Here is a 57,671-nt window from a genome sequence, read left to right on the forward strand (position 1 = left end):
TTTTTCATGCCTGAAAGTTTGACTAAACGTGAACGTACAAGAAATCTTTCTCTTCAGCAAATCAATCCCTTCAAGCAACTCCAATTGGTTTTCACTTTTCGATCAGTCAAATGGTTATTGATCACAGGTTTTTTGATTTGGCTACCCAACGGTTCATTCCAAGCGATTTTTGCTCAATTTTCAATTGATACTTTCCATCTATCGCCAATTATCATCGGTTTTACTTTCTCGTTAATTGGCATTATGGACATTTTTGCTCAACTGTTGATTATGCCGATTTTATTAAAATTTTGGCGAGAAAACCAGATCATTACTATGGGTATTACCAGTGAAATGATTGGTTATTCTGTCATCATACTTTCCGCTTTTTATGGCTCGATCCCCTGCTTTATCATCGGCATGGTCTTTTTCGGGCTAGGTGATGCGATTTTTAGTCCTTCCTATAATGGTTTGATTTCAACGTATGCTAGCAAAGAGGACCAAGGGAAAATCCAAGGGGCTTCACAAAGCATCCAAGCATTAGCTAGAGTGATCGGTCCGATGATCGGTGGTCAACTATATGCTAATTTCCATCATACGATGCCATTCATTATTGGATTCATTTTATTAGGTTTAGCTACTTTTATCGTTAAACCAAAGGTAAAAAGATCATTCTAAAGCATCCCTATATAAAAAAACTAATCGAGTGACTGTAGTATTCTAAATAATTTAGGTTTCCTAGTCCAAATGTAAGTAGTGACTACAGTCATTGATTAGTTTTATTCATTCGTCTATTGATAGTTTTGATTCAAGTATTGGAGCAACTCAGGTGCACGTTTCGTTGCAGAATCACCTTCTGCTTTATCTTCTAACATGCTGATCATGAGATAACCATTTGTATCAGGATTCACAGCAAATAGGAAGCTATTTTCTTGTCCTTTTTCATCTTGTTTTTCTTTGATTTCCGCTGTACCAGTTTTTGCTGCTATTGGTATGCCTAAAGCAGCTAAAGAATGAGCGGTACCATTCGTATCTTGAACAACATCTTTCAAATCTGGCAGAATCGTCTGTACAGCTGTTGAAGCAATGACATTTTGTTTAACTTTCGTTTCTTTATCCATCTCTAATTTTGGATAAACGAGATTTCCATTATTAGCAAAAACAGAATACATCGTTGCTTGTTGGATCGGATTGATCAATAGTTCTCCCTGCCCATAACCAGTATCTGCTAATAAGATTTCTGACTTGAAACTATCCTTATTTGAGATTTGTGCGGGATTCATGCTGATCGGCAAATCTAAGTCTTCCCCAAAAATGAATTTATTTAATCCTTCGCGGAATTTCTTCTCACCCATTTTCAAGGTTTCTTGAGCCATATAGATATTATCTGAATAAATCATTGCATTTCTCAGATTGACTTGAGGCACATCGCTGACACGAGTAACTTGATACGATCCCCATGATTGGTCTTTTTGCCATTTCAATCCATTGATCGTCAATACTTCGTCTGGATTCAGCGTTTGATTATCTAATCCGATTGCGGCAGTAATCATTTTAAATGTAGATCCGGGAGCGTAACCGGTAGCAAAACGACTAATAAATGGTTGGTCTTTATTTTCAGTATAGGCTTGATAATCTTCTTGGGAGATTCCATTTGTCATTTTGTTTGGATCATAACTTGGAGAGCTCGCTAATACTAACAACTCACCCGTTTTTGGCGAAGTCGCTACTGTTGAACCCGCTTTTCCACCTAAACTATCAAATGCGATTTTTTGAGCATCTGCATCAAGAGTCAATTTGATATCCTGACCATTTTTCACTTCTTGATCAATCAATACTTCTTTTTCTGTCCCATCAGCATCCGTAATACTCAATTTCCCCCCATTGGTGCCACGTAGTTCTTTGTCATAAGTCATTTCCAGACCAGAACGACCAATTTCACCATTACTACTTAATTCAGCATTCTTTTTGATATCTTCTGCTGAGATATCGCCAACATAACCAATCAATTGCGCTGCTGCTTCGCCTAACGGATAGGTGCGACCATCAACTTCTTGGATCGCTGCTCCGCTTGGCAATTCGGGGGTTTGTCCATCAATGATTTTTAGAGGAACAAAGTAGTCCGGTTGTACCCAACTTTGAGAGATAGCTTGATTGATTTCATCTTCTGAAAGATCGAAAGCTGCAGCAATTGCTTTGATGTTTGCTGTTTTCTCTTCTTTTTCTCCCAGCTTTCTAGGAACGATCCCTAACTGTTTCAATTTGCCCGTCGTTGCTAATTTCTTTCCATTTCGATCAAGGATATCGCCTCTTTTAGCTTCCTCACTAGTCAGACTTACTTTGTCTGTATCTTCCATTTGAGGAAAAATCAAGTTCGGCTGCCAGTTGATTTTGATCTGATCATTTTTATTTGTCAAAGTTCCTTTATATGATAGGTCTTTTAATTCGCCTAAGCTTGTATTCATTTTAGCTTTATAAGAAAAAGAATAGGTTTCACTATCTTTTTTCGTCACTTTTAAATTAGAGATTTCCAAGCCTTTTATGGCCACAGCTCCGTAAATGTTTTGGTATTTTTCAAGAGCTTCTTTTTCAGAAATTGTCTTCTTAGTCTGTGAATCAATTTGCGTGTATGACATCGCCTTTTTGTAATCGCCAGTACTTAAACGTTCCGCAAACTGTTGGATCGTTTTTTCTCCTGCTGAAACCACTTGCTCTTCTTGCGTTTTTTGATAGTAAAAATACCCGCCACCAGCCGCAAGAACCAAAACAAGGGCGCTTGTTAGATAAACACCAGTCTTGTTCCTACGATGATTGTCACTTCGTTTCATTTTGTCCCTCCGCTCACATTTTCTTATCTTAACTTCTATCCATTTTACCATAAGAAAAGAAGCTAGAACACAACGACAATCGCTTGTTTCTAACTTCTTACACTTTAAATAAAATGTAAATCTATTGGTCTAAAAACTGATTGATTGCTAATTGATTTTTTTCTAAATCAAGTTCTAGTACACTACCAGAAGGTGTGTAATCATTAAAATTCCAACTACCTTCAACTGGTACAGATAACGTATCAATTGGTTTGTCATCTTTTAAGAAATCAATACCACAATCAATTAATACACTTTCAGGTAAATTCGTTTTAATACTTCCCAAGAGTTGACCGATTGCTTTTGGTAATTTAAGGATGGAAGTCACATCTTTTAATTGCTTAGAAATTGCTTTGATCACTTGTTGTTGTCTTCTGATCCGTCCAAAATCTCCTTCAGCATCTTCTCTAAAACGCGCATATTGTAATAAGGTATTCCCATCCATCGTTTGTTCACCTTTTTTGATGTATACACCATCCAAGTCTAAATCTTTCTCAGCATTGATATCTACACCGTTAGGGAATAGCTCATTGACACAATCAATGAAATCTTGGAAGGTGATACTTGCATAATAAGGTGTTTCAAATTTGAAATTTTCTTTCAATGTTTGGTTCAAAAGATCAATCCCGCCATATGAATAAGCTGCGTTGATCTTATCTTGACCATGCCCAGGTATATCTACATAAGAATCACGCATAATCGAAACCAATTTTGCTTTTTTAGTTTTTTGATTATACTGAGCAATCATCAAAGAATCTGAACGTCCATTTTCTTCTTTCGACCGGGCATCAGAGCCAATCAATGTCACATTGATAATCTTAGGAACACTTTTGGCTTCTACTTTTGGTACATCGTCTGCTCGACTCGTTGAAGAATAACCATGAACAAACTCAAAAGAAAAATAGCCGATGACAATGACGACTGCCGTCAATAGACCTAAAATCACTTTTTGAAATGTTTTCATTTTCGATTCCTCTTTCTAACCGAACCTCTTACTTGAAATATAGCCATTTTTTTATTATGATAGTCCAATTGAGAGATTCTTAATTGTTCTTGTTTAACAGTTCAGGTTTCTTGAGTTGTAACCTCTCAACCTGCTTATTTTTCTCTTTCACTTGTCGAGACGAGATATTCAAAGCTAATCCAATAGCAAAAGACAAGATTAAATAGCTTGTTCCTCCGTAGCTGACAAATGGCAATGGTACACCTGTCATTGGAATTAAACCAAGGATGCTTCCAATATTGATACTTGTCTGAACGAGTATCCATGTCCCTACACCAATTAAGATCAAAGTTGCCTGTTGGTTCTTTTGTTTCGTACTCTTTTGGAAGATTCGCATACATAATAAGAAAAGCAAAAACAAAACAAGTAATGCGCCTATCAACCCAAACTCCTCAGCAATGACTGAGAAAATAAAATCTGTTTCGGATTCAGGGAGATAACCTTTTTTAGTAATACTATTCCCCATTCCTCGACCAAATAGGCCACCGTTGTATAGTGCATAGTAAGAGTTACTCATCTGGTATCCTGCGCCATGTTCATCTAAAAATGGATTATGAACCATTGCGATTCGGTCATAAGCGTGTTCAAAAAATGAAGGTAACAAATGATGCTTTTCAAGTAGTAAAACTAAGCCAGCTACTAAGATCAAGCTAGCAATCGCTGCTCCGATAATTATCAGCCCTTTTTTAATGGGAATAGCTGCAGCCCAAAAGATAGCTCCAGCAATAGCTAAAATCATCAGTGCTCCCGCAATTTTAGGTTGAAACAAAACAAGCACGGCGATTCCGCCCACGATCAACACTGGTATATGAAGTTTCTCAGGAACACTGCGGTCATTTCTAAAAAAACGACTTAAATATAAAATCAAAAAAATGGTTGCGATTTCTGACGGTTGAAACTGGATTCCAGCGATTGAAACCCACCGCTGGGCACCATTAACTGTTACAGCAAAAATCCCGAGTTTCATCATCGCTAATAATAAGCCCGATACAATCAATCCAGCTTTTATTATTCTTGGTTTCAGTAGAACTTGTAATCTGATGGAATAAGTCAATACAATTACGCCCCAACTAAGAATAATAAACAAAAATTGCCGAATAAATAAGCTTTTAGGATCACTTCCTGCTACTAATAAACGATAGGAACTAGCACTATATATCTCTAAAAGACCGACAATTGACAAAGCCAAATAAGGGCCTAAAATCAACCAGTCGATCTTTCTGTTTTTCCACATCGCATATCCCCCTCCTCTTACACAAGTTAGGCGAACACGAGCAGTTAAATATAGAATCAGTTATAGAATATAAGAAAAGGTCAGAAACCTTTTCGAACAAGAATTCTGACCTAGCATCATCTCATCGTCCGAGTTTTAGCACTATACAACGTAAAGAAACACTCTTAGCTATTTGAAAAAGCCTTAATCCGACAATTCCTGTTTGACTCATTGGCGTCTTTCGACGTTTCTGAGCAATAGCATATGTTTGTATAGGAGCCTCACCTAACAAGGTTATTACTATTTTTATTTTTTACAGAGTTAATAGTAAGCTTCTTTAACTATTTTAGCAATCATTTATTTGATAAAAAAACAAAATTAATCAATCTTTAATATATTTCCCCTTTTTAGGAAGTCGTTTAGTATGAAAATACCTTGCTGACTTGATTGATTTTTCTGTTTTATTTTTCTCGTTTTCACTTTTCGGAATAAATTTTCAAGTTATCTTAACATTTACATACCAGTTTATTCATGCATTAAAAAGTCTCATATTTGCCTTTTTACTTGCCTATTTTAAATAAAACTTTAAATCATTCGGTTTACCTAAAAAAACTTTATTGTTTTTTATAACTAAAAAATGTTTTAGCTAAATTTTATTTCTTACTCCATTCATGAAAGAAATGAACTTACGCTAATATTATAATACTATTTTTAGGATTATACATCCTCTAAAAATAACGTATTTATCGTCATGTGGTTCACTTTGGCCTAGGGATGGTAAAGATTTTCCCTAAGGTTGCATAATCATTCCCTGCTAATCGACTAACTGGTTGTAGTTTCTTGGGATCGATCTTCCCGGATACTGGATCATATACCTCTTCATTTAATTGATACGTATGGATTTTTAATAAGAAAAGATCGGCAGTAACTTCTTGCTCATTCTTAATTTCGAGATGGTCATATAAATCTGTTTCAAAAACAATTTTTGACTCATTGATTGGTGGAATTGAACCATTCCTATTTGTTTTCTTAGTCAAGTTAGTCAAGGTTAGTTCACTTTCTTCTTGCGGAAGAGTTGCTGCTGTTTTATTGACCTCCACTACATTTTGCTCATCTAAAACTTGGATAATTGCTTCTTTCCTTATTAAGATATTTTTAGCAGTATCTTTCATTTGCTCATTCTTTCTTTGGACAGCTAACGAAACGATGGGTGGATTTGAACTAACGATATTAAAATAGCTGAATGGCGCAATGTTTAAGTTCCCTTTCTCAGTTAATGTTGAAACAACAGCTACTGGTCTGGGAATAATTGAACCAATCAGTAATTTATAATTTTCTCTTTCTGTTAATTGAGATGACAAACGTGTAAACATCTACTCCCCTGCTTTCATTTGACAGAATCAAAAACTGTTCTCCTGTCTAGATTTAGTCAGACACTATTTTTTACTATCTATCATTGTTCTTTTTTTGTCAAGAATCCCTATTGGAAATGTCGCTAATTACGTTTTTGCCTCTATTAAAGAGCTGTGCATTGTTTAGCAAGTATTTATTTTGCTGTTTATGGATATTTCAACTAAAATAATATGGAGGAGGCGTTTTCATGAAACCTTATTCAATCCTATGGTTATTCCCTACGTTATTGGTATTTGCAGGATGCGCCAATCAGTCCCCTCAGTCAAATGGTGCTACTACTAGCACGAATTCGATTGTTTTGGATTCTACAACTTCTGCGCCTTTACCAACTAATTCCAACCATCCATCAAAGGAGGAAACACCAATGTCAATTGCTCCAGGTCGCTTGTTACAAGCTGTTAGTGCCGAGGATTTAAATCTAGTTCAAACGTTGTTAGACCAATCAACTGCGATGATTGATGAACAAAATGAAAAAGGAGAATCCCCATTATTGATTGCTGTCCACCATAATATGATCGATATTGCAAAAATCCTCATTGATCACGGTGCGAACATCAACTTACAAGATCATATTCAAGATAGCCCTTACTTATATGCTGGCGCACAAGGAAAAACTGAGATTCTTGCTTATATGCTTGAAAATAGTGAACCTGATCAGTCGATCGTTAACCGTTTTGGTGGTAATGCCTTGATACCAGCTGCCGAAAAAGGACATTTAGCCAACGTCAAACTTTTGCTAACTGATGGTCGTGTTGATATTGACCATCAAAATCATTATGGCTATACTGCGTTAATTGAAGCTGTGGCTTTGCGAGATGGCTCAAAGATCTACCAAGACATCGTCCGAGAATTATTGGCTCATGGTGCAAATAAAGAATTGCGTGATAATCAAGGGAAAACTGCCGAAGATTATGCCAGAGAATTAGGATATGATCAACTATTATCTCAATTAACTTGATTACAGAGTAAACAATAATTTCCAAATAAAAAAGCTGATGATCGATGTTTTATAATAAAATGACACTTTTGTTTATAGCTTAGACATTTGCTTTTTTGTTTTACTTTCACGATCGTCTCATCGTTTTTGTCTGAACCATGTTCGATTTACTTTCTGATCAGCTAAGCTTTTTGGTATGGAACGTCACATCTGCGCCTTTACTCATACGCAGTTTTTCTATCACGAAACCTTCGTTAAACAAAAGATTTCACTTAAGATGAACCTGTTTCATTATGGTTACAGGTCACTCGACTGTTGGTAATACATACGTTTTTATTTCTAATACTTGAATGATCTTATCTAAATCTGCCACTTTGACTACCATGGTTTGATCAGGTCTACCAGGTGCAAATACTAATTTTTCCTGAGCGAATATTTCTTCATCAATAATGACAGGAACAGATGATTCATAACCAAAAGGTGAAACAGCACCTGGCTTTTGTCCCGTTTCCGCTTCCATTTCTTCAGCCGAAACAACTGACACTCTTTTACCAATCAGTTTGCTTAATTTTTTAAAGTCACTCCTTTTAGTCGTGAAGGTTAAAAAAATATAGCGATTGTTTTGTTTATCTTTTAAATATAAGCTCTTCGTCTCAGTACCGCTAAATCCTTGTTCCTCTTTTACAACTAACGCATCCTCATTGGTATAAATCGGACGATGGCGATAAAGTTCAAACGCAATCTGGTTTTGTGTAAATATTTCTTGCAAATCAATCAAAAAAATACCTCCTTAAAAATAGATTATTTCTTTACTTTTCTATTTTATGGGATTTTTATCGATAAAAGCAATGTTTATTTCATTACTCGTTCGGTTTATCCCTAACTTTGTTTACATAATATAAATATAGTTTATTTAAGTCGGATTTCTTAAAAAAACAGAGTAAATTCGTTGGATATCACGAATTTACTCTGTTTTTTTCTATTGATTTAAACTGCTAAGACTATCTGCTACGATTTGTTTTGGTGTCAAATGATAACGTTCATACAATGTTTGAACAGGTACACTATCAGTAAACTCTTTTTGAGAACCAAAGTTTAGAACTTGGATTGCTGAATCTCCATAATAACGACTGATTTTTTCACCAAATCCGCCCGAAAGACTACCATCTTCTAAAGTGATAATCAATTGGTGATTTTCTTTTAATTCTTCTAAAGTTTCATGATCAAGTTCGGTGATCGTTCCAGGGTTAATCAAAGTGCCTGAAATCCCCTGATTCGCAAATTCTTCTAAAGCTTGTTTACCTAATTCAAGGAAGCCACCTAGTGCTAAGATTGCAACTTTATCTCCAGCAACTAAGCGTTGGTAACTTGGAATAGCGTAGTCTTTTGCGATTGCTTCACCAGATGTCACACCATGAGCAGGGATTCTAATAGCAACCGGTGAATCGGTTTGCGATAAACTCCAATCCAACATCGAAAGTAAGTCTTCCTTCGTAGCTGGCGCTAAATATTTAATATTAGGAATACTTGAAAGATAAGGAATATCAAAAGTCCCTTGGTGAGTACGATCACTTCCTGAGATGCTTGCTCCTCCAATTAGAATGACTACTGGATTTTCGTTGATCGCTAAATCATGAGATAATTGATCATATGCTCGTTGTAAAAACACACTTGAATGGAATACCACAGGTCGAATCCCTTGAGATGCTAAAGCAGAAGCAAATGTGATCGAATGTTGTTCTGCAATCCCTACATCAAAGTAGTGTTCTGGATGTTTTTTTTGAAATTCCTTTAAGCCAAACATTCCTGGAATCGCAGCATTCACAGCCACGATAGGCGTTGCACTTGTTTTCGTTTTTTCATCAAGATAGTTCATAATTATTTGATTAAAACTTTCACTAGTAGGAGCATTTTTCGCTTCGCCTGTTTCTAAATCAAACGGTACATGCCAATGATATTTCATTTTGTTTTCGACGGCTGGCTCATAGCCATGACCTTTTTCAGTGTGAACATGTAAAACGATTGGATGGTCAATGTCTTTAATTTCTCTGAAAACCTCAATTACTGTTTCTAAATCATTACCATCCGCAATGTAGCGATAATCATACCCCATCGCTTTAAATAAATTATCGTTACTTGTCCCATTGCTTTCACGAAGCTCTGCTAAATGACGATATAAACTTCCCTGATTCTCATCAATGGACATTTCATTGTCATTCACTAAAACGATCAAATTAGAATTGATTGTTCCACCATTATTCAAACCTTCAAAAGCTAAGCCTCCACTTAAGGAACCATCCCCGATAAAAGCAATGATATTTCCTTTCTCCTGTTTCAAATCACGGGCTTTTGCAAGACCGACCGCTAAACTGATCGAAGTTGAAGTATGCCCCACAGTAAAATAATCATGTTCACTTTCATGTTGATTGGAATAGCCACTAATTTCGTGGTAGCTTCCCTCCTCAAATCCATTTTTACGACCAGTTAATAACTTATGTCCATAAGATTGATGGGAAACGTCCCAAACAATTTTATCCTTGGGCGAGTCAAACACATGGTGGAAAGCAATTGTTAATTCCACGACACCCAAATTTGGGCCGACATGTCCTCCGATCGCACTATTTTTTTGTAAAATCTTTTCTCTCATTTCTGTAGCTAATTCAGACATTTCGTCTATCGTTAGTTTTTTTACCTCTGTTGGACCATTGATTTGGTCTAAGATGTTTGTCTTTATACTCACTATTCTCTCTCCTTTTGCAATAACATGTCCGAAAAGAATAACTCATTTCGGTCTTACTAATTGTTACCACAAAAGATATTGTACTACTTGGAGTCAACTCTAAGTCAAGAGGATTTTGAGTAAAACTTCACAATAACAATGATATTTTTATTCTAAACAGCTTACCACGAATAAACTTTACTAACTGGACCGAATTTTTTTAATGTAGATAAAAAAAGCTGAGACAATAATTGTCTCAGCTTCTGATTTTATTTATGATCGATCAAATGATCCGATCAATTTCTTATAGTTTACGAGCAAAGAATGATACGACCAATACAAGAATGATTGCACCAATCAATGATGGAACGATTGCCATGCCCCCGATACTTGGTCCCCAAGTGCCAAGTAAAGCTTGTCCGATCGCTGATCCAACTAGACCTGCGACTACGTTAGCAATGATTCCCATTGAAGAACCTTTATTTGTAATAGCCCCTGCAATTGCTCCGATAATACCACCGACGATTAATGACCAAATAAATCCCATTTTAATTTCCTCCTAATTTCTTTTACTAACAATCAATTACTGAACACGTGGTTCAGTGTTTTCTTTCACTTTTTGTGTTCCTTTATTCATAGCTGCTTTTGCTTTATCTGTTTGTTTTGAAGCAAATTGACCAGTTGATTTAGCAGCATCTGTCACTTTGTCTTGGACAGTTTCTTGATCTTTTGCATATTCTTCTTGTGTTTTGATATCAACTACATTCACATTCACTTCGATTACATCTAAATGTGTCATATCATTCACTTCACGGCTGATCAACTCTTTAATTTGATCATAGATATTTTCAATATCTTTTCCGTATTCTACAACTACATCTAAGTCAACAGCAACTTGTTTTTTACCAACTTCTGCATTGATTCCTGCTGTGACATTATCCGTGTTCACTAATTTTTCAGCAATGTTTGAGAAGAAACCGCCATCTAATGTTAATAAACCATCAACATCTTTCAAAGCATAACCGATAATTTTTTGAATTACTTTATCTTCGTAAGTTAATTCTCCACGTGAAATATGGTTATTCTCAGATGTCATTGTATTTGTGTTTTTGATTTCTTTGTTTTCCATGTCCAGTTCCTCCTAAGATTTAAAAAATTGATCAAATATTTTTGTTTCTTTCAAATAAAAACCAATGCCTGCACCTATAGCAGTCATGATTAATATTAGAAGTGTTTTAAAAAATCCAACTGTTATCCATAAAACAGCTAACAGTAAGCCAAGTCCCCCGAAGATAATAGGGAGCTTGTACGCTGAAAATATCTCTTTCATGATGGGCCCCTCCTATTCTACTCGAGCGTGCTTGTGTGCATTACTGTCGTAATCTTCAAATCCACTATAAGTAACAGCTACAGCGATGTTTTGTTCAGTACCAAGTACTCGTGCCACTTGTTGTTCAATGTCACGCATCAATTCTCCTGTTTTACCAATTAAAGAGGATGTTCGTTTTAAATCCCCTTTTACATGGACATTGATTTTATTTTTTGTTGAGCGTACTCGAACTTTTGGTGAACCAACAAATTCTTCTTCATGTAATTGTGATCGCACAAGCCCTTCGATTGCTTTCTTGTCTAAAGTCAGTTTTCCATCTTTTTGTTTTAAAACAAACGTTCCTTTGGATTTTGGATAGAAAAGAACAACTAATAACAAAATAAGCACAAGTATAGCAAAAACGACAGCTGTCCAAAATAGATATTGTTGCACGTAGTAGTTCGTTATGACAAAAAATCGAAAACGTTCCAACTGTTCTGGCATCATATACGGTGCGTTGATCAACGCAATCCCTAAAAGCACCGTCAGCAAGAATAAACTTGCAAGAATACCGACGATCTTCCACCCTTTATTCATTCTCCACCTCCTACTTCTAATTGACCGTGATCACACATGTTATTTACAAGATTCAATAGAAAGCGCTACCATGCCATGCTAATACTAATAGCCTTTTTTCACTTTCTATGACAATCATTCATAAATAACGTTTCCCTCCAATAGACTGTATTGCCTTTTTTCTATTGGGTATATTTAAAGGATAGTAGTCTACATTAAAAAATGCAAAGATAATGCTCAGTTATTATTACAAAAAACTATCAGTTGCTATGAAAATTTTCTAATATTTATCGTTTCCTACTCTCTTTCTTCTTTCTTATCTGTAAAAAACAGATAAAATTTCTTTCCAAATATCTTTTAAATGAATTATACTTAAGTAAAGATCATTTGAAGAAATGGAACGCTTTAGCCATGTTTTTGAAAAAAGGGGTGTTGTGAGATTATGGTAAAGAAAATAATTTATGCTCTAATAACTACCTTAATTTATTTAATCGTTTCTAATGCAGGGAATTTATTTTTTGGAATTTCAAAAGAATTTAGTTGGACAACGACATTATGGGAATCTTTTTTCTTTTTTATATTTGTTTTGCTCTTACAAAATTATCGAAAAAAATAAGTCTTAGGGTCAAAATAGCAACTACTATTTTTGATCCTAAGACTTATTCGTATAATGAATTCTTTTTATTCCACTAGTATTTCTATTTCCAAGTTTATTTCTCGATTTGTTTCAATGCATCAGGTACTTTTGGTTCATAAATAATTCCTGTACACATTGTTCCTTTACCTATAGCTTCTGTAGCAACAGCAATAGCAACAGTTGCTAAAATTCGCATATATTTTAATTTTCTTGAGCTAATTTTTTTTAACATTTTCTTCATCCTTTCTTTTTTGAACAAACATTAAAAGGGTTGAGATCATCATGCCTAACAACAGTAAGGTACGAATACGGTTACTTGATTGAATCCCACCAAAAATAGTAAGGAACAAACTGACCACTATCATCTGGCTCTTTCCATTTAGCAAAGAACTTTTCGCCGGTTTTTGTGCGATCACTATCCCTTTGAACCACAAGATCAAGCAAATCATGAGACTGCAGATCACAAAGCTGGCTCTTGTGACATCTACAGCAAAAGTAGTAACTAGATATGGTAATAAGACAAAGAAAAATAGACTTAAGGCCGTACATACATTACTATCTCTTGCATGAAAACTTTTTGTTGTTCTTCTCATTAGTGTAAATGCCAAATGGGTAGTCAAAACCGGCAGAATAATATGAAGACACCCAGCTAAACAGTAGATAAAAAATATCTTTGAACTAATTACCAAAAGAACAGCTAATCCATATTCCATTTTTGCCAAGTCAATTTCTGACAATTGTAATTGTCTTCCTATCCGCTTACTAATTGTTTTTGAAACTTTTTCTTCTAAAGATATAGATTCTTCCGACATTTGATCCGCTCCTTTTCATCTATATTATATTTGTTTTTTTATAAGATAGTTGGTTTTATCAAAAGTGAACGTTATTTGATCAAAAGTGCGGAATACCTGGAGATGTAATCAACAACTGGTTAATTTCTTGAACTGATTTACTACTTTTTTTAAATGACGAGTAGAAACTAAACATTTTGCTCCATTGGCCATAGTGATCACTCGTTCTTTTTTATTGATCTCTTTCACATTCATCAGATTAACTACATAAGATTGATGGCAACGACAAAATACCTCATACATACTTTCTACTTCTTTGATCTTCCCTATATACTCAATTCTGCGGTTATCTAAATAGACGATCAATTTATGGGGTGTTGGACTAGATTCAAAATAAAATATCTCATCGACATATAACTTTACATCAATTGGACCATTCTTAATCCAAATTTGGGGTCTAGTTTCCAGATTTGTATTCAAATAGCGTTCAATTGCGACGTCAATACATTCCGTCACTCTCTTTTGAAAAGTATCCATATTATCTTTGACAATGTAATCTAATGCTTCTACTTTGTATAAAAAAGTTAAATAGACTAGATCTGTATAAGTTGTCACAAAAATGATTTTTGCTGTTGGGTCGTAATCTCTGATTTTTTTTGCTAACTCGATCCCATTTAAATCCGTTTTTAGATCAATATCCAAAAAATAGATTCCTTCTGTTTTATGTTTTGAAATAAACGACAAGATCATCATTGGATCATCCGTAGCAAATTGGAATTGAACATCATAATCTTTCATCAATAAATAATTTGTAATCATCCGAGTAAGCTTATTTCGATGAGCAATTTCATCATCACAAACAAATATTTTTAACATTACTAGCCCCTCATTCCACTAATCGTTATGATTTGTATAAAGCGATTGTTTTCAATTTTTGTTTCTAAAAAAACATTCTCGTTCAAATGAACAAGCTCGTCCAGATTCGTTAGACCTAGTCCTTGATTTCCTTTTTTAGTAGTAAAATTCACTTTTTTCAATTCATGTAATTTAGGAATACTCGAACGACATTGATTCATTAAGACAAAAAAACAATTTTTGTCTTCCTCCATAATAGTCAATTCAATTTTTCCCTTTTCTAAAAAGGCTGATTCTTCAATTGCATTATCCAGTATAATCCCTAGCATACGAACAAGTGTGACTGTTGAGATAGCGATATCCGTAATGGGTGTTGGAATCATTACGTTTACTTCGACACCCTTTTGGCTAGCCACGTATAATTTACTCAAAATAATGCTTTTTATCTCTCTAATTTTAAGATTTGAAAGCGAAGCAATTGGGAGATTGTTTTCTTCAAAAATCGTTTCAGTAGCTTTGATACTTTGATAAAAATACTTTTGCAGCCCTTCAATATCCTTTGTTTGAATATAATCCTCTATTGAAAACAAAATATTCTTATAATCGTGTTTAAATTTTCGTAATGCAAGATAGTTATTTTCGATCTGTTCGCTGTATTCAATCAGGTGACGCATTTCTTTTTGCTGCTCTCGTGTTTCGAATTCTTTTTTCTTGATAAAAAGTAGTACACAATAAATTATGGTAGACATTACACCATAAAGAACCGTAAATAATTCATTACTGATAACTAGGAATCTTGCTAAAACAGAAAAACGATCACTACAAATGTTAATAAAATAAATAATAATCGTAAAAAAAACAACGATGGCCGCTATTTTTAAAGTCGTTTTATCGCCAATAATCTTTGGTATGACCATTTTTTTTAGAAAAACAGTAACGATCCATAAACAACCTGTTCCTAAAACAGCTGTTAAAAAATCGCTGATATCCCAACCTAAAATTTTATATAGATATTTGGCTGTTCCATCAATGAATATGTAGAAAAATAAAATAATCGAAGGATAAAATATCGCTATATCAATGTTTCGATCAATGAAATAGATGCTTAAACATAACCCAGCCCATAAGATAACGGTCGCAATGATATTGATCCATTGATATAAAGCAATATAAGCGATTACACTAATAAACGAAAACAACTGAAACTTTTTATTTGATAAAAGATTCCTTAGATAACCAAGAGCCATAAAAACAGTGTAAAGCTGACCAATCAAAATTAGGATAAATAAACTTTCTTCATTTAATTTCATTTAAACTTCCCCTAACAACCTAATAATTTATCTGAATTTTTTATCCATACTTATATAACAATTTATACTAATGTATTTTATTTCCCAACTCCCCACAACCAAATAAAATAAAACAATTAGTTATTTGTACACCTAACTTTAATAACAAAAAATAGGATCAAATTTTCCCAACCAATCATGATCTTCGTTGTTATTTGTGATTTTAGCATATTTACTTTAGATTTGGGAGGGTATAAACATGATAATGATACGTTTTTCTACTTAAAAGTTCTGTTATTTAAAACTATCGCAAATGTAATCTAAATTAAATATCTTTTTTGCAAAAGATATGTTATAATTAATCTATTGCGATAAATATTTTATGCGAGATTTTGATTTGTTTTGATGAAATTTAATCCCACTGGCGTAACTTCAGGGTTACAAGGATGTATTAGTGGTTAGGGAATACATTGTTTAAATGAGAAATAGTCCATTTTTAGTAATAGTTTTACAGCTTTAAAATATAATATGATTCGTTAGAACGCCTTTTCTTTATTGAAAAAGGCGTTTGTCCATCCATCTATTTATCGTTTATCGATAAATAATTATTGATAATGAACAAACCTCATGCTATACTAATAAAAATTTAGGAGGCATTTTATGAAATCCAAACTGTTCTTTATCCAATTAATCGTTTCTGTTTTTTGTTTTGTTCCCCTTCTCTTGGGAACGCTATTAACTATTCAATTGAGTACAAATCCTACAAATCCATTTAGCAACTGGCAAACTACACTATTTATTCTAGTTCTTTACCTGATCCTTCTAGTGACTTTGTTGCTCAATTTCTTCCTGCTCCGCTTAGTCAAAACCTTCCCTTCAAAGGAAACTTTTACTAAAAAGAGTCTAAAGCTTAGCAGTAAAATCCGATCTTGCCTTTTATGTATCACGATCCTTGCATTTGGTATTTTGCCAAAATTTTACCAAATAGCTGATATGAGCGATAGTCCAGGAATCCTACTCATCGCTTTCGTCTTACTCTTTATCCCTTTTTTTATCTACATCCTTTCAAGCATTTTGATTGATTTACTTAAACAAGCCATTTATTTAAAAAATGACTATGATCTAACAGTGTGAGGTGTCGAATGTCTATTATTATCAATTTAGATGTCATGTTAGCCAAGCGAAAAATGAGCGTGACCGAACTGAGTGAAAAAGTAGGTCTTACGATGGCTAATATCTCTATTTTAAAAAATGGTAAAGCAAAAGCGATTCGGTTTTCTACGCTCGATAAGATTTGCGAAGTTTTAAACTGCCAACCAGGTGATATCCTCGAATATCAAGATACAAGCCAAATGAGAGAGTAGCTCATTTCTTTAGTTGAGTGACACCAATGAAAGCTAACTACTTTCTAATCAATCTGAAGACCGACAAAAAAGCCCACGTCAGCTGTAGTCTAGCTAACGTGGGCTTTTTAATAACTGATTATCTTATTTTTTAGAATTTTTATTTGCTTTTCTTTTTCTCCAAAACAGGATGATTCCCGCTAAACTAACAATCAAGACACCTGATACAGTAAAAACCGTATTTTTTGTTTCATTGGTTTTTGGTAAATTACCATTTTTTGCGCCACTTGTATTGTCTCCATTTGAGTTCTTTTTTTCTGAATCTGTTCCTGTGATCTCTTTATCTTCAGTCATGCTATCTTCTGTACCATCTTCTAAAGCACCATCCGTCCCTTTTTCCACCACTTCATAAGCCGCTTCAGTTTCAGTAGAAAAACCACCATAGGAACGGTCAGCTTTCACGACTAGTTTAGCAACACGATACCCCAAAGAAGAAGTATCGATTTCTGTTTCAGGATCTAATGCAACCGTATAAGCAGTTTTCGGCAACTCTTTGCCATTGACTTTAACTTCTTTCAAAAGATTTTTAAGGTCCACACGTTTCGTATCGATAACTATTTTCGCTTCTGCTGGTGTCACGGTAAAATCTCCTGTTGGTTCAAACCCATATTCAGTCACATTGTAATACGCATAATTGGAACCATAAGTGTAATTTCGCTCTTCTTCTTCTGCCATCAAGACATTCCCACTTGGATCGGCATGATACACTTTAATTTGATCTCCCACCGAAACTTTTAATGGTTCCCCACTATTGAATCGATTAATCGATTGTTCAATTGTTTGCGTACCGCGAACTTCGTATTTATATTTACTGCTGTTATTTGTAAAAACTTCAATCCCATAGTAAATTTCCATGTCATCATATTCTGTGATACGGTTCGATAAGTCACTTCCGTCTTCTCCCTGTAATGATTGGAGTTTGATTTGTTTGTTTTCTTTTATCAAACTGTAGGCACCTACAGTATCGCCATCTTGATTTTTTAGTTGGATCGTACTTCCCCACTTCACTTCATAAGGCACTTCCACTTCTGTAGAAGTCACCTCATCTGCGGTAGACAATTTCACTTTTAACATTTTCTGTCCAGTGGTATTTGTATCAAAGTCAGAAACTTGTTCGACATCATATAATGTCGTCTCTAATTTTTGACCATTGAAAGTGACATTTTTAATCAAATCCATTCCATCAATGTCACTGGTATCTTCGCCCAAGGTAAATTCATGCGAAACTGTTTCAGCCTCCATCTCAGTGATGGGAACAAATTCTTGACTGGCCACTTGATAATAGGCGTAGTTGGAACCCGCTGTATAATTTTTCGACAAGTCATCTCGCATCAATAAATTATTCTTCGCCTCTGCATGATAAACTTTAACGATGTCCCCTTCCTCAATCGGTAATGGTTGGCCATTATTAAACCCATTGATCGCCTGCCACACTGTCATATTGCCTGTCACATCATACTGGTATTTTATTTGTTCCGATAATCGAGTCGTCGGATCTAAGCCTATAATATTTTCGACAGTGACACCTGTTTTTTCTTCAGGCTGATTTTCTGGATTTCCTACTATTTCGATTCGATAGTAAGTATCGCGACCAAAGGCACTATTCACATGATCCGATAAAACGGTGGAATCATCCCCTTTGCCAGCTTGTATCGTCCACTCTCCGCCTTGTTCCACAATACTATAAGCGCCCACATTCTGGTCATCTAACCCTTTAAGTAAGAAAGTACTTCCCCAAGCCACTTCATAAGGAACATCCAGTTCAATATCTGCTGAGCCATCTTCTGGCTTAAGATTTAATTTGACTTCTCTTTTACCAACAGTAGAGGTGTCCATTTTAGAAAGTTGCGTAATCTTATAATTTTTGCTTTCCACCCGTTCACCATTGATCGTTATATTCGCTAATAGCTGACTCAAGTCTATATTTTGAGTGTTTTCCATTAAAGAAAAAACTTTATTTGGTCCTACAGTTTCAATTACCGGCATGGGCTCAAAACCATAAGAAGTTATGCGGTAATTAGCATATGGAGAACCATAGCTATAGTCCTTTTCTGTTTCATTTACCAGTAAGACAGAACTACCGTCTGAACGTTGGGGATGATATAGTTTTATGATATCACCTGCTTGGACATTCAATTTTTGTTTCGAGCCAAAATTAGCCATTACCTCTTCTAAAGTCGCATAACCCGGTATCTCTTGCGAGTAAACAGATCGCCCTTCACGCACTATTTCAATGGAATAGTAAAGTGAAGAATCGGTACTAATTGGTGCATTAAGATCGGTTTTTAATCCTTGGTTAAAGACTAATACCCGATTCGTACTGGAAGTTCCCGCATATAATGAAAAGGCCCCGGCTGATTGTCCATTCTGAGCTTTTATCAAAATAGTTTTTCCCCATTTGACTTCATAGGGAACGTCAATCTCTTTTGACACCAGCCCATCTTTCGTATCAATACGTACTTTGATCGTTTGTGATCCTGCCACCGAAGTATCAAAATCACTCATTTGTTTGACTGTATATAGATTACTAGCCACTATCGTTCCATTGACCGTAATACTATTGATCAACTTCGATCCATCAACGTTACTGCTGTCTTCACCCAAGATAAATTCTTGAGGCATCGAATCAGCCGCTACCTCTAAAATTGGTTCCAAGCCATATTCAGTGACTTCATAATACGCATAATCGGAACCCATCGTGTAATCCTTGACTAATTCGTCTTTCATTAACAGATTTTTCCCAACAGAATCGGCATGGTACACTTTGATCACGTGACCTTCATTGACATCCAGCGGTTTTCCCTCGTTGAAACCGTAGATGGATTCACGAATCGACTGATTGCCTATCACTTCATAACGGAACTTGTTAGTTGTCCCCTGTAAAATTTCAATGGAGTAAAAGGTACCTCTGCCAAAGTAGTTATTGACTGGCTCGTCTAATTCTGTACCTTCTACGCCCTGGCTAGCTTTAATCTGCCATTGATCATTACTTTTTAGTAAACTGAATGCACCAACAGTCGATTCTTTCAACCCCTTTAGAACGAAAGTATCACCCCATTTCACTTGATAAGTGACTTCAACTTCTTCAGAGACTAAACCATCTTTTGTGGTAATATTGACTCTCATCGTTTGCTTACCAACTGTTCGAGTATCCCCCCCATCGATAAGGTTGATTTTATACTGTTCATTCGAAGTTAATTGACCGTTAAGACGTATATTTTTGATGAACTCTTGTGGATTCAATTGGTTGATATCTTCGCCTAAAAAAAATACTCTTGCGCTTTCAGCTGTTATTACGGGAGCTGGGTCTAAACCATACGCTGTTACACGATAACGAGCATTCTCTGTTCCGTATGTAAAATCTTTTTCTTCTTCATCAATCATCACGACCGAGCTATTAATGGATCTTGTAATTTTCCTACCGACACGTTTAACGGTGATTCTAATCCTTGGCGAATCGAAAGAGCTGCGGAGTCATTATTTGAGTTACTGACATCAAGAGTGAAAGCACCTGCAGAATGGCCATCAATTGAACGCATTAAGATGGTATTGCCCCATAATACGTTGACTGTAGTGGTTCCTGTTCCTTTAATCCAGACACTCGCCTCAGAAGTTTTTTTCTTAACTGTAATGTTTACTTCTTTTTGACCAATAGTCTGAAAATTTGTATCGGTTGTTTCGTCCACGACCAATTCTAACTCATTAACGTCTACTTTCTCACCTAACAGTGTCACTTCTTCTATATAATTTTTAAAATTTGAACTTAAAGAAGGGTAGGATACTCCTAATATTCGTTCTTCTAATGGTTTTAATTTAACTTCTAAACCTGGATTGGAGATAACTTCAATTTGTACTGCACTATCTGCAGTACGCCCATCTGAGGAGGTCGCTTTCGCCAGACAAGTTTGAATACCCTCTTGATTCATATCAGGGGCTTTGACCCATTCAACTTTGTATGTAGACTCTTCATAATGATTCACCACATTAAAATAATCGGCTGCTTTTGGAACAGCACCATATTGTATGACTTTATGTTCTCCTGCTTTTGGTAACATCTCTAGTGGCAAAGGCATAATCGTAATCGGCACAGTGACTTCAAGCGTTCGTCCAGAGTCATCACTGATTACTATTCTCGCTTCTTGCACTCCTGGCTGACTCGTATCAGGAGATGTTTTCCATTCATATTTTACATTTCCTCGAGTATTCTCTACTGACTCAATATATTCTACAGCTTTAGGTACCTCATCACCTTGTTTAAGCGTATGTACGCCATCTTTTATTGAAGCTTTCAATTTCCCAATACTTGATTCTGCATCAGGAAAATCTACTGAAAAATCAATTGCATCATATTCTTTAACTATCCCATAAAAGTAAGTAGGGTAATAAAAGATTTCCATAGGGAAAATCTCGGGTTGGTTTGGCGCAATTTTCAGACGAGTGAATGTAACATGATAACCCCAATCATCTGCTTTAACCAATTTCATTCGCCAATTTCCGCTTTTTGAATCTACACTAAAATGTTTACCTTCTGAAACAGTTCCATTATGTGGTGCCCCTTGAGGTAATAAATATATTGTGTCCCTCTTTATCAGAACGCCATCACGAGGGAGATCAGGGTCATAAGCTGGTTCTGTAAGACCTATCTGTTTGCTATAATCAAAGTCTGGAGCAAGTTTATATTTTAAAATTACTTGTTCATCTACTTTATAATTTAAGTTTCTCTCGTTTATTGCATCTCTTATTATACTATTCAAATATGCCCCTACATACGCAGAAGCTGTCTTCCTAAGTTCTCCACGTTGATAACTGGTTAGCACAGAGTCTCTAGAAGAAATTGTTGTATTTTTTTGATCATCTTCTGGATCTACTAGGTTATTATTATCTGCTTTTTCACTTGTTTTTTTTCTTTTCCCTGATTTGTTTTTTCAGTTCTTTTTGATTTTTGACTTATAGCTCTGCTTTCATTTGTAGGCAACATCGAACCTGCTCCCACGATAGTCCCACTATTCGTTTGACCGAGTATCAATGCAAAAATCAACGCACTTTTCAATAATCGTTTTTTATCTTTCAACATAATCCTCCCTTGATTACTCTATTAAGAAAAAAATTTTTCTTTCATCAAGAAGCATATAAGGAATTATTTTATCGTACAATGTCATATTTTACCAACAAACCAGGAAAAATAGACTTACTTCAAATCGTTATTTTTTAAATTGTACTATAAATGTAAAAGGAAATGAAAAAAACTGATATTTATGGGATTGATGAATCATCATTGATTTTTCCGTTTCATTTCAGATAGTAAAAATGCTGAGAAAAACTGATATTACAATAAAATTCACTTTAGATAGAATTCACCCTCCCTCTAGATGTGGTTAATGAATAAATTTCAACAGGATGATTATCGTAGTAACTTGAAACCGATATGTACGTTTAGTTAAGCAGATATCATTTTTAATTTTGTTATAATAACAATAATTTTAGTTATACATATAATAAAATAGTTGAAAAGCTATTTTCCAAAGCTTACTAAAGAATTCTATTCGGATATTGATAGACGATGGATGTTATCCTCATGTTTGCATAGAGGATGACATGGGCTTTATTTGTGCAAATGGTAAGTCAGACAACTCAGTGACAAAGAGCTAAAAAACACTCATTAGAAGCTTTTACCGCAACTAATGAGTGTTTTATTTATTTCAACGAGATTATACTACTTTTTTGGTTCTTCTTTTGGTTTTTTCTTTTTCCAAAGCAGAAACATTCCTACCAAACTAATTAGCGCGGTACCTAAAAGTGGGAACATTGCATTTTTGGTTTCATTGGTTTTTGGTAAGTTACCACCGTTTGCTTCTTCTGTTCCTTCACCTTCCACGTTGGTCTCTTCTTCTGTATTTCCTTCGCCTGAACTTTCTCCTAACGCTCCTGGTGTTCCTTCTTTCACCACCTCATAAGTCGCTTCAGTTTCAGTAGAAAATCCACCGTAAGAGCGGTCAACTTTTACCACTAATTTAGCGACACGATTTCCTAAACTTGAAGTATCGATTTCAGTTTCAGGATCCAATTTCACGGTATAGGCGTTTTTCGGTACTTCTTTCCCGTTGACTTTTACTTCTTTCAAGAGATCTTTAAGATCCACTTGTTTGGTATTAATGATTATTTTTGCTTCTGCCGGTGTCACGGTAAAGTCCCCAGTCGGTTCAAAGCCGTATTCGGTCACATTATAATACGCATAATTGGAACCATAGGTATAATTTTGCTCCGTTTCTTCTGCCATCAAGACATTCCCGCTTGGATCCGTATGATACACTTTGATTTGATCCCCTGCAGAAACTTTTAATGGCTCCCCACTATTGAATCGCTCGATTGCTTGGGCAATCGTTTGTGTGCCTCGCACTTCGTATTTATATTTACTAGTGTTATTTGTAAAGACTTCGATCCCGTAATACACATCTGCATCATTGACTTCAGTGACTCGACTAGCTAAGTTCGTTCCTTCTTTTCCTTGTAACGCCTGGAGTTTCAATTGTTTTTTGTCTTTTGTTAAGCCGAAAGTACCGACGGTTTCACCTTTTTTATTTTTGAGCTGGATCGTACTTCCCCATTTCACTTCGTAAGGTACTTCCACATCCGTAGAAGTGACACCATCTGCGGTAGATAATTTCACCGTTAACATCTTCGCTTCAGCAGTATTCGTATCAAAGTCAGAAACTTGTTCGACATCATATAATGTCGTATCTAATTTTTGACCATTGAAAGTGACATTTTTGATCAAATCCATTCCATCAATATCACTGGCATCTTCGCCTAATGTCAATTCTTGCGAAACTGTTTCAGCTTTCATCTCAGTGATCGGTTCAAATTCTTGATTGGCTACTTGATAATAGGCATAATTTGAACCCGCTGTATAATTTTTCGTCAAGTCATCTCGCATCAATAAATTATTCTTCGCCTCTGCATGATAAACTTTTACGATGTCCCCTTCTTCAATTGACAACGGCTGCCCGTTATTAAACCCATTGATAGCCTGACCCACAGTCATGTTTCCAGTCACATCATACTGGTATTTTATTTGTTCCGATAATCGAGTCGTCGGATCTAAGCCCATAATATTTTCAACGGTTACACCAGAACCTTCCTTCGGTTGATTTTCTGAACTTGCTACTACCTCGATCCGATAGTAAGTATCGCGACCAAAAACGTTATTCACGTGATTGGTTAAAACGGTGGAATCATCCCCTTTACCAGCTTGGATCGTCCACTCTCCGTCTTGTTCCACAATACTATAAGCGCCCACATTCTGGTCATCTAACCCTTTAAGCAAGAAGGTACTTCCCCAAACCACTTCGTAAGGAACATCCAGTTCGATATCTGCGGTCTCATCCGCTGTCGTCAGTTTTAATCTGACTTCCTTTTTACCCACAGTTGCGGTATCTAATTCAGAAAGTTTCTCCACTGTATAGTCTTCATTCGTAACGATTTCGCCGTTGATCGATACTTGTGCTAACAACAGACTCAAGTCCGTCGTTTTCGTATTCTCTTTTAATGAAAATGCTTTGTTGGAGCCAACAGCTTCAATCACTGACATCGGTTCAAAACCATAGGAGGTTACTCGATAGTAGGCATATTGCGAGCCATAGGTATAATCTTCTTCCATTTCATCTACCATTAACACTGAACTACCTTCTGAACGTTGTGGATGATACATTTTAACGACATCACCTGCTTGGACATTTAACGTTTGTTTCGTCCCGAAATTGTCCATTACCTGTTGGAGAGAAGCACGTCCCGGTACCTCTTGTAGATAAACAGAACGACCATCTCGCAATACTTCAATGGAATAATAAAGGGAAGAATCGGTACTAATCGGCGCATTGAGATCGGTTTTTAATCCTTGGTTTAAGACTAATACACGATTCGTACTGGAAGTCCCAGAATGTAATGAAAAGGCTCCGGCTGATTGACCATTTTGAGCTTTCATCAAAATCGTATCGTTCCATTTAACTTCATAAGGAACCTCGATTTCTTTTGAAACGAGTCCATCTTTCGTATCAATACGCACGTTGATCGTTTGTGATCCTGCCACCGAAGTATCAAAATCACTCATTTGTTTGACTGTGTACTGATTATTTCCCACTGTCGTTCCATTAATCGTAATGCTATTAATCAACTTCGCACCATCAACGTTACTACTATCTTCACCTAAGATAAATTCTTGAGCCATCGAATCAGCCGCAACCGCTAAAATTGGTTCCAAGCCATGGTCAGTGACTTCATAATAGGCATAATTGGAACCAATCGTATAATCCTTGACTAATTCATCTTTCATTAAAAGATTTTTCCCAAGAGGATCGGCATGATACACTTTGATCACGTCGCCATTACTGACCGTCAACGGTTGCCCATTATTGAATCCCTGAATGGATTCACGAATCGACTGATTACCTGCCACTTCATAACGGAAGTTGCTGGTAGCGCCTTGTAAAACTTCGATAGAATAATACGTATCACGCCCAAAATAATTATCCACCGGATCATTTAAGTTTGTGTCGTCCACTCCTTGAGAAGCTTGGATTTGCCATTGATTTTGATTCTTCAATAAACTAAACGCACCAACTGTCGCCTCTTTCAAACCTTTAATAACAAAAGTGTCTCCCCACTTCACTTGGTAAGAAATCTCAATTTCTTCGGACGCAAGTTTATCCTTTGTCATGATTTTGACCCGCATATTGCGTTTTCCGATCGTGCTGGTATCAAATTCACCAAGGGGCTCCACTGAATAAAAATCATCATCAGCCAATCCACCATTGATCCGCACATTTTTTACTAGCTCACGGAAATTTGTCTGACCCACGTCTTCGCCTAGGACGAACGCTTTTTCCGCACTTTCTGCCGTCATGACGGGTGCTGGATCAAACCCATAAGGAGTCACACGGTAACGGGCGATCTCTGTACCATACGTAAAATCATTTTCTTTTTCCTTGATCATCACCACTGAAGCATTTGGCGTTTTGCTTGGATGTGTGATTTGGATGATATCATTCATTTGAACCGTAAGATTATTATCAGTATCTCCAAACGCATTCATGACTTCTTGTAAGGTCGCACGATTCGTGACATCTTGGTTATAGACGGAACGACCATCACGTAAAACCTCGAAATTATAATAAAGTTCAAAGGGATTAGTGGAATCGCCCACCCATTCATCTAAAGGTGATGCAAGCCCTTGCCTAATAGATAATGTTGCTGGGGCGTTACTAGAATTACCAACATCTAAAGCAAAAGCACCAGCGGAATGACCATCAACCGAACGCATCAAAATGGTATTGCCCCATTTATAATTTACAGTGGTTGTCGCTGCCCCCTTTATCATCACATCTGAATCTGGGTGCCTCATTTTAACAGTAATAAGTACTTCATGTTGCCCTACCGACGAAAATACTGCTTCCGTTGATTCTGAGACTACTAATTGAAGTTGATTAATATCTACCGGTTTTCCTAACATCGTAACTTCTTCAATGTAATCTTTAAAATTGTTACTTAAAGAAGGATAAGTACTCGCTAATACCCGATCTTCTATAGGTTTTAATTTAACTTGTAACCCTGTATTTTCTAAGATAGTTATTTTTACCGTGCCTTCTACTGTACGTCCATCAGAAGAAGTTGCTCTTGCTTTACAAATTTGTTCTCCTACTTGGTACATATCAGGCGCGTTCACCCATTCGACTTGATAAGTTATTCCTTCGTAATGATTCACTACGTCAAAGTAATCACCAGCTTTTGGAACTTTCTCATATTGGTTTAACTGATATTCGCCTGGTTTTGTTGACATTTCTAAAGGTAGCGGAATGATGGTTATAGGGATAGTCACATCCAACGATCGCCCAGACTCATCACTGACATTCACTACAACTTATTGATTACCCGGTTTTTCAACATTTGGCGCTTTTTTCCATGAGTATGTTATATTACCTCGTGAGTTTTTCACGGAATCAATATAAGTTGAAGGTTTTGGTACTGATCCTCCTTGATTTAAACTAAAGTCATCTGGTTTTCTGGTAGCTACTAGTTTTCCTATTGTCTCTTCTGCAGTTGGAAACTTCACTGTATATTTTCCAAAACTAAAATCAGGCTTCCCTATATTTGTCCGACCAAACCATATAGTATTAATATCAAATACTTCTTTTTCTAAACTACTTATTTTTAGACGAGTAAAGTAGAAGTCAAAATAGGCGGCAGCATTATTACCAGATTGTTTACCTTTCACCCTTAATTTCCAATTACCACTCTCAGAGATATATTCTTCATCAACTTTATTTATTTGAGTCACATTGTCCGGAAGTGGAGCAATGTTTATATTTACTCTATTAAGTAGTAGCGCATCATTAAAATCTACTTGATCTCCTACCTCATATGAATATCTTGTTAATGTCATATTACTCCTATTATTTAGCATATCTTGAGTAATTTTTCTAATTTCTTCTTTAGTTGTAGATAAGTTAATTTCGTCTCCTACATTTCTCGTTTGGTACTCTTTATTTTCTGCTGTATTGCTTTGCTGATTTATTTTTTTTATATCCTTAACTACTTCAGTTGTAACGCTTTTTGTCTTACTTGTTGTTTCTTTTTCTTCTTCTGGAATTTTCTTCGTATTGCTACTTCCATCTGCATTTAACGCAGAAACAGCTTCAACGATGGTGCCACTAGTTTGTCCAAATGCGAGTGCTAATATCAATGTACTATGTAATAATTTTTTTCTGGTTTTCAATGTACTCCTCCTTTTAAGACTGTATCTTTAAACGGCAATAGAAAAGTAATGTTAGTTTTCTCATAAGAAAAACTCCTATTTATACCATACTGCTGTTTAATTTCTTCCTTTATTTCTGACGATTTAGTTAAGTTCAAACGTTATGTTTCTTAAGTTTTTTGTTTTTGCTCAGTTCCACCCTTTTACGTCTTTTTTTATAAAAATCTTCAGTAAAATATACTTCTTTAAGTTTAATGGGAATCACAAGAATATGTAATGTCACTTTTTCACAATGGACAAACACTAAAAGACAGGAGATGTTTTTGTTATGTAAAACATTTTACTTACCATTAAAAAAGGAGCCTTAGCCAAAAATAGAAGAGACCGAGACAAAAACTTGTCTCGATCTCTTCTATTGACTCTATAAATAAACTAATTTTTAGTTACTTCGCTTTCAACTACTTAGCGACTGAACGAACAGCTAATTCGTGCTTGAATCAGTTGATTATTGGTTATTTTCTTTTTGTTGCTCAATTGCTGATTTGGCTTTTTCCGTTTGTTCAGATGCAAATTCTCCTGTAGCTTTTGCCGCATTTGTCAATTTATCTTGAACCGTTTCACTGTTTGCTTCATATTCTTCTTTTGTCTTAATGTCGACCACATCGACATTGACTTCAATGACATCTAGATGTGTCATTTCATGAACTTCTTTGGCAATGATTTTTTTGATTTGTTGGTAAATTTCTTCGATGTCTTTGCCGTATTCAACAACGATCTTAAGATCAACAGCGACTTGTTTTTTCCCAACTTCCGTGTCAATACCGGCTGTTACATTATCAGTGTTGACTAATTTTTCTGCCACGTTAGAGAAGAAGCCACCATCAGCTGTTAATAATCCATCCACTTTTTCTAAGGAGATGCCTATGATTTTTTGAATGACCTTATCTTCATATGTCACATCACCATTCATAGATTCACCGTTTTCCGTTGTGTTTTTTGGATCTTTTGCTGGGGCATCTGGCTTAGGTGGTGTATGCCCTGGCATTGGAGGTTTTGGCTGATCTCCATGATGTTCTTTTGGATTACTAAAATTTTCATGTTTCCCTTGTTGTCCTGATTGTCCTTCGTTTTCTTTTTTATCATGAGCCACTTTGTTTTCAACGTTGGGTACAACCGGATCTGGATGTGCTGAAACAGGTGCTGTTTTATCTTTAGCATCATGAACACCATTTGCATTGTTCGGTGTCGTTGGATCTGGATGTGCAGATACTGGTTTGTTTTGCTTGTTTGTTTTGTTGTTATCCATAATAGAATTTCCTCCTAAGATTTATGATCAAAAATTTTCGTTTGTTTTAAATACATTCCGACCGCCACGCCAATGATCGCCATAAGGATCAGCAACAAGGTTTTAAAGAATCCCACTGTAATCAATAGTACGGCAAGAATCAACCCAATTGCCCCGCAAATGATCGGAAGCTTATAAGCAGTAAAAAGTTCATTCATTTGTGCCCCTCCTTATTCCACACGAGCGTGTTCGTTTGTTTGATATTTATTGGTAGGTGCTTGGTAACCTGTATACTTTACCGACACTTTTACTTGCTCATCTGTGCCGAGTAATTGTTTCACTTCTTTTTCGATTTCATCCATCAATATTCTTGTTTTCCCGATCAATGAAGAAGTCCGTTTTAATTCACCTTTAACTGTAACTGCGATCTTATTTTTTGTGGCTTTGATATTAACCTTAGGTGAGTGAATGAATTCATCTTCATGTAAATGTGAACGAACCATACCTTCAATCGCTTTTTTATCTAACGTTAATTCGCCGTCCCCTTTTTTCAATAAGAAGGTTCCAATCGTTTTCGGATAAAAAATGACGATCAATAATGCAATAATTAGTAGAATCGCTAAGCCGACTGCTACCCAAAAAATATATTGCTGCATATAGTAATTCGTTATTGTAAAGAAACGGAATCGTTCAAGCATCAATGGTAAAGGATAGACCGCACTGATCAAGACGACAAATAGTAGAATAGACAAAAGTAGCAGAGAAAAAATGACACCAATTGTTTTAGTCCCTTTATTCATCCTGGCACCTCCCATTTTTTATAAGTTGATAGCTTCCCCACCAGTTACACCATAAATTTGTGCAGTAACGTAGCTCGCTTTATTTGAAGCTAAGAAAACGTAAACTGGAGCTAATTCTACTGGTTGGCCGGCACGTTCAAGCAAGCTTTGTTGGCCAAATTCAGGAATAGAATCTTCCGGTTGTCCTTCGTCTAACTGTAGTGGTGTCCAAATAGGACCAGGAGCTACTCCATTAACACGAATGCCTTTTGGTGCTAATTGTTTTGCTAAGCCAATCGTAAAGTTTGCAATCGCAGCTTTCGTAGAAGCGTAATCTAAAAGATGTTCACTTGGATTGAACGCTTGAACAGAAGTAGTGTTGATGATTGCTCCTCCTACTGGAATATGTGGAACTGCTTCTTTAACAATCGCAAACATTGCTAAAATATTCACCATGAATGTGTCTTTCACTTGTTCTAATGGAATTTCTTCAATAGCCGGACAAGAGATTTGTTGTCCCGCATTTAATACTAATGTATCTAAGCCACCTAATTCACTGACAACTTTTTCAACGATTTCTTTAGGCACTGTTTCGTCTCTAAGATCATATGGTAGTAAAACAACTTTTCGTCCTGCTTTTTCAATATAGGAAGCTACTTGTTTGGCATCTTCTTCTTCTCCTGGGAAAAAGTGCAAGCCGATATCTGCCCCTTCTCTTGCAAAAGCAATAGCTGCCGCGCGCCCGATCCCTGAGTCTCCGCCAGTAATCAGAACACGGCGATTTTCTAGTTGATTTGATCCTTCATAAGATTCTTCTCCACAGTCAGGAACTGGTTGCATTTCTTTTTGTAATGCTGGTGTATCCTGATCTTGTTTAGGAAATTCCTCAGTATGGTAAAGTTTACGTGGATCAATTAATTTTGGTTCTGTCATGTGTATCCTCCTCATAGTTTGGTACTTTTTTATTTTGTATAATCTTTTCGGTAAAGATGGTAGCCTACAGCTCCTGCAACAACGATCGAGCCAAAGATAACTAATAAAAAGGCTAAGCCAGAGCTTTTACCAGGTAATCCGCCAGTATTCATCCCCCAAATCCCTGCAATCAATGCTGGAACAGAGATCACTAGTGCCGCCGAATCAAGATATTTCATTAGATGATTCAAATGATTGTCCATCATTCCATTAAAAAGATCCCCAATACTTTCTAACAAGTCACGATAGATCAAAATCATTTTTTCTGTTTGTCTTTGTCTCAATTGGATGTCATAAAGTAGACGAGCATCAGCTAATTTCTCAACAAAATCTTCTGATTGCCATAAGGTATCTAAAGTCTCTTTTTGATCTCTCAACGTATGGTCAATATAAACAATGTCCCGTTCTAAATCCGCTTGCTTATATAGTTCTTCGTTTTCCGTCGTTTTACGCGCTTCTTGATCGAGGGAATCAATCCTCTTTTTCATTTCTGTTAGTTCTTTCACGTAATGGGTATAGATGTTCAAGACAGAATATGCAATAAGTGTTTCAAAAGAATTGATCTTATTCCCATGTTTTGCTAATACTCGATCAAAAAAGTCCGTTTTTTTATCGATACAACTAATCAATAACTCATCCGAATAAATAAACGAAATAGGCATTAATCGATTCTCGATTTTCTGCTCCTGGTTGGACAAATTCAGTAGCACTAAGGAAATCGGATGGTTCAAATTCGTCCCCACAAGCTCTTCGATTCTTGAAACTTCTTCTGGCAGAGAAGTTCCGACAAAGATATCTTTTGGTAAACGATACTTTTCAATCACCTGTTCGATTTCCTTAGTGTCACTACTGTCGATCACGAGCCAATTATAGTTGTTTTTGTCTGTCGTTATTACTTTCTCTTTTCCAATAAAGTAATAGTCCAGCATGATCAATCTCCCTTTCTACAAAGGATGTTAGCTAAAGAAACAGTTGCTTAATTTAATGTTACGATCCAAGACAACAATCTCATTTTCTAAAGAGAAACTGTTTAATTGGTGGTCATATGCAAGATTCAAATGTCTACCTAAATAAGATTGCTCTAATTTAGATGTGTAGATTTCCAGAGTGGGATGTTCGATTTTATTGACGTATTTCCCAAATTCTACAAAGAAAGGAATAATCTGGAAAAAACTGCCTTTTGCACAAGCCCCTTTATCTCTTAAAAACGGATCTGAAGAATCAATCAATGCCAAAGCAATTTTTGAATCTTTTCCTACTTTTTTTGTCAATGCCTCCATCGCATGTTTTGTCATCGTGATTTCCATCATCATCATCTCCTTCAGATTATATATAAGTTACGACATTTTTCCTCAGCGGCTCACTTCTGTGTTACGATTGATTCTGGCATAAAGTGGATATTTAGGAAATTTTGCGACACAACGGAAAGCTGTCATGTTTGCATATTTATCATAGTATTTTTTAGTTGGCCCTTCAAAATCTTTACTCCATGGTTTAACATGACCAGAGAAGTGGATGATCGATGGATCTTTACGTGTTTCTTCGTATTCCTTTTCTCCTTGTGGCGTAGGATGTTGCTTCGCTTTTGCCATGATATACCCTTGAGCATTCCATTTTGGATGTAATGGAATCCAACGATCATGTAAAATTGCATTTAACGCATCTTGATCGTGGAAACGTAATTTTTCAGGATTTTCTTCAATGAATGTTAGAACTTTTTTAGTAATGTCTTGTTCTAACCATTTTTCAACATTGATGAGCATCAATCCAGAATTAAAGTAGCGTGTTGATTTTGCTGGGATCTCCATTTTTTCTAATCGTTGGTGGAAACCAGCATCTTCTACGGCGGCCAAGATCGCACCGTTAAATTCAAGATCCCATAATGGTGTAACATCTTTTACGGTAATCATGTCACAGTCCATATATAAAAGACGTTCGACATTTTTTCCTCTAAATAACTCAGGAATAGCAATACGATAGTAAGCAGTTTCCGGAATACGATCACTTGTTACTACATTTTCAAAGAATTTTTTGTTGATCTTCAAGAATTCAACCTCTGTATTCATACGAGAATTCTTAACAGAGAAACGTAATAATTGTTTGCTTTCATTATCAATGTTGTCATCAATGACATAAAATCGTACAAAAACTTTTGGATCACTATTTTCTAATACTGAAACGAACAGCGCCGCTAGATGAGGCACAAATTTGGTATTACAACTTGATACGATTGCGATTTCTTTTCTTCTATTCATTTACCTCTCCCACTTTCTTTAAAACGCTATGCGCTAATTTTTTTAAATAGACATTTGTATATGGATGATCTTTTAACGTATTCCATGGTTTGTCATGCCCTGTGAAATGAACGATCGACGGCGATTCATTTCCTGCTTTGTATAATTTTTCATACGCAGCATCTGGAGCAGGATGACGTTCAAAGATCAAAGAAGTCTGCATATTCCATTTTGGTTCTAATTGCTCCCAGTCTTCATACAGAACTGCATTTAACGCGTCTTGATCATGGTAAATAATTCGATCACCATTTTCTTTTAAATAATTGATTGTTTTTTCAGTGATCATTTTTTCATTCCAACGATCAATGTCGATAACCATCACGCCTGAATTAAAATAATAAGCATCTGATTCAATCCCTAACCGTTTCAAAGCTTTCGTTTGACCTGGATCGATGACAGCTCCAATCGTTTTACCATTTAATGGTTGATCATATAAATGAACGATGTCATCCAGTACTAAAATATCTGAATCTAAATAAAGCACTTTTTTATAGTCGTATTTAGCTAAGATCTTAGGTAAAGATATTCTTAAGTATGCTGTAGTAGTAATATGGTCACTTACTAGGAAATCTTCGTAGACATCTTTATCAACTGTTAAAAATTGAATCGTTGCATTGTCTGAATGTTTTTTAACCGTTTGTCTAAGTCCTTCTTTGCTATATTCAGAAATACCGTCGTCAATGACATAAAAATAAATGTGTCTTGTTTTAGTGGAGTTTTCCAGTACAGTGGCAATCATCACGCTTAAGTAAGGAGCGTAATTTTCATCTGAAGCAGTTACTACCGGAACGATACCTTGTTTCATCTCCATTAAAATCACTCCTTTTTCTAATCTTTTTCTAACCTTTTCTATATCCAGAATATGCCTCAATAAACTTTAAAGCAAAAGATATGCTTCATTTTCATTGAATAATTCATAAAAATAAACCTTTTTTATCGAATTGAAAACGTTAACTTAATCGTTTTTCTGCCTATTTATTCAATTATAGGATGTGGAATACTACCTATATATGTCTAATGAAAACTAAGAATATTTTTTGAAAAAATTCAAAAACACAAAGCATTTTATTTTTATTTTAGGAAATTCTCATTTAACCTTAGAGTAAGCAATAGATAAAGGGAGCGAATAATATGAAATTAGCAGCAATTGATTTAGATGGTACTTTACTCGATCGGAATGGAAAGATACCAAAAGAAAACATCGAGGCACTTCAAAACTTTGATCGACATGGTGGGATCGTCACGATTGCGACTGGTAGAAATAGCATCTCTGCTAAAGATGTATTTGAAGAACTTGGGATCGGCGGCTATTTGATTTCATCTAATGGTTCTTTCGTGGCAAAGATGATGAAAGGCGAGATCCTTCACGTATTGAAACGTTCTAAAATTGAGCTTGCTACCCTTAAACGGGCCTTCTTCTTAGCACAAGAGGCAAAAATATCAATTATTGCTAGTCGAGAAACTCAAGATGATCAATTAACCTTTGATGAGTCAAATTTGGTGAAAGATGATCCCTACTATCAACATTTCAATTTACAAAACCAGACATTTGCTGAAATCACTAAGTTATTAGAAGATCCATCTGTCAGCTATTTAAAATTGGCATTAACAGATAAAGATGAATCAAAATTGCAAAAACTGCAACAAGATTTAAAAAGTGAAGGGATTGATTCCGTCTTTTCAGACCCCCATTTTTTGGAAATCACACCTAAAAATGTAACAAAGGCTCACTCATTAATCTTTTTAGCTGAGACCTTGGAAATCGATCCTCATGAGATCGTTGCCTTTGGTGATCAGGAAAATGATATTGCGATGCTAAAAGTCAGTGGAACAAGTATTGCGATGGGAAATGCACAGAAACAGGTAAAAAATATTGCGGATGAAGTAACCAAAACAAATGAAGAAGCTGGTGTAGCGTATATTATCAACAATTATTATTAAGGTTTAAGGAGGGAGACAAAATTGTTAGTAATCGTCGATATGCAAAATCATATTCTAGATCCTGAGAGTAAATATTATGTTCAGCATGCAGATAAGTTAATCAAACAAATCCACTCACGTTTAGAAGCTGCACGTAAAAAAACGAATATATTCTTTTTACCAGAGATATACCAGTCGAGCGAAAAGAGCAGGATGAAGAAGGCGAAGATTTGCAAATCATTCCTACACTTGCTCCTAAAGAAAATGAAAAAGTCGTCAAGAAATACTACTTCACGATGCCACCGGAAAGCTTACTTGAGATTAAACAAGAAGCTTTTGACCAAGATGAAAAAGAAAAGCACATTGAAGTCGTTGGTACAGAAACGAATCTCTGTGTCTTATCGAATACCATTGCTTTACAAAGTGTATTTCCAGAAGCTGATTTTTTAGTGGATACAGCTTTTGTTTCTGAAAATAAGCATGGCGATCAAGCGCTAAAACTACTCAAAGATTTTAATGTTGAGTTGAAGTAACCGAAAATAAAACGCCCACAACATTTAACTTTGTGGGCGTTTTATTTCGTTATTTACTAAAGGCTTTTCTTTGTTCGTACTATCTATTTCTTAAAATTTGTATTGATCGTTCCCTCACTTTGTGGAAAGTAACGGTTAGGATTTTTTTACTAATAAACTTCCTATAGCGTTTATAAAAAATATCAAATGAGGTTCCCCATCTCCAATAAACAATAGTTGAAACGTCAGTTATTAGTCATTTCTAAAAGCATGCAACTTTTCAAAATAAAAAAACAATGATTATCTAATCATTGTTTAAAGAAACGAGCGCTTTAATATGTACCCTGTAGGACTCGAACCTACGACCGGACGGTTATGAGCCGTCAGCTCTAACCAACTGAGCTAAGGGTACAGTAAAAATTTTAAGATATAAAAATAACTTATATCTACTATAGCATGAATAAAAATCCGAAACAAGCTTATTTAATAAAAATCCAAAAGCATTCCATTAAATAACAAATATTCTATTTGGATCAGACGATTTCCAGCTCTCCCCCTCCCTCTTCACCACAAATGCTCTATCACTTGGTATATAAATTGCTTGAATCATTTGTTTTTTCAAACACGTAGCATATTATTTGTTCTGTTACTCGGAACGTGCTATCTTGTATTTGGGTTGTTTTTTTATTCTTATGATTATTTAAGTCGTAATCACTTTTCGAAGTGTTTTCCACCCCTTAGTATAAGTGGTTGTTCGTTGTTAACCTACGGCTGAAAATCAATGATTATTTAAATACGAAATCTATAGGAGTTAGTACTATGATAACATTGAGTCGACTTATTTTTTTTATTCCTATCTTAATTCTTATCCCTATTATTTGTTACTTAATCAACTGGAACAAGGAACGCCTAATTTTAGCGTTTTTTACGTTACCAGCAATCTTTTTTTCATATAAAATCTTAAATTATCAGTATTTTGAACCAGATCAATTATTCGTGGCAGAACTGATTGGTTTGATTCTAGCCTTGTTATTACCAATTGCTTATTTGGTTTATTTAAATAGAAAGCATTGATCGATGAATTTATTTGAATGACAAAAGGAGCGAGTTTATGAGTATTGAAGAAGCGATTTTATTAGATACACTACGCTGTCGGCTGGATTATCTCCGAAAAAAAAAGAATTTAACCGTTAAGGAAGTGGCTGAACAAACCTCACTCCCGTTGGAAACCTATCTACAATTAGAGCAGGGAAAACGTTGTCCGAGCGCTATCGATCTGATTTTTATTGCGGATTTTTATCATGTATCTGTTGACTATTTGATCGGACGATCAGAAAAACCAGACCGCGTAAATTAAACCATCTAATCTAAATGAAAGAGAGTGAGTAAATGCGCTTATGGCATGAAGAATTAATCCCTTTGCTTCCTAGAAAACAATTATTAGGTCAACATAGAGAATGTTGTGCATTAAGAGGTAATGGTTGGGGAAGAAAGCATGCAACAGTTGATTATGTCTTCCAACATTCCCCTTACAAGCTTTATCAGTATCACCAACTTATTCTTACTGAAATGAAAAAGCGCCATTATCTTCCTTCTCCAGAATGGTCTGTCCCGGAGTACCGTGGGAAAGCCTGTGATCCTTATACTTATCTTTCTCCTCAAAAACAAACTTCACCTATTTATCCTGAGCACGACGAGGACTATCTGATGGTCTGTTTAACAAACCTTAAACAAAAAGGAATTGATTTAATCCATATAAAAGCTGCGGATTCTTAAAAGTTCATCAGATTTCCCTCATTTATTGATTCAAATAAGCGCAATGAATATGAGAGTATAAACCTTTTCTCACTCTCATATTCATTATATTAGGATTCATTTAAACTGTCTGACTGACACATTCATTCGTCGATCACGACTCTTCGCTATTGAATAGGGAAAGGTCCGTATCCCTTCCTCAATAGTCTTCACTTGAGCGGCAGAGCAGCATTTTTCTTTACTAAGAAAAAACAAAAAAACTACTCTAATGAAAGAGTAGTTTTTATTATGACAGTATTAACCTTTTACGATGTTTACTGCTTGAGGGCCACGTTGACCGTCTTCAATATCAAAAGTCACTGCTTGACCTTCGTCTAATGTTTTGAAACCGTCACCTTGGATAGCTGAGAAATGTGCAAAAACATCATTTCCATCTTCAGCAGTGATAAATCCAAAACCTTTGTCTGCGTTAAACCATTTTACTGTACCGTTATTCATATATATTTCCTCCTAATACGTATCAACGTACGATTTTATTGCAATAAATTATTGATAGGCAAAAGGAGTCATAAACTAAAATAGTTAGCTCAAATTACGTTTCAAAATAGATTACTTACTTAATATAGCATAGATAAATGAGAAACACAAGAATAAACCTCTACTTTTTTTATAGTTTTTTAATTAAAGCGAATGGGCTATTTCTATCCTGTTTATCTTATCTTCTATATAAAGTTAAACAATCCTTAATTAGCAAAGTTTTCTTCTTTATGCTATAATAATAAATGGAATTTCGTTATCAACGTTTCGTTGCCTTTCGCAAGAATTTAAGAAAGGAGAATGATTATGACATTCTATAACAAAGACTTACAATATCGTGTAACTCTAAATACTGATTTGAATCTATTTGTGGTATTTGATAAAACAAATGAAAATCGAGTAGCCACTGGAGTGACGATTGAACAAGCAGTGCAAGAATTGAAAAAATCCGCATAGGAGTGAAAACCCCAAATGAACGATTACAGTTCTAGTTCACTTTAAAAGCACCTATTCATTCAATGGTAGGTGCTTTTTTGTCGTCTATTTATCTCACTTTATTCAGTTCTCTCCTTAACTTATTCTGCCATTAATGAGTATACAATTAAAAATTGGACAAGGTAATACAAAACTCTTTGTCGGTTATATACTACGTGCTATTATCTAAATTATGCAAAGGCTGTATAAGGATGGGTCATATGATTACGATGAGTAAATTACTGTTTTGGATCCCTTTTATTGGTATTATTCTTTTTTTGTCTCTTTATACAAAATGGAACAAATATGACATACTAATGCTTCTCTCCTCTTTTCCGTCTATCTATTTTATGATCCACATTTTAGAATATTCCTATAGTCAACCTGTTCAATTATTCGATTTCTATCTTAAAGGACTCGCTTTTTCCACCATCTTCTATTCCATTCTTGTTTTCATCATTATCAAAAAGAAGAAATAGCTCACTTGTTTTAATGACAAGAATATTATTTTTCACTTTTTAAAATCTGTAACTACTGGCATTCTAACAGAGAAAACTATGCAAGGTGTCCAGTGATATTCAATCGATGTAATAAAAATAATCTTACAGCCTAAAAAACTAACCTAAACAAAATTAGTAAAAAATTTTGGGAACACCTGCTGCAAAATAACAAATAAACGGTGCTCCAGCATCTATTCTGAAGACAGGATAAATGTTGAACGTCTACCAACGTTTCATTTTTTTATCCTGTCTTCAGAACTGATTGATGCTTTTGCTACCGTTTTCGTTTGACTTACGTCACGTTTGAGCTTTGACACTATGCAACGTAAAGTTTGCACTTAGCTACCTTAAGAAAAGCCTTGCTATCGACAATCCCTGTTCTACCCATTGGCGTCTCTCGACATTTTTGGGCAGTAGCTTATGTTTACATAGAAGCCTCACCTAACTATTTGAAGATATTTAAATGAAAATCATCAACGACACTAAAAGTCCAAAAAAGCCGACTACCGGAATCATTCCCCAAGTTACAAAGGTTTTATCCTTAGCAAGCTTAGAGTACCTCTGGTCATTATCCATTTCATTCACCTCATCTTTCTATTCTTAATAAACCATATTAATGATTTTTTGTCAAAATTTCATTTGCGAATCCTAGAATGCGTATTTGGGCAAACCCCTGCTAATCCATTTCTCCATCAAATTGAGTCAATGCTCCATCACATGGAATAACTGATCAACAAAAAAATCTAACCAGTACATGCTCCGGCTAGATTTAATAGTTGATTTTGAATCAGACTTTTTATCGTCTCTTTCATTTTTTTGAAAACTAATTTAATTCGTCTACTTTATTTTTGATTTCTTTAGGAATCTTTTCTTCTGCAATTACTCTAGGAGAACTTGTTCTTTTGTCACTGATGTCAGCTTGCACGTAACTACCTGGTTTCAATGGTTGTGGTGCTTCTCCACTCACACTAAATGTTCGTTTGGTTGCTTTACCATCAGCTTTTACAAAAGTCACGTCATAATGGTAACTATATTCACCCGCAATGATTTTTCCATCGCTGTTCTTTGATTTCGTTTTTTCTGGCACTTCTGTTGGAATCTTAGTGTATGCAGTAGTTGTTTTATACGTTTCGCTATAATATTTGTAACCGAAAAATCCTCCAACTCCTAATAAAATTAATACAATAACCCCGAATATTCCCTTTTTCATAAACTCACCTCATCAATAAATTTAACTTATTTTATCTTTTTTGAGCTTTTTTTTCCATTTATTTATCTTTCAAATTTGTCACATAAATGACATTAACCACTTATCAATAGATGCTTATCATCTCCTACATCTTTTTTGATAATCCTACTTCTCTATTACTTTCTCGATACCTAACATGATCTTTCGAATAATAAAAAATAACAAATTTTATAATTACATATTTCCAAATCAAACACATCATGTTACTATATGTAAGTAAAAAATGAATATTCTTATTTGATGCGAACTGTTAGGTGTTTTTTTGAAGCTTTTCATTTGTGAAAAACTGAATATTTGGTAGTAAAGATGTCTTAATAAATGAAACACAAGATATCTATATTTTGGCGACTATCACTACCTGCCATTAAGTGGGAGTAAATTAGATAATTATTATGGAGGAAACAATGGTTAAAAAAAGTGTTGTAGGGGAAGATGGCAAACGTTACGTAGTAAAGGAGAAAAAGCCATTTTATAAAAAAGTTTGGTTTTGGGTACTAGCAATCATTCTTGTAGCAATAATTGGATCTGCACTGGGTGGCTCAGATGACAATAAAGCAAGTGATAACGGCGGAGAAAAAGTGACAAAAACAAGTTCTACTAAAGAAGCTACATCAAGCTCTTCTTCAAAAGAAGCGCAAGAAAGTTTTTACCAAGTTGGGGATACTGTAAAAGTTGGCGATGCTGAGTACACATTAAACAGTGTGGAACTTACTGACGAAAGAAATCAATTTGCAGATGAACAACCTGCTCAAGTAGTCAAGATTACTTACACAATTAAAAACAATGGTCAAAATGACCTTCCTGTAGGAATGGATGTAGAAGTTTATGGCTCAGACGATAAAAAAGCTTCTTCTTATCCAAATGACAATACAATGGGATCAGTTGCTCCCGATAAAGTAATGGATTGTACTGCTCATTTTGGTCTAAATCAAACTGGAGACATCGAAATTCAGTTTAGCCCATTAGTTTCTATCGAAAAAGCGGCTAAATTTAAAGCAACAGTCTAGTTTATAGATTCATATCGGGACATTTTAGAAAAAAGTTAAACGACGGTTAGCTATTGATATGGTTAACCGTCGTTTTTTGGTGAAAAACAAGTTCAGAAATAGCGAGTATCTACTGTCCTTCTTTTAGATAGTCACTATCTGTTATTGCTTTGAACAGTTTGTGCATTTTGCGTTCATTTAGTTTTGTTTAGTTTTTTTCATCTCATCCTTCCTAATACTAACTTCTATATATTACATAAAATTTATACTACATAAGTGAACTAATTTTTCGATCGTATTTCATAGTTCCCGCATATCATTTTATAAACCTCGGTTGTATTCTTCTAGTTGGAGTAATCGAACGACAAAGTCTTTGATAAGTCTCTTGATAACCAAAGCTTAGGACACGAATCAACTATTTTCTGACTCGTGTCCTTTGCGTTTATCCTTTTTCTTATGAGGGACTATAAAAAAAAGAATCGTTTGGTCAAAACCATCTTATCCTGGCGCATCTTCTAGTGTCCAAATTAGGCTCCCCTGATACGATCCTGTTTTATCGGAAGGATGTAAGTTTAACTGAATCTTATGATGATCAGTGAAGCTTGCACTACCCTCTCCTTGCCAAACCAATTGGTCTTCTGCATTAATCGTTTGATCCACTCCACTCCTATGCAGATGAAGAGCATTATGCAACTGGTCATTCTCTTGGTTAGTTAAAGGTCGTTCTTCTTTTAACTTAACGTGCCAATGACTCTTCTCCAACACACTTTCATCGATAAGCTGAATTTCTTTTTGATTCGTTGCTTGTACCGATTGATCTTGACCCGGAATCTGTTGTTCCCCAAACGTCAACTGTTCCGGTAATCTAAGCTTAACCCCGTGATCAATTAAAACCTGACGGCTCTCTTCCTTTGATTTTTGTCCTTTTTCGTTTTCCATATAAAAAGCAACTTCCTTGTTCAACCAATTTTCAGGAAGCTGAACATTCACTTTATCTTGGATCTCGTTTTCGGAACTTGGATAGTCCTTTAACCTTAAGACTTCATCTCCACATTTCGCCATAAATGATAAATTCTGTTTCTCTTCATAAGAAATATGAATCGTCACCTCTCTGGTTTTTGAGAAACGAGAAAACAGTAAAGGATTTTCTTTAGGCATCAAAGTAAATTCAATTGGCGAACCTTTCTTATAATGATGAACGAATTGCTGTTCTTCTGGAGTAAAGATTCCTTGATCCCTTTCCACTATTTCCTTGACTGGATAATATCCGTTCAATTCTGGATATTCTTGTGATAGATCAAAAGAATCTGTTATGATTCCTGAAATGATTTTAGGATCAGAAAGTTGTTGGTTATTTTCATCCAAGTAATTCAGTATGACCTTCCCCACGTAGTATACAGAAGAATAGGCAGAACTCGTTCCTTTCTGTTTGTGATTAATCTGTGTAGTAACAGTGAAAGGAATGTTTAAATAGTCTTCTTTCAAATTCGTTTTATCTACCGGATTTTGCTTACTCCCAATCCACTCAAGATTAAGTTGATAATTCAAAACTGTATCATAAAGATTTTCATTGTTAGGGTCTTTTAACGTTAGTTGATAGGAGTGATCCTCTTTTTGACTCCCCACAAAAAGATCACTAATGTCCGTCCCATCAAACTTCACTACGTTAAAATCTTTAATCTTATATTGTGAGTGAGCTGTCACATCATCCAATGAAAAAGCCACAGATAAATCTTTCATTTTATTCCCATGCCCCACATTCGGTATGGTTTGCATCGCATTTAAAGTAACCTTTTGTTGTTCCTTATCAAAACGCTTATCCACTGCTTCAGCAGCAGGAAACTCTGGACTAGCCAAAAAATCTGTTTCATACATGAGAGAGGATGGCGTATTATCTAAGTTTTTAACAACCGTTTCTATTTTAGTTACTGGTTTAGTGATAATCTGGAACTCTTGTGTAGGATGCCCCCATGGTTTCGAAAAATTATTTTCAAAATACGTCCAGAAAGAATGATCATCACTCCACGTATGGTAACTGATATCTGTTGGATTATTCGCAACAAGATATTTTGCCACCTTACCAATATGATTATAGCCGATATACTTGTTTCGATTGATCCCAAAATAATTAAAAGAAGTTTCAATTGGAAAGGCATTCCCCGCTTGATCGAAAAATTCATAAGTAAGAAAGACTTCGCCAGTGATATCGATATCTAAAAACTCTTTGGATTGCCAATACCGATCTCTCCTCCTGCTTGTCCATCCTTTTTTTTCATTATTATTTTAACATCTACTGGTTTCCCATTGAAAAAGCCAACATTTTTGATCAACGCACTACTTTCTGGATTCTCCTGATTGACAACCAGCCAATTCCCAGAATACTGACCTTTAACTTGTTCCACAGTTGTAAAACTACCATAATGCATCATAAATGTGTTATTGGCGGGAGTTTCTATCGTATTTGCATATCTGAAATACGGAAGATTTGTAATACTTCCAGCTGCTCGAACTTCTTTTGGAAATATGCCAATCAACCCTAACAAAAAAGGAAGTAACCAAATTTTATTAAACTTACGAACAAATTTCTTCCTCTTTTTACACCAATACAGGATGACTAAAGTCAATAGAGCTGCACCAATAAAGAGAGATAAATGATGGTTAGATTGGTTTGTTTTGGGATACATTTTTATTTTTCCAACTTCTTCAGACTTCGCTTGTCCATCAGTAACTGGTCTATTTCTCTCATTTGGATTAAGAACTTTTTCCATTGGGACAATTTGGTGCGCACTCGTTGGTTGGTAAAAACGAATCCCTACCTGACTATTGACCTGGCTATCAGCTAAACCAATTCGTGGGAAAACCACTAAGAAAACCAGTAAGAGTATATTGAGCCATCGTTTTTTCATCAATGTGCCACTTCCTTTAATTTCCTTTATTCCTTCGCAATTTTGTAATATGCCACAGTAACAAGCCAATAATGAGTAAGCAAACAATTAGCCCCCCATATAAGTATTGGTAGTTATTGTTCTTCGATTTTTTAAGCTTAACCGTTTTGTTGTTAAGACTTTCATCTTTTCCTTTTACCGTAAAGTCTTTTTTCAACGCCCAAACTTTCCCCGACTTTTCTTTCAAAACGGTAGTTAACGTATACTCTCCTTTTTTTAAAGGTTCATTTTCCCAACTAATCGGTAATTTGAAGGTACTTCGTGGTGCTAAAGAAACCAGCTTACTAACATCGTGTAGTACTTCTTTCTGTTTCTTTTTTGTGATGAAATCATGAAGATCCAATTGACTCATAATCATTGGTTGTGGATTTGCCAATTTTGCATAGACTGTTAAATAACCATTATCTAATCCTGGCTTTGCCTCCAAGAGTTTTAGTTCAGGAGCAATTTTTTTGTCTGAACATTGGAGTTGGATACCAATTGTATACGCAAATTTATTTGCTAAGCTAAATCCAGCTGGTTGATCTTCTACCTTATTCTTTTCTTCATAGCAATAAAAACCACCCAGAACCGTCCCCTCAAATCCAGTTGACGGAATCTTTAATTGGAACACGACATCTTTTTCTTCATTCGGATTCAGTTCAACCGTTTGAGGCCCTGAAATCAGTTCTTCTAAAGAAGGACCACCTAATAATTTTTGATCATGTTGTGAATAATCTAGCACCCCATTTTTATTGGTAGTCGCATTATTGGCTGCTACTTTGACTTTTATCTTTTCAGAGCTGGTATTTTTAAGCTTTATCGTCAACTCTTGGGACTGGTTAGGCTCAACTTTAAGATCATAATAGCTTACTTCTGAACGTTGATTCTCTGGCAAGACAGCCTTAGCTTCAAAGTTCACTTCTGTTTTTTCAGCAAAAACTGAGGCAGGGTGGCAAGCAAACAGTAAACTTGTCATAAAAAGGATGGAGACTATCCAGCTCCATCCCGGCCTAAATTTATACTGGAGCATCGCTTAACGTCCAAGTAATCTCAGCTGTATAATTTTTTGCTTCCACACCTGCCCGGGGAACATGTAATTTCACATTTTCGTTCTTGCCATCTGTTCCTTCGAATACTGCAACAAAAGCCCCTGCACCTTCGCCTGGTTGAGCCAACATAACGGTTTGATTGACTTCGTTTAGTACAAATGTATGATCTTTTGACTCTACCAAATGAGGTGCTTTGGATGAGTTGTTTTTCGTTACTACTTGACCATTGCTTAAAGATAGCTGTGCGCCTGTCAACTCCGAGTGATCTTTATCTGTTGAAGTAAATGGTGAGATAGATACACCTAATGTCCAGCCTTTCGCTCCCCCACGAGTATCATTCACTTGGACAAATGGCTTTTTATTCAATGCAAAATAATCCGCATCTCCTTGTTGGATTTCTTGTTCACCAAAAGTAATGTTTGATGCGAAAGGAATAGACAATGAGCCTTTCGCTCCTGTGCTTGGATCGTCATCATGGGTATCATCTGGTACCACTGGCTGAACATCACTACCCGAACCTTCCTTCAAAGTTACATTTGTTTTATTTGTGACTTGACTTGTTAGTCCTTCATTTTCAGCTGCACAAACCACGGAACTAGATGTCCCTAATGCCAATAAGGCAAGTCCAGCTATACTAACAACTTGTTTCTTCATAATTCTCTTCCTCCTAATAAAAATTAGTCTGCAATTGCGACTACAACTATTCTTCCATTTCTTGATGAGGAAAAAAACAGTAAAAAAATTCCGGAATCTGGAAAAAAATTAGAAGTACTTTTTTGAAAAACGTTTCATCTCTCATTTGATTTCCTATTGATACTGCAATAATTGATTGAAAACAGGTGCCAATTCGACTTATTCTCAGCTAAGCCATTTACGATCAAATCCAAAAGTGCTGATTGACTCAATCTATTTTTCAATTAAAAAGAGGTCGTGATATGTCCAGATTTGAGAAAAAGCCGGAGAATCCAAAGACAGTTTTCCTATTTTTGGAATTCTTCGGCTTATTTCAAGGAGCTGATGCTTAAACATCGTTTAGAGTAAAGTGTGAGTTTTATGTCTCAGACTCTGACAAATAAACCCTTGAAAATTTTGATTGTTGATAAGTTTAAAAAAAAATAGTTATTTGTTTGTAGTTCTTTCTCTATGCAACTCATATAAAATTTTTTCAAGATTTCGCCAGTTACGTTCTGTCGGAATGTTTTTCATTAACAGTAACGGTGTATTTTTCGTATCCAAGAAATAATTTGAGATCACTAAATCAACCTCTTCAAATTTGGTTTCAGAATCAAAAAAAGAAAGAGCATAAACATTACTAAACAATGTTTTGATTTTATTCATTAACCATAATCGATGAGGACGATGTAGATCATCCGTGAGCAAAATTTTTATTGGTTGAATACTTTTGAGTAACAGTCCATAATAATCCAGCAAATAGTAATAATTTAAAAACAGCTGGTGCGTGTTCTTTAAATGGGGTAATAACTCTGCGGGAGCTATCTGTATCATAGAATCATGAAACTTCTGAACCATTCGGCAAATTTGAGGATCAAGCTTTTCTACTTCAGATATATATGATTTATTGAAAAAAACATCGGGATTCCCCCAGAAAAAACAGCTTCTTTCATAAAACGCAATCAAGCTAAACAAATGGTTCTGGTTTCTTCGATCAAAGTCGTAATCAAAGACTTCTTTTAACGAACAACTGAGCAATTCAACTAAACGATAGGCTAAACTTTGACTTCTTGTATGAGCACGCACCGCTTGTTGCTCATAGCACTCCTTTCCCTCAAAAATACCGAAAGCATAGATTACCCGATATAGAAAATATCGTTCATTGTCTGGCAATAGTAACTGGCTTTCTTTCAACCACATCGAGACCAATTCAAAGTTTGGATCACTCTCGATTGTTGATTTCACCTCTTTATCTAGTGAAATAATCTGCTTCTTAGTTCTTTCAAGTATAATCGCTAACCAAAAACTCAGCGTTTTCGTTTGTAAAGCATCTAATTTAAATCCATAGGTTTTTTCAAAACATTGAACATACTTCATGATCCTGTCACAATCAATCAAAAAGGGCCAGTGACCATCTCGTGTTGATTCCCAATAAAAATAGTAATAAAAACTTCTGATATTGATCTCTTCAGCTTCTATTTCCAGTTTAAATGAGTGAAAACCGATCTTGTATCTTTTAAAGTAAGGAACTAATAATTTAGCATATCTAAAAACGGTAGATGTACTCGTATATTGTTTTTCTGCAAAGTCTTCGATTCTTTTTTCGGGATATTTGAACATAAAATCAATTAATTGGTAATTATATGATTCTTTATAATAGGGAAGATAAATACTATATATGGGAAAGTCTTCTTCCTTTTGGATACCAAAGCGCTGATTGTTCTCATTTTGTAAAACAATTTTCCCATTAAACTGTTCAAACAGCTCTGATAATTCCTTCATATAAAGAGAAATTGATTTAACAGATCCTCCTATATATTGCTGTATCTTATCCATCGTATACCCATTGTCCGCTTCAAGTAAAAAGTGAATTAGTTTCACTTTTTTTGGGAGGCTTTCGTCAAAAAAGTTTGCATTCAATCACCACCAATTTAAATATTTTTAACTTTCTTAACATTCAAAAGACATTGTTCGTTAACGTTTTGGATTATAGCATACACTGGTTTACGATCAATTCATATGAAATTAACGAGTCATTTTTCAAATCACAAAGCTAAATCCATTCTCCCATGACAATCAGAAAAATCTACCATTCGGGTAACATTATTTATAATATTTTGTCCAAAATAAAAAGCCCTAGATAAGAGACATTTTTGTGTTTTTTTCTATAAAACTACGATCAATTACTAAAATATAAAACCTTGAATCGCCAATAAACGTTCACGCATGCTTTTAGATCTACTTCTGTTTACAGGAATACTGGTTATGATTCTATAAACCCTTTCCTTATTTTTTACACTTTCAAGTAGCTAGTTGTATAAATAACTTGTTTTTCGGGCTTGTTTATCTTTTTATTAAAGGAAAATATTGAATTCCGATACTATTGATAGTGTGATATAAATAGAGTTAAGGAGGTGAAAAAAAGCTGGAAAAATGAATTGCTTCTCTAGTCAATATCGTAACTACTCCTCAGCTCTGACACAGCAAGACGAAAACAAAATACGAAAGTCAACTAAAGAAGTATCAAGGGGGTCCCCTCTTCGGTTTCAATCTAGCATAATTTTATGAACCATATAGTGAATTTGCTCTTATTTATTTCAATAATAGCGGTAGTTATCAGTGGATTAAGATATCTAGTTTATAAATTTAAGTAGGTGATAATATGAATTGGTTTGATCAATACAAAAAAGACTTTGGTTTCAAAAGCAACTATCAAGTCAGTAAAAAAACAGGTATCACAGCGAGTAGTCTAACCCGTTTAAACAATTCCGATGATTGGAAAAATGTCAAAATCGGTACGATGCTTTTATTGGCAGAAGCGGTGGAAAAGAATCTTGATGGTCTAGTTGGATATCTTAATGAACAAAAAAAGCACTCAACCAACTAAAGGATGAGTGCTTTTTTATAATTTTTTTGCTAGTCTACGTCACTATATCTGCAAGAGGACTGATCACACCCTCCTAAACATCTCTGTAAGGCTTTGACTGTATCCTGCCCGAGCAAACCATCTTGTTTGACTTCAAAAAATCCTTGTAATGCTTTGATCACATTTGATTTGGTCAATGTATTATTGAATTGTGTTGCATATGCCTTCTGATAGTATACTTGCTTATACCGATGGCTGATTACACCGTCTTTGCCAGCTATATCAAAGTATCCCAGTAATCGTCTTGTTTATAGCATTACCGAATCGTCCATCGATCGTTAGTTTGATCATTTCCGGTTTGCTAACAGGTAATAATTCCATGTCACTGGGACGAATCAATAAATCTTTTTTAACTAGTGACGGTTGCAAAGATGATTTTTATCAACTCCGTCAATTAATGATTGACTCTATCAATCAATCTATTTATGATACTCTTGCTTTATCTTCTAACATAACCTAGCAGTCTTCTTAGTATAGCTCTGCAAGAAAAGGGGACTTATCCATCTGATTTTTTTGCATTTACAAAATAACGATATCAACTACCCCAGCTTGAGAAAAATGATCATTGCTCTATTTATTCTTTCACTAGTGGGATCAATCATAGTGAAAAGAATAACTTTTCATATATTGACTTTTTTACAGAATCTAACTAGCTAGTTACATTTTTAGGGAATCTATTCATTTTTTGAATAACACAAAAAATTGGTGGATGACTATCCAAAAATACAATTTTACTTCTGAAATACTACCTCCTATAATTAAAACAGTTTAATTGATTCATACTATTTAATTGGAGGTAATAAAAATGACTGCAAAAATTACTGAAGAAATGTGCTTTAGCCCATCATTCGAATACATTGATAATGGGATTGAACACGGTGTCCTTAGTCCTTTTGAGACAAAAGAAATAACTTTAGAGAAAGGACAACTGATTGCAGAAGGATTCAAGCCATTATCTTGTGATATCAAAATGTTGAAGGATGTCCCTGTCAAACTACGTGATGGGGTGACAATATATACCGATATTTATTTACCGATTACTGATGAAAAAGTACCTGTTCTGATTGCTTGGAGCCCTTATGGAAAAAGTGCCGGAACCGCACCTCGTTATAAAAACCTATTCAACATGTTAGGTATGGGCAATCATTGGAATTCTGGCTTAACGAAGTTTGAAGCACCTGATCCAGCCTATTGGTGTACGCACGGATACGCTGTTTGTAATCCTGATATGCGTGGTATCGCTCATAGTGAAGGCGATACTACGATGATTGGCTCTCAAGAAGCAGAAGATGGCTATGATTTGATTGAATGGCTGGCTTCTCAATCTTGGAGTAATGGAAAAACAGCCCTGACAGGAACGTCCTATCTAGCTTTTTCGCAATGGTATATTGCTGCCGAACAGCCTCCACACTTAACTTGTATCAATCCTACTGAAGGGCTTGCTGACGGATATCGTGATTTGGCTTTTATTGGCGGAATTCCTGATAAAAATTTTATTGAACGATTACAAGTCAATCATGTTAGCGCAACAGGTGCGAAACGCGAAGATTTAACAAAAGAAATGACTGCTTATCCATTAGCAAATGCTGCACTTTGGCAAGACAAAGTAGCTGATCCAAGTAAAATCATCGTGCCAGCTTTTGTTATTGCAAGTTATTCAAATACTTTGCATACAATAGGAACCTTCCGCTCATGGCGTTCTTTAGGATCGAAAGAAAAGTGGCTTCGTATCCATGATCGTCAAGAATGGCCATACTATTATGATGAAAGCAATACTGAAGAGTTGCGCCGATTCTTTGATTATTATTTACTGGGAAAAGAAAATGGCTGGCCAGACACTCCAACTGTGCGCTATTCTCTTCTAGATCTTCAAGGTGGAAACCAAACAGATATTCCAGCAGAATCTTTCCCACCGGCAACTAGCGAAAATAAACGCTATTACATGAATGGACAATTTCGTTCTTTACAAGAAACACCTGAACCTACAGACCTTCCTGTCAAATATCTAGCAGATAATCTACCTGGTCGTACTTCTTTCCAGATGACCTTTGATAAAGAAACCCACTTTGTTGGCTATCCGAAAGTGAAACTCTTCATTGAGGTCGATGGTTATGATGATATGGATGTTTTTGTATGGGTTCAAAAATTGGATACATTCGGAAATGTTTTAAGTGAATTTGTAGTTCCTAATCATGGTGCTGCCCTTCAAGATTTTACGCAAGAAGGTGCTTCTGCGTTGAGATATAAAGGTGCTTGGGGTCGACTACGTGCATCCATGCGCCATCTTGATAGTCAAGCGACTGATGAAATCCCTGCTTACAGCTTTGACCGAGTTGAAAAACTGTCTCCAAAAGAAATTGTTGATTTGGATATCAGTTTAAGTCCAATTGGCCTTTCTTACCAAGCTGGCGAGACTTTACGAATCGTTATAAGCACCAAAGATGAGCTCGGATCAGTAATGCCTGGAACACCTGGCTGTATACCGGATAATAAAGGAGCACATATTCTCCATACCGGCGGTGAGTATGCTTCTTATCTACAATTACCTGTTATGCAAACTTCAAACAATTCTTAGAAAAACTTGTGAAACTGACGTGTTAACTTTATACTAAGACTACCATAGTATCTTTACCAGAATGGAGTCATTATGAAGTTATCAACCTTAAGATTCTTTGTTGAAGTTGCTGCTGAAGGTAGTTTTACAAGAGCTGCACAAAAATTGTATGTGTCTCAACCTACTTTAAGCAGGCGAATACAAGAGTTAGAAGCTGAATTAGGTATTGCATTGTTCATTCGGCACACACATACCCTTACATTATCAAGTGCCGGTGAACAGTTCTTACGTGAAGCAACCGATGTTTTAAGACGAGTAGATTATCTGACACACATGTTTGATCAGCAAATAGAAACACGTAAATCTGCTCAATTATTAAAAATCGGTTATCCCTCAAGCTTTAATATGGGTAAAATGTATGAACTGTTTGAACAGTTCAAAATAAGTCATCCAACCATTAAATTTTTGATAAAGCAAGATACACCGATGAATTTGACAGAGGGGCTCTTAAATGATCAATATGATTTAGTGTTTAATTTATCACCTTATTTTAAACACACAAATAATATCGATACATTCGTATTTATTCAGAATCATTTACAGCTTGCTTTGCCTATTCGTCATCCACTAAGCGCTAAAAACAAATTATACTTTGAAGAATTGAGTCAAGAAACCTTTGTTTTACTGGAAAGAAAACACTCCCCTATGATTGTTGATTATGTCGTTAATCAGTTTGTTAAACATGGATTCAATGTAAAAGCAAATGCCTACGTGAAATCTCTTGACGAAGGACTATCAAAGGTATCAACGGGAGAAGGATTGGCTTTCTTATATTCCGGAATGAATGACGGAACTTTAGAAGATAAGTACCATATCAAAATCATGGATTTAGAAAATGATAATGACGAACAAAATATTGTAGTTGCTAGAAATGAAAAAATCCAAAATGATCTACTCAAAGAATTATTTTTATTTGTGAAAAATAATAGCTAGAAGCTGTTGAAGCCTGTATAGTAGGCTTCAACAGCTTCTGGTTTTATAATCCATTCTTTGAAAATTCGACACTAGTTTCATTAAATACTCACAAACATAAGAATGAGAGCAAGAATAAAAGTACATCCTAATAAATCTCTTATAATATCAAACGAACTTTTGATTTTTTTCAGGTCTTTAACACCCCGATTATTTCCATAGGAATAATCGTTCTTACTCTGTAAACATTAACTAAATGAACATCTTCTACATGAGTAGATATGATTTTTACCATTGCAGAATAGGCATCTATTTTTTTTACTTCACCAACAAATGAGAAAATCCAAGGGAAATCTTTTCTTGGAATACAGCGACTCTTATCACCAACTTTTACTTTCTGTGTTGTTTAGAATTTTTAGTTGGAAGATCTGCTACCAATCCCCCAATTCTGTATGCACTTTTATAAAATCCGTCTTTCAATTTTGATTCTTATTCCCCTATTTTATCGATTATTTAATTACATTACTCACTGAGCATTGACTATAAATTTAATAAGAGATACACTTTTTTTAAAGTGATAGGGAGGAAAAAACATGACACTTCTCAGCAAACTTAACACTAATATATTGGTATACACCGGAATGATTCTTGTTATACTTAATGCTATTTTTTTTGATTTCAACCTTTTCATAAATATTTTGGGATTTGCTCTTATCTTATTTTCTAGCAGTGTCCTCAAATTAATTGGTAACTTTCTAAAAGATAATCACTAGTTGATTATCTTTTTTCTAAATAAATGCCTGTTGTGTCTCCTCCCCTTACTGCTGTTTTCAATTTTCAAAAGCTTTTCTTACTTCATATCACATCATTAATAATTTTCGTTAATGTATCAGAAGGATAGATACGCTTATTCAGTTTTTTTTATCCTGTTCATAAAGTCATTCGAGCTTCCCTATCATCTCATCACCTAGAGAATAACTTGGACGTTTCTTCTTAAGTGGGACATCCGTTTTATTCAGCTACCTCACCTACTTTTCTCTTCTTTGGTTAGGTACATACAATCATACCTTGCACAGAATTGTTGCCTGCCTTACTATGTCTAATTAATGCTTTAGTGGTTCATCTAAGGTAAAAATCAAAGGTTAAACATTTTTCTTTTTTAAAAATGAAACGGTTGAACTTAGAAAGAACGCTTGAGGTTTGCCACCAAAAAAACACCGGTGGCAAATCTATGTAAACATGATCTAATTTTTACACTATTTTCAAACAATCACTACTATTTTTTCGATTCATCCTCATCTCGAAAAGATCGCTCTCCTTATTCTTTCCTCCTATATACCCTATTCTATTTTTGTGATTTTATTGAAAAAACATTGATTCATTTGATATTTTTGAAAAAATGCTACACGATAATGCCTTTGATCCTTCCCTTTCACATGTGGAAAAACCGTGGGAAAAACAGATAAAAAAGAGGTTGAGACAAAAGTGTTTAGCATCAAGAAATAAGAAGGAATTTCCGAAAATTGCTTCTCAAATTTTTGGTAAATTTCGGCTTATTTCCGAAGATGCTGCTTTTGTCTCACCGTTTATTCGTTTTAGAGATACTAAAAGAGCCTGAGACAAGTTTTGTCCCAGGCTCCTTTGCTATTTTTTCGGTTTATCCTCATCCATTTTCAGAACAGCCATGAAGGCTTCCTATAAGATTGTGTTATTCACAAAGTTTTTCTAATATCTATACATCATTATAAATCCTATTATACCAACTTTCATATTAAGCAAGAGCCTATTATTTAATACTTGCTGATATTCATATAATAATAATTGATGTTTTATAAATGGGCGAAAAAATGGCGAAATTATTTCTTTAACAGAATATTTTTTACCTTGTAAGACTCGATTATACGACCGGATGCTTATGAGCCATAATATAAAAAAAACCATCTCGATTGAGATGGTTAAAGTTCAACATTATTTTACGATATTTACCGCTTGAGGACCACGTTGTCCTTCTTCAATATCATAAGAAACAGCTTGACCTTCATCTAATGTTTTAAATCCATCGCCTTGAATAGCTGAGAAGTGTGCAAATACGTCATTTCCATCTTCACCAGTGATAAATCCAAAACCTTTATCTGAGTTAAACCATTTTACTGTACCGTTATTCATATATATTTCCTCCTAATACGTATATAATACGTGTTTTGTTGCAATTAATATTACTTGGTAAAAGGAGTTTTTATAGTGTGAATATATCACTCAGATTACGTTTCAAATTAGATTACTTAATTACTATAACACGGATGCAATGGCAACACAAGGATAACTGCTTGATACACTTTTTAATACAAAATTTGGAGTAAATATTTAGAATGATTAATTAAAGGATGAAAAAATTGAAAATCAACGACTAACGCCACTAATTACAATATTACATCATTTACTTAAAACTTTAATAAATTTTACTTTTCTACTATATTGACTATTGCTTTTCCACAAATTAATTCTTGTTCTAAAACTGATTTTATTTGCAATGCACATTCTTTTGAAAATGGTTCAGCCTCTTTCCATGATCCTAATAGTGGATAATTATTGATTACACTTTTGACATATTGTTTGTTTTTTACTCCTCGTGTTTGTACTTCTACATAATACATAGTGATACCTTCTTTATTAGTTTTTTATGTAAAGACTACTCTTATGAGTAGTCTTATAGATAATAAATCGCAGTAAAATACAGGAGATCTTTGTGAGGTTGATCGTAGTTACTACGAAATTTATTTTGTGCTACATAGTTTAACCTGAATAATGCGAATACAACATGGAATATCTTATAGCACATTATAATTATAATCTATTAAATTAAGTTTTTTTATTTGTTTTTGTTATATCTAATATAAAAAATATTACCTAATAATAAAAAACATTATATTTAACCAAAAATGGCAGAATAGAAATACAATCTATTTTTTATAAAATAGATTAATCAAAAGCAACTAAAAAGAGCTACTCTTTCAAGTAGCTCTAAATAGATGTCATCAATCTTAAAAAGAAAAGAGATCATTCACTATTTGAGGACTGTTTATCCAGAGAAGTCAGCCAGCTACCTGAAACTTATACGACAACTTTGCGAACATTTAAAAAGTTTCTGCCGCAGATCCAAAACGCCCTTCGCTACAGTTATTCAAACGGACCACTCGAATGTTTAAACAACCATATTAAAGTATTAAAAGCAATGCTTATAGGTTTCGAAATTTTTATCATTTCAAACGACGGATCATGATTCGACACGGTAAAACTATTTTAACCAAATAAAAAGAACAGAAAGAAGTTTTTCTTCTTTCTGCCCAAATTATTCTAAGATTTCTCTTTACCAACATCATTTGACAAAGAGCCTGGGAAAACCGTGGGAAAAACAGATAATCAAAACCACCCGTGTGAACGGGTGGTTTGTTCTGCGGCTAAAAGCCTCTTTTGCCGGCCTAAGTCTAAAAGACTTACCGAATCGGTTCCCTCTTGCACCACATTTACTCGCTGCTTCTCAAAGAAGCTCTTAGTGCTTCTTACGATTTTTTTCTCCAGTAAACGGATCAACTTCTTCAAACAATGTAAGCTGATCTGCTACGTGGTCTTCTCGTAGTTGATTACGAATATATTCTGCAATTTTTTTCTTGTTTCGTCCTACTGTGTCCACATAATATCCTCTACACCAAAACTTTCTATTTCCATAACGATATTTGAGTTCTGCATGTCTATCAAAAATCATTAAACTACTTTTTCCTTTTAAGTAACCTAAAAATTGAGAGACACTTATTTTTGGTGGGATACTGACTAACATATGTATATGATCGGGACAAGCATTTGCTTCTAAAATCTCAACGCCCTTTCTTTCACATAATTCACGTATAATCTCTCCAATACTTGCTTTATATTTGCCATAAATGATTTGTCGGCGATATTTCGGAGCGAATACTATATGATACTTACATTTCCAAACAGTGTGTGATAAACTTTCTGTAGCCTTTTTCATAAAAAGGTACCTCCTAAATTTTTTGATGTGGTGGTCGGGAAACCTACTTCATCTTATCAGTTTAGGAGGCTTTTTTTATACCTCGCTGGAAGCTTTCCGGAACCACCTGCATAGCAGGTGGTTTTCAAAACACACAAAAAAAGGTCTAGCTCAATGGCTAGACCCTTTGTTATTTCTTCGGTTCGTCCTCATCCATTTTCAGAACAGCCATGAAGGCTTCTTGTGGGACTTCGACGCTACCGATTTGTTTCATTCGTTTCTTTCCTTCTTTTTGTTTTTCAAGAAGTTTACGTTTACGTGAGACATCTCCACCATAACATTTTGCTAAGACGTTTTTACGTAATGCTTTGATATCTGAACGAGCAACGATTTTTTGTCCGATAGCTGCTTGGATCGGCACTTCAAATTGTTGACGTGGAATTAGTTTTTTCAGTTTTTCAACGATTGCTTTTCCTCGTTCGTAAGCAAAGTCTCGGTGAACGATGAAACTTAACGCATCGACTTTTTCTCCATTTAATAAAATATCCATTTTTACTAACTTGCTCTTTTGATAACCGGACATTTCATAATCCAAGGAAGCATAACCTTTCGTACTGGATTTTAGTTTATCGAAAAAGTCAAAAACGATTTCAGAAAGCGGAATATTATAAACGACATTCACTCGATAATCATCTAAATAATCCATTGTGATGAATTCTCCACGTTTTCTTTGGGATAATTCCATCACTGCACCAACGAAATCATTTGGAACCATGATTTGTGCCTTCACAAAAGGTTCTTCAACATCTTGGATCGTTACTGGTTCTGGAAAATCTGCTGGATTATCGACGACTGTCATAGACCCATCTGTTTTATTCACATGATAGATTACAGAAGGTGCCGTTGTGATCAACTCTAAGTTGAACTCACGTTCCAAACGTTCTTGGACTACATCCATGTGTAATAAACCTAAGAATCCACAACGGAAGCCAAAGCCAAGGGCTTGTGAGGTTTCAGGTTCAAACTGTAGTGCTGCGTCGTTTAGTTGTAATTTTTCAAGTGCTTCACGCAGATCATTGTAGCGGGAAGTATCAATTGGATATAATCCACAGTAAACCATTGGATTCATTTTACGGTATCCAGGTAGCGCTTCTTCTGCTGGATTATCTGCCAGCGTAACTGTATCCCCTACTCGTGTGTCTTGGACCGTTTTGATGCTTGCCGTGATATACCCTACATCACCGACCATCAAGAAGTCTCTAGCAACAGCTTTTGGTGAAAAGACTCCTACTTCTGTCACATCAAATGTTTTGCCGTTACTCATCAGTTTGATTTTATCCCCTGGTTTGACCATACCGTCTGTGATTCGAACATTCAGAACGACTCCTCGATAACTATCGTACACGGAATCAAAGATCAATGCTTTCAAAGGGGCATCCAGATCGCCTGATGGGGCTGGTACATATTCAACGATTTGTTCAAGTATTTCTTCAATCCCAATTCCTGCTTTAGCACTAGCCAGGACTGCCTCACTGGCATCGATCCCGATAACATCTTCGATTTC

52 protein-coding genes, 1 tRNA gene, 2 pseudogenes and 2 riboswitches (2 of these 57 cut by a window edge) are annotated in these 57,671 nt (G+C 35.3%); of the genes and pseudogenes, 15 read left to right on the forward strand and 40 right to left on the reverse strand.

Going from position 1 to position 57,671, the window contains the following annotated elements; translation table 11 throughout:
* Window positions 1-657, forward strand: the 3' portion of a protein-coding gene (locus tag AB3H90_RS01300; protein WP_368016004.1) for an MFS transporter. 546 nt of this gene lie to the left of the window's left edge; only the last 657 of its 1,203 coding nucleotides appear in the window; the start codon falls outside the window, past its left edge; its stop codon occupies window positions 655-657.
* A gap of 113 nt (window positions 658-770) precedes the next feature.
* Here the strand turns inward: AB3H90_RS01300 and AB3H90_RS01305 are convergent, their stop codons facing one another.
* From AB3H90_RS01305 to AB3H90_RS01320, 4 genes are all read right to left on the reverse strand, one after another.
* Window positions 771-2,807, reverse strand: coding sequence for a penicillin-binding transpeptidase domain-containing protein (locus AB3H90_RS01305; protein ID WP_368016005.1), 2,037 nt, complete (start codon window positions 2,805-2,807; stop codon window positions 771-773).
* Window positions 2,808-2,928: 121 nt separating this feature from the next.
* A complete protein-coding gene (locus tag AB3H90_RS01310; protein WP_368016006.1) occupies window positions 2,929-3,810 on the reverse strand; it encodes an LCP family protein in 882 nt (293 codons plus the stop codon).
* 79 nt (window positions 3,811-3,889) lie between these two features.
* The gene (locus tag AB3H90_RS01315; protein WP_034698076.1) at window positions 3,890-5,083 is read right to left on the reverse strand and encodes an FtsW/RodA/SpoVE family cell cycle protein; all 1,194 of its coding nucleotides are present in this window, start codon (window positions 5,081-5,083) and stop codon (window positions 3,890-3,892) included.
* Window positions 5,084-5,196: 113 nt separating this feature from the next.
* Window positions 5,197-5,362: riboswitch (M-box (ykoK) riboswitch) on the reverse strand.
* 458 nt (window positions 5,363-5,820) lie between these two features.
* Window positions 5,821-6,435 carry a flavin reductase family protein gene (locus tag AB3H90_RS01320; protein WP_368016008.1) on the reverse strand — a complete coding sequence of 205 codons (615 nt, stop codon included), beginning with the start codon at window positions 6,433-6,435 and terminating at the stop codon, window positions 5,821-5,823.
* 227 nt (window positions 6,436-6,662) lie between these two features.
* Between AB3H90_RS01320 and AB3H90_RS01325 the strand changes: the two genes are divergently transcribed.
* Window positions 6,663-7,433: an ankyrin repeat domain-containing protein gene (locus AB3H90_RS01325; RefSeq protein WP_368016010.1), complete on the forward strand. Its 771-nt coding sequence runs from the start codon at window positions 6,663-6,665 to the stop codon at window positions 7,431-7,433.
* A gap of 283 nt (window positions 7,434-7,716) precedes the next feature.
* Here the strand turns inward: AB3H90_RS01325 and AB3H90_RS01330 are convergent, their stop codons facing one another.
* The 10 genes from AB3H90_RS01330 to AB3H90_RS01375 all read right to left on the reverse strand — a co-directional run bounded on the left by AB3H90_RS01330 (window position 7,717) and on the right by AB3H90_RS01375 (window position 15,609).
* Window positions 7,717-8,190 (reverse strand): YbaK/EbsC family protein, encoded by a 474-nt coding sequence (locus AB3H90_RS01330; protein WP_207496156.1) that lies wholly within the window; start codon window positions 8,188-8,190, stop codon window positions 7,717-7,719.
* Between the two features lie 201 nt (window positions 8,191-8,391).
* On the reverse strand, window positions 8,392-10,152 hold the full coding sequence (locus AB3H90_RS01335) for a 1-deoxy-D-xylulose-5-phosphate synthase (RefSeq protein ID WP_053766839.1): 1,761 nt from the start codon (window positions 10,150-10,152) through the stop codon (window positions 8,392-8,394).
* Between the two features lie 283 nt (window positions 10,153-10,435).
* Entirely contained in the window at window positions 10,436-10,678 is a 243-nt protein-coding gene (locus tag AB3H90_RS01340; protein ID WP_010719097.1) for a GlsB/YeaQ/YmgE family stress response membrane protein, read from the reverse strand.
* 36 nt (window positions 10,679-10,714) lie between these two features.
* Window positions 10,715-11,227 (reverse strand): Asp23/Gls24 family envelope stress response protein, encoded by a 513-nt coding sequence (locus AB3H90_RS01345; RefSeq protein WP_225792589.1) that lies wholly within the window; start codon window positions 11,225-11,227, stop codon window positions 10,715-10,717.
* A 45-nt stretch (window positions 11,228-11,272) separates the two neighbouring features.
* On the reverse strand, window positions 11,273-11,461 hold the full coding sequence (locus tag AB3H90_RS01350; protein WP_010719095.1) for a DUF2273 domain-containing protein: 189 nt from the start codon (window positions 11,459-11,461) through the stop codon (window positions 11,273-11,275).
* Window positions 11,462-11,473: 12 nt separating this feature from the next.
* The gene (gene amaP / locus AB3H90_RS01355) at window positions 11,474-12,037 is read right to left on the reverse strand and encodes an alkaline shock response membrane anchor protein AmaP (RefSeq protein WP_010737641.1); all 564 of its coding nucleotides are present in this window, start codon (window positions 12,035-12,037) and stop codon (window positions 11,474-11,476) included.
* 689 nt (window positions 12,038-12,726) lie between these two features.
* A complete protein-coding gene (locus tag AB3H90_RS01360; protein WP_010737642.1) occupies window positions 12,727-12,885 on the reverse strand; it encodes a cyclic lactone autoinducer peptide in 159 nt (52 codons plus the stop codon).
* Complete coding sequence (locus tag AB3H90_RS01365; RefSeq protein WP_126343848.1) at window positions 12,869-13,465, reverse strand: accessory gene regulator B family protein; 597 nt, start codon at window positions 13,463-13,465, stop codon at window positions 12,869-12,871. The genes AB3H90_RS01360 and AB3H90_RS01365 overlap by 17 nt, the downstream gene beginning before the upstream one ends.
* Before the next feature lie 108 nt (window positions 13,466-13,573).
* Window positions 13,574-14,320 carry a LytTR family DNA-binding domain-containing protein gene (locus AB3H90_RS01370; RefSeq protein ID WP_207496149.1) on the reverse strand — a complete coding sequence of 249 codons (747 nt, stop codon included), beginning with the start codon at window positions 14,318-14,320 and terminating at the stop codon, window positions 13,574-13,576.
* Window positions 14,321-14,322: 2 nt separating this feature from the next.
* On the reverse strand, window positions 14,323-15,609 hold the full coding sequence (locus AB3H90_RS01375) for a sensor histidine kinase (RefSeq protein ID WP_368016014.1): 1,287 nt from the start codon (window positions 15,607-15,609) through the stop codon (window positions 14,323-14,325).
* Between the two features lie 639 nt (window positions 15,610-16,248).
* Here AB3H90_RS01375 and AB3H90_RS01380 point away from each other — a divergent pair.
* A complete protein-coding gene (locus AB3H90_RS01380) occupies window positions 16,249-16,722 on the forward strand; it encodes a DUF2975 domain-containing protein (RefSeq protein WP_010719090.1) in 474 nt (157 codons plus the stop codon).
* Window positions 16,723-16,730: 8 nt separating this feature from the next.
* Window positions 16,731-16,952 carry a helix-turn-helix transcriptional regulator gene (locus AB3H90_RS01385; protein ID WP_010719089.1) on the forward strand — a complete coding sequence of 74 codons (222 nt, stop codon included), beginning with the start codon at window positions 16,731-16,733 and terminating at the stop codon, window positions 16,950-16,952.
* Between the two features lie 123 nt (window positions 16,953-17,075).
* On the opposite strand, the gene AB3H90_RS01390 is transcribed toward AB3H90_RS01385, so the two are convergent.
* The 13 genes from AB3H90_RS01390 to AB3H90_RS01450 form a co-directional block, all read right to left on the reverse strand.
* The gene (locus AB3H90_RS01390) at window positions 17,076-20,375 is read right to left on the reverse strand and encodes an LPXTG cell wall anchor domain-containing protein (RefSeq protein WP_368016015.1); all 3,300 of its coding nucleotides are present in this window, start codon (window positions 20,373-20,375) and stop codon (window positions 17,076-17,078) included.
* Window positions 20,375-21,808 (reverse strand): Rib/alpha-like domain-containing protein, encoded by a 1,434-nt coding sequence (locus AB3H90_RS01395; protein ID WP_368016017.1) that lies wholly within the window; start codon window positions 21,806-21,808, stop codon window positions 20,375-20,377. The genes AB3H90_RS01390 and AB3H90_RS01395 overlap by 1 nt, the downstream gene beginning before the upstream one ends.
* Window positions 21,809-21,858: 50 nt before the next feature.
* Window positions 21,859-22,062, reverse strand: coding sequence for a hypothetical protein (locus AB3H90_RS01400; RefSeq protein WP_155237688.1), 204 nt, complete (start codon window positions 22,060-22,062; stop codon window positions 21,859-21,861).
* Between the two features lie 642 nt (window positions 22,063-22,704).
* The gene (locus AB3H90_RS01405; RefSeq protein WP_368016018.1) at window positions 22,705-26,862 is read right to left on the reverse strand and encodes an LPXTG cell wall anchor domain-containing protein; all 4,158 of its coding nucleotides are present in this window, start codon (window positions 26,860-26,862) and stop codon (window positions 22,705-22,707) included.
* A gap of 42 nt (window positions 26,863-26,904) precedes the next feature.
* On the reverse strand, window positions 26,905-27,759 hold the full coding sequence (locus tag AB3H90_RS01410; RefSeq protein ID WP_368016019.1) for a hypothetical protein: 855 nt from the start codon (window positions 27,757-27,759) through the stop codon (window positions 26,905-26,907).
* Between the two features lie 484 nt (window positions 27,760-28,243).
* Entirely contained in the window at window positions 28,244-29,044 is an 801-nt protein-coding gene (locus tag AB3H90_RS01415; RefSeq protein ID WP_368016021.1) for an Asp23/Gls24 family envelope stress response protein, read from the reverse strand.
* A 14-nt stretch (window positions 29,045-29,058) separates the two neighbouring features.
* The gene (locus AB3H90_RS01420) at window positions 29,059-29,241 is read right to left on the reverse strand and encodes a DUF2273 domain-containing protein (RefSeq protein WP_368016023.1); all 183 of its coding nucleotides are present in this window, start codon (window positions 29,239-29,241) and stop codon (window positions 29,059-29,061) included.
* A gap of 12 nt (window positions 29,242-29,253) precedes the next feature.
* Window positions 29,254-29,823: an alkaline shock response membrane anchor protein AmaP gene (amaP, locus tag AB3H90_RS01425; RefSeq protein ID WP_034698115.1), complete on the reverse strand. Its 570-nt coding sequence runs from the start codon at window positions 29,821-29,823 to the stop codon at window positions 29,254-29,256.
* Between the two features lie 18 nt (window positions 29,824-29,841).
* Window positions 29,842-30,735 (reverse strand): SDR family oxidoreductase, encoded by an 894-nt coding sequence (locus AB3H90_RS01430; protein ID WP_368016024.1) that lies wholly within the window; start codon window positions 30,733-30,735, stop codon window positions 29,842-29,844.
* A gap of 29 nt (window positions 30,736-30,764) precedes the next feature.
* Window positions 30,765-31,703 carry a magnesium transporter CorA family protein gene (locus AB3H90_RS01435; protein ID WP_010719081.1) on the reverse strand — a complete coding sequence of 313 codons (939 nt, stop codon included), beginning with the start codon at window positions 31,701-31,703 and terminating at the stop codon, window positions 30,765-30,767.
* A gap of 27 nt (window positions 31,704-31,730) precedes the next feature.
* On the reverse strand, window positions 31,731-32,081 hold the full coding sequence (locus AB3H90_RS01440) for an iron-sulfur cluster biosynthesis family protein (RefSeq protein ID WP_010719080.1): 351 nt from the start codon (window positions 32,079-32,081) through the stop codon (window positions 31,731-31,733).
* Window positions 32,082-32,126: 45 nt separating this feature from the next.
* The gene (locus tag AB3H90_RS01445; protein ID WP_010719079.1) at window positions 32,127-33,029 is read right to left on the reverse strand and encodes a glycosyltransferase family 8 protein; all 903 of its coding nucleotides are present in this window, start codon (window positions 33,027-33,029) and stop codon (window positions 32,127-32,129) included.
* Window positions 33,022-33,879, reverse strand: coding sequence for a glycosyltransferase family 8 protein (locus AB3H90_RS01450; protein ID WP_010719078.1), 858 nt, complete (start codon window positions 33,877-33,879; stop codon window positions 33,022-33,024). Before AB3H90_RS01450 ends, AB3H90_RS01445 begins: the two co-directional genes overlap by 8 nt.
* A 320-nt stretch (window positions 33,880-34,199) precedes the next feature.
* Here AB3H90_RS01450 and AB3H90_RS01455 point away from each other — a divergent pair, with 320 nt between their 5' ends.
* Window positions 34,200-35,009: a Cof-type HAD-IIB family hydrolase gene (locus AB3H90_RS01455; protein ID WP_010737655.1), complete on the forward strand. Its 810-nt coding sequence runs from the start codon at window positions 34,200-34,202 to the stop codon at window positions 35,007-35,009.
* 21 nt (window positions 35,010-35,030) lie between these two features.
* Window positions 35,031-35,521 (forward strand): annotated as a pseudogene (locus tag AB3H90_RS01460) (isochorismatase family protein).
* Window positions 35,522-35,838: 317 nt separating this feature from the next.
* Here AB3H90_RS01460 and AB3H90_RS01465 read toward each other — a convergent pair.
* Window positions 35,839-35,912: transfer RNA gene (locus AB3H90_RS01465), tRNA-Ile, on the reverse strand.
* Window positions 35,913-36,319: 407 nt separating this feature from the next.
* On the opposite strand from AB3H90_RS01465, the gene AB3H90_RS01470 reads away from it, so the two are divergent.
* From AB3H90_RS01470 to AB3H90_RS01480, 3 genes are read left to right on the forward strand one after another with little or no spacing between them, the layout of a single operon-like run.
* Entirely contained in the window at window positions 36,320-36,574 is a 255-nt protein-coding gene (locus tag AB3H90_RS01470; RefSeq protein WP_368016025.1) for a hypothetical protein, read from the forward strand.
* Between the two features lie 37 nt (window positions 36,575-36,611).
* Window positions 36,612-36,857 carry a helix-turn-helix domain-containing protein gene (locus AB3H90_RS01475; RefSeq protein ID WP_063627160.1) on the forward strand — a complete coding sequence of 82 codons (246 nt, stop codon included), beginning with the start codon at window positions 36,612-36,614 and terminating at the stop codon, window positions 36,855-36,857.
* A 32-nt stretch (window positions 36,858-36,889) separates the two neighbouring features.
* Window positions 36,890-37,276, forward strand: a complete 387-nt coding sequence (locus AB3H90_RS01480; protein ID WP_368016026.1) for a TIGR02328 family protein — start codon at window positions 36,890-36,892, stop codon at window positions 37,274-37,276.
* A 276-nt stretch (window positions 37,277-37,552) separates the two neighbouring features.
* On the opposite strand, the gene AB3H90_RS01485 is transcribed toward AB3H90_RS01480, so the two are convergent.
* A complete protein-coding gene (locus AB3H90_RS01485) occupies window positions 37,553-37,753 on the reverse strand; it encodes a cold-shock protein (RefSeq protein ID WP_010719072.1) in 201 nt (66 codons plus the stop codon).
* Window positions 37,754-38,098: 345 nt separating this feature from the next.
* On the opposite strand from AB3H90_RS01485, the gene AB3H90_RS01490 reads away from it, so the two are divergent.
* Window positions 38,099-38,248 (forward strand): hypothetical protein, encoded by a 150-nt coding sequence (locus AB3H90_RS01490; RefSeq protein WP_010719071.1) that lies wholly within the window; start codon window positions 38,099-38,101, stop codon window positions 38,246-38,248.
* A gap of 805 nt (window positions 38,249-39,053) precedes the next feature.
* Window positions 39,054-39,222: riboswitch (M-box (ykoK) riboswitch) on the reverse strand.
* 367 nt (window positions 39,223-39,589) lie between these two features.
* Here the strand turns inward: AB3H90_RS01490 and AB3H90_RS01495 are convergent.
* Window positions 39,590-39,976: a DUF1093 domain-containing protein gene (locus AB3H90_RS01495; RefSeq protein WP_010719069.1), complete on the reverse strand. Its 387-nt coding sequence runs from the start codon at window positions 39,974-39,976 to the stop codon at window positions 39,590-39,592.
* Window positions 39,977-40,419: 443 nt separating this feature from the next.
* On the opposite strand from AB3H90_RS01495, the gene AB3H90_RS01500 reads away from it, so the two are divergent.
* On the forward strand, window positions 40,420-41,022 hold the full coding sequence (locus AB3H90_RS01500; protein WP_010719068.1) for a DUF4352 domain-containing protein: 603 nt from the start codon (window positions 40,420-40,422) through the stop codon (window positions 41,020-41,022).
* Window positions 41,023-41,499: 477 nt separating this feature from the next.
* Here AB3H90_RS01500 and AB3H90_RS01505 read toward each other — a convergent pair whose 3' ends face one another.
* The 5 genes from AB3H90_RS01505 to AB3H90_RS01525 all read right to left on the reverse strand — a co-directional run bounded on the left by AB3H90_RS01505 (window position 41,500) and on the right by AB3H90_RS01525 (window position 47,485).
* Complete coding sequence (locus AB3H90_RS01505) at window positions 41,500-43,077, reverse strand: MucBP domain-containing protein (protein ID WP_368016028.1); 1,578 nt, start codon at window positions 43,075-43,077, stop codon at window positions 41,500-41,502.
* Between the two features lie 137 nt (window positions 43,078-43,214).
* Window positions 43,215-43,907: an LPXTG cell wall anchor domain-containing protein gene (locus AB3H90_RS01510; protein WP_368016121.1), complete on the reverse strand. Its 693-nt coding sequence runs from the start codon at window positions 43,905-43,907 to the stop codon at window positions 43,215-43,217.
* A 16-nt stretch (window positions 43,908-43,923) separates the two neighbouring features.
* The gene (locus tag AB3H90_RS01515; RefSeq protein WP_368016029.1) at window positions 43,924-44,958 is read right to left on the reverse strand and encodes a DUF916 and DUF3324 domain-containing protein; all 1,035 of its coding nucleotides are present in this window, start codon (window positions 44,956-44,958) and stop codon (window positions 43,924-43,926) included.
* On the reverse strand, window positions 44,945-45,631 hold the full coding sequence (locus tag AB3H90_RS01520; RefSeq protein WP_368016031.1) for a WxL domain-containing protein: 687 nt from the start codon (window positions 45,629-45,631) through the stop codon (window positions 44,945-44,947). The genes AB3H90_RS01515 and AB3H90_RS01520 overlap by 14 nt, the downstream gene beginning before the upstream one ends.
* Before the next feature lie 465 nt (window positions 45,632-46,096).
* The gene (locus AB3H90_RS01525; protein WP_368016032.1) at window positions 46,097-47,485 is read right to left on the reverse strand and encodes a helix-turn-helix domain-containing protein; all 1,389 of its coding nucleotides are present in this window, start codon (window positions 47,483-47,485) and stop codon (window positions 46,097-46,099) included.
* Window positions 47,486-48,311: 826 nt separating this feature from the next.
* On the opposite strand from AB3H90_RS01525, the gene AB3H90_RS01530 reads away from it, so the two are divergent.
* Window positions 48,312-48,536 (forward strand): XRE family transcriptional regulator, encoded by a 225-nt coding sequence (locus AB3H90_RS01530; RefSeq protein WP_094940216.1) that lies wholly within the window; start codon window positions 48,312-48,314, stop codon window positions 48,534-48,536.
* A 261-nt stretch (window positions 48,537-48,797) separates the two neighbouring features.
* Here AB3H90_RS01530 and AB3H90_RS01535 read toward each other — a convergent pair whose 3' ends face one another.
* Window positions 48,798-48,944, reverse strand: a complete 147-nt coding sequence (locus tag AB3H90_RS01535) for a hypothetical protein (protein ID WP_161298802.1) — start codon at window positions 48,942-48,944, stop codon at window positions 48,798-48,800.
* A gap of 436 nt (window positions 48,945-49,380) precedes the next feature.
* Here AB3H90_RS01535 and AB3H90_RS01540 point away from each other — a divergent pair, with 436 nt between their 5' ends.
* The gene (locus AB3H90_RS01540; protein ID WP_053766825.1) at window positions 49,381-51,150 is read left to right on the forward strand and encodes a CocE/NonD family hydrolase; all 1,770 of its coding nucleotides are present in this window, start codon (window positions 49,381-49,383) and stop codon (window positions 51,148-51,150) included.
* 72 nt (window positions 51,151-51,222) lie between these two features.
* Window positions 51,223-52,122, forward strand: a complete 900-nt coding sequence (locus AB3H90_RS01545) for a LysR family transcriptional regulator (RefSeq protein WP_161651727.1) — start codon at window positions 51,223-51,225, stop codon at window positions 52,120-52,122.
* 1,947 nt (window positions 52,123-54,069) lie between these two features.
* On the opposite strand, the gene AB3H90_RS01550 is transcribed toward AB3H90_RS01545, so the two are convergent.
* Window positions 54,070-54,267 (reverse strand): cold-shock protein, encoded by a 198-nt coding sequence (locus tag AB3H90_RS01550; RefSeq protein ID WP_010718754.1) that lies wholly within the window; start codon window positions 54,265-54,267, stop codon window positions 54,070-54,072.
* 293 nt (window positions 54,268-54,560) lie between these two features.
* Window positions 54,561-54,755 carry a hypothetical protein gene (locus AB3H90_RS01555; RefSeq protein ID WP_010719054.1) on the reverse strand — a complete coding sequence of 65 codons (195 nt, stop codon included), beginning with the start codon at window positions 54,753-54,755 and terminating at the stop codon, window positions 54,561-54,563.
* Window positions 54,756-55,147: 392 nt separating this feature from the next.
* Between AB3H90_RS01555 and AB3H90_RS01560 the strand changes: the two are divergent.
* A pseudogene (locus AB3H90_RS01560) lies at window positions 55,148-55,413 on the forward strand (transposase); the annotation flags it as partial.
* A gap of 238 nt (window positions 55,414-55,651) precedes the next feature.
* Here AB3H90_RS01560 and tnpA read toward each other — a convergent pair.
* Together tnpA and lepA are read right to left on the reverse strand one after the other, a co-directional pair.
* Entirely contained in the window at window positions 55,652-56,128 is a 477-nt protein-coding gene (gene tnpA, locus AB3H90_RS01565; RefSeq protein WP_368016033.1) for an IS200/IS605 family transposase, read from the reverse strand.
* Window positions 56,129-56,297: 169 nt separating this feature from the next.
* Window positions 56,298-57,671, reverse strand: the 3' portion of a protein-coding gene (lepA, locus tag AB3H90_RS01570) for a translation elongation factor 4 (RefSeq protein WP_010719053.1). Its footprint extends 462 nt past the window's final position; 1,374 of the gene's 1,836 nt are visible here — the last part of the coding sequence; its start codon lies beyond the right edge, outside the window — the gene reads right to left on this strand; its stop codon occupies window positions 56,298-56,300.

The organism is Enterococcus sp. C63, from assembly GCF_040887215.1.
Lineage (GTDB): Bacteria > Bacillota > Bacilli > Lactobacillales > Enterococcaceae > Enterococcus_B > Enterococcus_B hirae.

Bases quoted from the DNA above. Each gene is read 5' to 3' on its own strand.
- AB3H90_RS01315 (WP_034698076.1), bottom strand. From the start codon at position 5,083: ATGTGGAAAAACAGAAAGATCGACTGGTTGATTTTAGGCCCTTATTTG.
- AB3H90_RS01515 (WP_368016029.1), bottom strand. From the start codon at position 44,958: ATGCTCCAGTATAAATTTAGGCCGGGATGGAGCTGGATAGTCTCCATC.
- AB3H90_RS01340 (WP_010719097.1), bottom strand. From the start codon at position 10,678: ATGGGATTTATTTGGTCATTAATCGTCGGTGGTATTATCGGAGCAATT.
- AB3H90_RS01530 (WP_094940216.1), top strand. From the start codon at position 48,312: ATGAATTGGTTTGATCAATACAAAAAAGACTTTGGTTTCAAAAGCAAC.
- AB3H90_RS01490 (WP_010719071.1), top strand. From the start codon at position 38,099: ATGACATTCTATAACAAAGACTTACAATATCGTGTAACTCTAAATACT.
- AB3H90_RS01540 (WP_053766825.1), top strand. From the start codon at position 49,381: ATGACTGCAAAAATTACTGAAGAAATGTGCTTTAGCCCATCATTCGAA.
- amaP (WP_010737641.1), bottom strand. From the start codon at position 12,037: ATGAATAAAGGGTGGAAGATCGTCGGTATTCTTGCAAGTTTATTCTTG.
- AB3H90_RS01455 (WP_010737655.1), top strand. From the start codon at position 34,200: ATGAAATTAGCAGCAATTGATTTAGATGGTACTTTACTCGATCGGAAT.
- AB3H90_RS01365 (WP_126343848.1), bottom strand. From the start codon at position 13,465: ATGTCGGAAGAATCTATATCTTTAGAAGAAAAAGTTTCAAAAACAATT.
- AB3H90_RS01510 (WP_368016121.1), bottom strand. From the start codon at position 43,907: ATGAAAAAACGATGGCTCAATATACTCTTACTGGTTTTCTTAGTGGTT.
- AB3H90_RS01475 (WP_063627160.1), top strand. From the start codon at position 36,612: ATGAGTATTGAAGAAGCGATTTTATTAGATACACTACGCTGTCGGCTG.
- AB3H90_RS01440 (WP_010719080.1), bottom strand. From the start codon at position 32,081: ATGGAAATCACGATGACAAAACATGCGATGGAGGCATTGACAAAAAAA.
- AB3H90_RS01360 (WP_010737642.1), bottom strand. From the start codon at position 12,885: ATGTTAAAAAAAATTAGCTCAAGAAAATTAAAATATATGCGAATTTTA.
- AB3H90_RS01445 (WP_010719079.1), bottom strand. From the start codon at position 33,029: ATGAATAGAAGAAAAGAAATCGCAATCGTATCAAGTTGTAATACCAAA.
- AB3H90_RS01370 (WP_207496149.1), bottom strand. From the start codon at position 14,320: ATGTTAAAAATATTTGTTTGTGATGATGAAATTGCTCATCGAAATAAG.
- amaP (WP_034698115.1), bottom strand. From the start codon at position 29,823: ATGAATAAAGGGACTAAAACAATTGGTGTCATTTTTTCTCTGCTACTT.
- AB3H90_RS01415 (WP_368016021.1), bottom strand. From the start codon at position 29,044: ATGGATAACAACAAAACAAACAAGCAAAACAAACCAGTATCTGCACAT.
- AB3H90_RS01500 (WP_010719068.1), top strand. From the start codon at position 40,420: ATGGTTAAAAAAAGTGTTGTAGGGGAAGATGGCAAACGTTACGTAGTA.
- AB3H90_RS01450 (WP_010719078.1), bottom strand. From the start codon at position 33,879: ATGGAGATGAAACAAGGTATCGTTCCGGTAGTAACTGCTTCAGATGAA.
- AB3H90_RS01345 (WP_225792589.1), bottom strand. From the start codon at position 11,227: ATGACATCTGAGAATAACCATATTTCACGTGGAGAATTAACTTACGAA.
- AB3H90_RS01545 (WP_161651727.1), top strand. From the start codon at position 51,223: ATGAAGTTATCAACCTTAAGATTCTTTGTTGAAGTTGCTGCTGAAGGT.
- AB3H90_RS01430 (WP_368016024.1), bottom strand. From the start codon at position 30,735: ATGACAGAACCAAAATTAATTGATCCACGTAAACTTTACCATACTGAG.
- AB3H90_RS01320 (WP_368016008.1), bottom strand. From the start codon at position 6,435: ATGTTTACACGTTTGTCATCTCAATTAACAGAAAGAGAAAATTATAAA.
- AB3H90_RS01435 (WP_010719081.1), bottom strand. From the start codon at position 31,703: ATGCTGGACTATTACTTTATTGGAAAAGAGAAAGTAATAACGACAGAC.
- AB3H90_RS01555 (WP_010719054.1), bottom strand. From the start codon at position 54,755: ATGTATTATGTAGAAGTACAAACACGAGGAGTAAAAAACAAACAATAT.
- AB3H90_RS01390 (WP_368016015.1), bottom strand. From the start codon at position 20,375: ATGATTGATGAAGAAGAAAAAGATTTTACATACGGAACAGAGAATGCT.
- tnpA (WP_368016033.1), bottom strand. From the start codon at position 56,128: ATGAAAAAGGCTACAGAAAGTTTATCACACACTGTTTGGAAATGTAAG.
- AB3H90_RS01380 (WP_010719090.1), top strand. From the start codon at position 16,249: ATGAAATCCAAACTGTTCTTTATCCAATTAATCGTTTCTGTTTTTTGT.
- AB3H90_RS01350 (WP_010719095.1), bottom strand. From the start codon at position 11,461: ATGAAAGAGATATTTTCAGCGTACAAGCTCCCTATTATCTTCGGGGGA.
- AB3H90_RS01480 (WP_368016026.1), top strand. From the start codon at position 36,890: ATGCGCTTATGGCATGAAGAATTAATCCCTTTGCTTCCTAGAAAACAA.
- AB3H90_RS01495 (WP_010719069.1), bottom strand. From the start codon at position 39,976: ATGAAAAAGGGAATATTCGGGGTTATTGTATTAATTTTATTAGGAGTT.
- AB3H90_RS01420 (WP_368016023.1), bottom strand. From the start codon at position 29,241: ATGAATGAACTTTTTACTGCTTATAAGCTTCCGATCATTTGCGGGGCA.
- AB3H90_RS01375 (WP_368016014.1), bottom strand. From the start codon at position 15,609: ATGAAATTAAATGAAGAAAGTTTATTTATCCTAATTTTGATTGGTCAG.
- AB3H90_RS01310 (WP_368016006.1), bottom strand. From the start codon at position 3,810: ATGAAAACATTTCAAAAAGTGATTTTAGGTCTATTGACGGCAGTCGTC.
- AB3H90_RS01325 (WP_368016010.1), top strand. From the start codon at position 6,663: ATGAAACCTTATTCAATCCTATGGTTATTCCCTACGTTATTGGTATTT.
- AB3H90_RS01520 (WP_368016031.1), bottom strand. From the start codon at position 45,631: ATGAAGAAACAAGTTGTTAGTATAGCTGGACTTGCCTTATTGGCATTA.
- AB3H90_RS01550 (WP_010718754.1), bottom strand. From the start codon at position 54,267: ATGAATAACGGTACAGTAAAATGGTTTAACTCAGATAAAGGTTTTGGA.
- AB3H90_RS01525 (WP_368016032.1), bottom strand. From the start codon at position 47,485: ATGGATAAGATACAGCAATATATAGGAGGATCTGTTAAATCAATTTCT.
- AB3H90_RS01385 (WP_010719089.1), top strand. From the start codon at position 16,731: ATGTCTATTATTATCAATTTAGATGTCATGTTAGCCAAGCGAAAAATG.
- AB3H90_RS01485 (WP_010719072.1), bottom strand. From the start codon at position 37,753: ATGAATAACGGTACAGTAAAATGGTTTAACGCAGACAAAGGTTTTGGA.
- AB3H90_RS01305 (WP_368016005.1), bottom strand. From the start codon at position 2,807: ATGAAACGAAGTGACAATCATCGTAGGAACAAGACTGGTGTTTATCTA.
- AB3H90_RS01470 (WP_368016025.1), top strand. From the start codon at position 36,320: ATGATAACATTGAGTCGACTTATTTTTTTTATTCCTATCTTAATTCTT.